This window comes from Arthrobacter sp. HMSC08H08 (assembly GCF_001807575.1).
Classification (GTDB): domain Bacteria; phylum Actinomycetota; class Actinomycetes; order Actinomycetales; family Micrococcaceae; genus Pseudoglutamicibacter; species Pseudoglutamicibacter albus.
The window spans coordinates 1-57,671 of sequence record NZ_KV789376.1 but is presented as its reverse complement, the minus strand read 5'-3'; the positions used below and the strand labels follow the sequence as shown (position 1 = coordinate 57,671).

Below are 57,671 nucleotides of genomic sequence, written 5' to 3'. Positions count from 1 at the left end.
GCGGCCGGAGTTTTGCGTGCGATCGATACGGATCGTTTCACCGTGATTCCAGTGGGTGTCACCCAGGACGGCGTATGGACGCTGGTTGCGCCGCAGCAGGTTCTGACGTATTCCTTCGACGGCGGTGTTGAACCGATGGTTGAGCCTCAAGGCCAGCCGGTGCGGCTCATGCGCTCGGACAGCCCCGATGCGGCGGCGCGTCTGGTCACGGATGCCCAACCAGGTGAGATGGTCAAGATGCTCACCGGTATCGACGTTGTGTTCCCGCTGTTACATGGTCCATATGGCGAGGATGGCACGGTTCAGGGCCTGCTGGAGCTGATCGGGGTCCCATATGTGGGCTCGGGTGTTGCGGCTTCTGCTGTGGGTATGGATAAGCATCTGATGAAGATGGCTTTCAACGCAGCTGGCTTGCGTGTGGGGCCTTATCAGGTGGTCACCAACCGTGAATGGGATGCGGACCCTCAAAGTTGCTTAGACCGGTGTGACTCCCTTGAGCTTCCGTTGTTTGTGAAGCCTGCGCGGGCAGGCTCTTCGCAAGGTGTTGTGCGTGTGGATGATCGTGAGGATTTGAGCCTTGCGATCGAGGAAGCCCGGATGCATGACCCGAAGGTATTGATCGAGCAGGGCATCACAGGGCGTGAGATTGAGTGCGCTGCCTTAGAAGGGCGCCGAGGCGAGCCGACACGTGCCTCGGTGGGCGGTGAGGTTGTGGTCGATGAGGCCGCAGCTGACCTGTATGACTATGAATCGAAATACCTGGCCGATGACAACGCACGCACCGAAGCCCCTGCACAGCTGAGCGAGGAGCAGGCTACATCCCTCAAGGAACACGCGATCATCGCTTATGACGCACTCGGTTGCGAAGGCCCCTCACGCGTGGACTTCTTCTTGGATGAAGCCGGCGAATGGATCATCAACGAGATCAACACGATGCCAGGCTTCACCCCGATTAGCATGTATCCGCAACTGTGGGCGGCAAGTGGTTTGCCGTACGAAGATCTGATCACCGAGCTGATCACCCTTGCCCTTGAGCGGCAGCCGGGGTTACTGCGTTAGCCGTTCTTCTTGCCTTCGCTGACCACGTCCTCGTCCGCGTCCTCAGGCGCTTCGAGGTTGAGGTCGCGGGCTGAGGTGCAGCGTTTGGTTGCTTTGTTGTTCTTCACGGCATCAGAGACCGCAACTGCGACATCGGAGGAAGAGATGCGTGCCGTGTCGATCGTGATGGTGATGTACGGTTCACGGCCGTAGGTTGCGATCGTCCATGTACCGTCATTGTTCTCACGCGCGGTCCAATCCACCTCATCCAAAGTGGAACACCTGTCTGAGGTGACGGCGGGCGCAATCTCACCGCATTTGAGGATCGCTGAAGCCGGTGAACCCCACGCGGCAGTGGACTGGCTCGTGGTTTTCCGTTTAGGTTGCCCTGAGATCTCTTGTGGCAAGGTGATCATGACCTGTGAGCATCGGGCATCTGCTGCGTTCTCTGCGGGAGCGACCTCGACCGGTTCGCTACAACCGCTCAAGGTGAGGGTTGCGCCAATACTCAGTACAGTGGCGATAGCGGCCTTGCGTCCACGACAACGGAGTGTGATGCGAGGCTGAACAGGCCTAGAAGGCTGAGAGAACACGGGAAAAGCACGCATATCTTCAGTTTATCTGCAGGGTGCGGCTCTAAGCTTTCCTGTAAGACAGTTGTACTGTGCACATCAGATGCGCATTGAACGAGGTAGGAGACCGCCGATGAGCGACCGGAGATTCAACGTCGACCCTGACCGGTATGACGACGACCGGTACGACAATGGTCAATGGGGCGATGAGTTCAGCGCGACCTCCTCGGGGCGCTCAAGCTACGGATCCGGTTCAGGGTACGGGTCAGGCTACGGATCCGGTTCAGGGTACGGAGGGGAACAAGGATATGGCTATTCCCAACCTGCCCAGCCGTATCAGCCTGCCCAGCCATACCAACAGGGGCAGCCGTACCCGGCCAACCAGCAGTATCAGCAGCCTGGTCAGCCGTATCAACAGCCGGGGCAGCAGCCGTATCCGCCGCAGCGCAAGCCGCGAAAGAAGAAGAGCGGGGGCAAGAAGTTCCTGATTTCGCTGCTCACGATCGTCCTTGTTGTTCTGGGCTTGCTGGGTGTCTATGCGGCGGTGCTTGCCGCGAAGTTCAACGAGTCCCACGCGATTCCGGTGGCGGAGGCGTTCCCGCAAGGGCAGCGGCCGCAACACGGGCCAGGGGATAGGTCCGTCAACATTCTTCTGCTCGGTAACGATTCCCGCGGCGGTCAGAACGATTCCGGCCGTACGGACACGATGATGCTGATGCACATCCCATCCGATAGGCACGGGGTCTATGTCACCTCGATCATGCGTGATACGTGGGTGAACATCCCGAATCACGGTGAGGCGAAGATCAACGCCGCCTACGCGATGGGCAAGATGCCCTTGACCGTGGCAACCCTAGAGAACCTGTTCAACGTTCCTATCGATCACGTCATGACCATCGACTTCTCCGGATTCGAAGGGATGGTCGATGCGCTGGGCGGGGTCACGATCGATGTTCCACAGCCCTTCGATAAAGCAGGCACCCACTATGAAGGCCGCATGGACGTCAACGGCAAGCAAGCATTGTGGTTTGTCCGCGAGCGTTACGCCTTCAAGGACGGCGACTATCAGCGTGTGAAGAACCAGCAGCAGCTTGTGAAAGTCATCTTCACTAAAATGCTGAGCCCGCAAACCTTGATCAACCCGGTCAAGACAACCAACACGGTAGGCGCAATGGCGCCCTATATGACCCGCGACGAGACCCTCACCGGATGGAAACTCATGCAGCTTGGGATCACCATGCCGGGTGTGAGAGCCAACGACTTCCACTTCATGACCCTGCCGAATAAAGGCGTGGGCACCAGCGCTGACGGCCAATCCATCGTGGTCCCGGACATGGACGTGATCAACGAATTCTCTAAAGCGATGCGAGAAGGCGGCATGGAGGATTTCATGACTCGCCACGGATTAGCTAAATAAGTATTCTGAACCAATGGTGGATGAGTGAGAGGGAGGGCACGGTGACGCAGGCAATCCGCGCGGACTTTTCAGGGCTCCAAGACTGGCTGAGCCTCAGCGTCACCGAGCTAACCAAGCAACAGGAATCCCTCAACGCGATCAACGTCTTCCCAGTCCCAGACGGTGACACCGGAACGAACCTTGTAGCGACGATGCGCACCGTGCACCAGGCCATCACCGAGGCTGAACCTACCGGGGACCTCGGGCACCACCTCGCAACTGCTGCCCGGCAAGCGCTCGGCTCAGCCCAAGGAAACTCAGGATCCCTCGTCTCAGTGTTTCTACTCGGGATGGGTGAATCCCTCGCAGGAATCACGACCCTCACCGCGCCGGCGCTCGCCGAGAGTCTCGAAGCTGGACGGTTACGGGCGTGGGCCGCGTTGTCTGAGCCTGTGGGCGGAACCATCTTGTCAGTCATGGAAGCCGCAAGTGATGCCGCCAGAGCACGAGCCAGCCAACAGAAACAACGCGGCCACCAGAAACAGTCCGTCCCACAGGGCACCGTGCCACAGCGCACCGTCCCACAGCGCAAGCGCCGGCTCACCGGGCCCGAGACCGAACCTGCCGCACTGATAGGAACCCTTGAAGACGCGTGGCGGGCCGCGTTGAGGGAAGCCGAGCACACACAGGCCCGGTTGAAAGACCTCACTGATGTTGCGGTCGTGGATGCCGGCGCGGTCGGTTTCGCGATCATCCTGAACTGTTTGCTCGCCGCAGTCACACACACCGCCGTTGACCCGGAGCCTTATCGTGACCTGCCCGGCTATCATGACCAAGGCGAGATCCGCATCGAACAGGTTGAAGCGGCCGATGGTGTGGAAGTTGTATGCACCGTGACCGCATCGGCACTCGATGCCGCCCTGATGCGTGCCGCGCTCGATGCGGTAGGGGACTCCGTTGTCATGTCCGCCATGGAACCGGTCTCAGAGCACGATCCGGAGTACCGCGGCTACAACCACGCCAACCCTAGCCAACAGGCAGCAACCAGCGAGCACACACTTTCCTGGCGGGTGCACGTGCACGTCCCCACCGAAACAACCGCGCTAGAGATCATCAGCAAAGCCGGGGAACCCACCGACATCGCAGTCACGCCGCTACAACACCTATCCGAACACAACCCAACACGCCCGCACACGGCAGGGCAGAGCTCTCAAGGCTGCAACCACGCTGGGATAAACCACCGATGACCGCCGAAACAAACCCTCAGCCAGGTGCCACAGCCTCAGCCGAGCCCTCAGCCACTACAGCAACCGCAGCAAGCGCAGCCACCACAGCAACCGCAGCAACCTTGACCCCAGACACACCACTGATCGAGGCGCTGGGCAAGCGCGACGCCCAAGCGATCCAGAAAGCCTTCGGTTTCAACACCGTCGCAGACATGCTCGCCCACATCCCCCGCCGCTACCTCGACGTAGGAGAGCTCACGGCCGTCCGCGACCTCCCGCTCGGCGAAGACGTGACCGTAGCCGCCAGAGTCATCCACGCACACCAACGCCGCATGCACCGCCGCAAAGGATTCCTCCTCGAGATCGAAGTCGAATCCGAACAAGACGGCGGACTCATGCCCATGACCTTCTTCAACGGCTACCTCGCCGCCCAACAACTCACACCAGGCACACGCGCCGTCTTCAGCGGCAAAGTCACCGCATATAAAGGCGCACTGCAACTTTCACACCCCGAATACACACTGCTCGGAGAAGACCAAGAAGCCGAAGCTAAACCCTTCCCGATCTACCCGCTCAAAGGCAAAATCGGGCAGATCCGCGTGCGCACACTCCAAGCGAAACTACTCGAGCGCATCGACCCCGAAACCTTCACCGACCCTATCCCCACACCACTACGCACCCACCACCGGCTACCAGACCGTGTGTCCGCGCTACGAGCCATCCACCAACCCGAAAACCTACAAGCCGCCTACCGGGCACGGCAACGCTTCGTATTCCAAGAAGCCCTCGTCCTACAAACATTCCTCGCCGACCGCAAAGCGGCACTCGCCGGGCAGACCGCCGTCCCACGGCCCAAGCGTACAGGCGGCCTGTTGGAGGCTTTCGACGCAGCGCTACCCTTCATGCTGACCCCGGGACAGGTCGAGGTAGGGGAGCAGATCGCATCAGACCTCGCACGCTCGCATCCGATGAACCGGCTGGTCCAAGGCGACGTCGGCTCGGGTAAAACACTGGTTGCTCTGCGTGCGATGCTCCAAGTGGTCGATGCGGGCGGGCAGGCCGCGTTCATGGCGCCCACTGAAGTTCTGGCCCAACAACATGCCGCAGCACTGCGTTCGATGCTAGGGGAGCTGGCACGGGCCGGTGAGCTGGGTGCCCCAGAGACCGCAACCCGGGTTGAATTGCTGACAGGCTCGCTCAAGACCGCCCAGAAACGTGAAACCCTGCTAGCTGCCGCTTCAGGGCAAGCAGGCATCGTAGTGGGCACACACGCCTTGATCTCTGATCACGTGCAGTTCGCTGAGCTCGGGCTCGTGGTGGTCGATGAACAGCACCGCTTCGGTGTTGAACAGCGCGATAAACTACGCGACGGTGCAGGGGCGAGGCCGCACATGCTGGTCATGACCGCAACCCCGATCCCGCGAACGGTCGCGATGACAGTGTTCGGGGACGTCGATGTTTCGACACTGAAGGGATTGCCAGCCGGACGCGCCGAAGTCAAAACATTCGTGGTGCCGCTGGCCTTGCCGGTCTGGAAGGAACGCATCTTCACCCTGATCCGTGACGAAGTAGCTCAAGGCCACCAAGCATACGTAGTGGTTCCACGCATCACAGCCAGCGAAGACCAACACCACAACGAACCAGCCGGCTCTCCTGGGCAACCTGGCTCCGCTGGACAACCTAGCTCCGCTGCAGCAACAGTTGCTCCCGAAGAAGGGATGCTTCCGCTAGAGGTCCAAGCCCAAGAGAACCACACGCAACGGACCCCGCTAGAAACCATGTACGAAGTACTCGCGGGACACCCAGCCCTCAAGGACGTGCGCATCGGAGTCCTCCACGGCGGAATGGACCCAGCCGACAAAGCACAAGCCATGGACGACTTTGAAAACCACCGCAGCGATGTCCTGCTCGCGACCACAGTGATCGAGGTAGGAGTGGACGTCCCCAACGCCACCGTCATGGCGATCATCGACGCCGACGCCTTCGGCATCTCCCAACTCCACCAGCTACGAGGACGCATCGGGCGCGGAAACCTGCCCGGAACCTGCCTCTTGGTAACCAACCTCGAACACCAACACCCCTCAGTCGAACGGCTCGAGACAGTCGCATCCACCACAGACGGCTTTGCGCTCGCCGAGGAGGATGTCAAACTGCGCCGTGAAGGCGACATTCTGGGGCAAAGCCAGTCGGGCGGGAAATCGACGCTCAACCTCCTACGCGTCATGAGGGACGCCGATGTGATCCAAGCGGCCCGCGAAGACGCCCACGGCATCGTCGCGCCGGGTTGGCGCGCGGCTCACCCCGAACTCGCGCGGCTCGTGGCTGAACTCGAAGACTCCGAAAGCGCGGCCTATCTGCAACGCTCCTAAGCCTTCTGGAGCGGTTATGGGGTTTCGGCTACTGGTGTTTCGGCGAAATACAGGGTGGTTTCCCCATAGCGGCGTGGCTTGAGCGCTGAAAGGCCGTCCGGCCACTGTGGGGCAGGCGAGCTGGAGGCTCTCTCGAGGCACACGACCGCATCGGGAGCCAGGTGGGGCACAAGTGCGGCTAGAAGCTCATCCACCTCCTCAGTGCTCATGGGGTAGGGAGGGTCGAGGAAGACGAGCGTAAACGAGACGCCCGAGTAGTTGGCGAGGAACGTTGCCGCCTTCGCCTGCTCAACCCTGGCTCCGAACGCGCAGCCCTTCCCAGGCGCTGTGCTATTGACAGGCGCTGGGCTGTTTATGGGCGCTGTGTTGCTGATGGGCGCTGTGTTGCTGACGGGAGCTGTGTTGCTGAGTTCCTTGTTGATGAGTGTGGCGTTGGCGCGTAGGGCTTGGATGGCGGGGCGGGCGTGATCCACGAGGATCGCGTTGTGGGCTCCGCGCGATAAGCTCTCGAGTCCGAGCGCTCCGGATCCGGCGAACAGGTCAAGCACGCGGGCGCCAGCGATGACGTCCCAAGAGTCCAGGCGGGAGAACAGGGCCTCTTTGACGCGGTCGGTGGTCGGGCGGGTGTCGTGGCCGGGCACGCTTGTGAGTCTTCGGCCGCCGGCGACCCCTGCGATGATGCGGCTCACTTATCCTCCTGAGGTTGCTGCCCGGTTGTTTTCATCTGTTCGGTTTCATGTGTCCGTGTGGCGGGGATCATTGGGTGCGGCCTGCGAACACCGCGGCGAGTTCTCCGGGGCTCAGCACGGTACCTGGCCGCGGGCCTGCCGCGTGGAGGGCGGCTAACTCCTCGGCGGTGAACGGGGCGGGTGAACGCCGCGCACCAAGCACGACGTTGCCGGGCATCGTGAGAGAGAACATCGAGGAATCAGCGGCAACGAAATAGCTAGCTCCGGCGGCCTTGAGTGAGTCAGCCATCCGGCGGGTCGCCTCAAGACCCGGCTCGTCGCCGATGTTGATGAGAACAAGCCCGCCGGGGACTACCGCATCGAACATTTCGGTCATAAACCCCGGATCGAACAGGCGAGCTGGCGAATCAGGCTCGATCGAGATATCAAGCACGAGAGCATCGGCAACTCCGGCGACCTCTACCGCGCGAGGCAGGGCATCCCGCACATCGCCGGCGATCACGTGCGGAGCGTTGGTGCCCGGGAACGGAACCTTCGCTAGCACCGTATCGATCAAGTCAGGATCTAAATCCACCACGATGTGGGTGCTGGCTGGTTCCGCTACGGCAAGGGCCCGCGGCAAAGACAAACCTCCGCCGCCTAAGTGAATATAGGTTCCAGCGCGGAAAGCAGTGCCTTGCGATGTTCCAGCGCGGTCCGATTCTCCGGTGCCGCGTGCTGTTCCGGCGCCGCGTGGGGTCCACAGCTGGAGGGCGGCCTGCATCCACTGAAGGTAGTCGTAGAGAAGCCGCGACTGATCATCCGGGAAAACCGTGGACTGTTCGGCCCCATCGATGTCTAAGGTCAACCCGCCCGGGATCCACGGGGAACGCCACCAAGCAGCTACCGCCCCTGAACTGAGAACCTCGCTACCAAGGAACTGAGACCCACTCGGACGTGAAGTATCGGGGTGTTCATTCACGTTTGACGCCTCATCGGCATTGTGTACTCCGCTCATGATCACCGGCCAGCGCTTTCACCCGCTACCGCCCGCGCAGCATCAGCAAGCGAGGTACGCAACCGTTTCGCGCCCTCCTCAACGCTCGCTTGGTCCTTGCAAGCGGCAAAACGCAAGTATGAAGCGAAACGGCCCTCAAACTCAGGCGTCGTGAAGGCGCTGACCGGAACCGCAGCTACACCGGCCTTCTCAGGCAACACCTGAGCGAGCTCGGTCGCATCCTCAATACCCAACGGCGCCATATCGGCCAGCACGAAATATCCACCACGTGGCCGCACAACCTTCGCGCCAGCGTCTTCGAGCGCATCGACCAATACATTGACTTTCTCACCCAGCTGCACAGCACGGCGGGTGAAGAACTCGCGCGGCAAACGCAAACCATGAGCGATCGCCGGCTGGAACATCGGGCCGGTAGAGAACGTCAGATACTGCTTGACGGTACGCAACGCATCAATCAACTGAGCCGGGCCAGTAGCCCACCCAACCTTCCACCCCGTCAAAGAGAACGTCTTCCCGGCAGAAGAAACCGAGATGGTTCGCTCCCACGCCCCAGGCGTGTGAGCAAATGGCACAAAACCATTGGCAAGCCCCAGACGCTCATCGCCTTTTTGGTTATAGACCAGGTGCTCATAGACCTCGTCAGAGAGGATCAAAGCAGAAGCCTCAATAGCAGCCCTAACTATCGCCTGGCGGGAGTCCGGACTAAACACCGAGCCGGTCGGGTTATGCGGATCATTCACGATGATCATGCGTGTGTTCTGATCCACCGCCTGAGCCAAAGCCTCACAATCCGGCTGAAAAGAACCCGTCTGAGCGTCATAAACCATCGGGACAGTCCGCAACTCAACCCGGGCAAAACCAGTCAACGCCGCATAGGCGTCATAAAACGGCTCGAAAGTCACGACGTTATCGCCCGGACGAGCAAACGCGAGCACAGCCGCAGCGATAGCTTCCGTAGCACCTGAGGTCACAACAACCTGCGCATCCGGATCCACCGTCACCCGATACCAGGACTGCTGATGCTCAGCGATCGCAACCCTCAAATCCTGGACACCGGCCGCCGGAGCGTACTGATGATGACCACGCGCAAGCATCTGCTGAGCGATATCCACGATCTCATCAGGCGCATCGTTATCCGGAACACCCTGACCTAAATTCACCGACTCATGCAACCGTGCAAGATCCGAAACCTCCTCGAAGATAGTTTTCTTCAGCCCATGAGCCCCCGCCAGACGCGCTCGCCGCGCCCCCTGGAACCACGGCGCAATCGAGGGTGAGGCAGGAATCGAAGAGAAGCGGGGCTGCTGGCCCGGGTTTGAAGTATTCGTGCTGGTCTCATTGATGCTGGCCATGCTTATACAGTACCGAGCCCATACACGGACGCCGCTGCGCATAGCTGCGCGCCACAACCTGTGAATGCATCCCAAACCGTACGAATTCGACGACGTTCCCAGAAAAATATGAAACAGTGTTCACATGACTCGTGTTGTATGCCCAGGGTCCTTCGACCCTGTCCATAAGGGCCACCTAGAGGTCTTCATGCGTGCGGCCTCACTCTTCGATGAGGTCATCGTTGCCGTCTCCACGAATCCGGCAAAGAAATACCGTTTCAGCGAAGAAGAACGCGTCCAAATGATCCGCGACCAGGTCTCAGCGATCAGCGGCATCACAGTGGAACCCATGGGGGACGGGCTACTAGCCGAATACTGCGCTCGCAAAGGGGCGCGCGCCATCCTCAAAGGGCTACGCAACAGCCAGGACTTCGAATTCGAAACCCCGATGGCCTCCATGAACCGCCACCTCACCGGGGTTGAGACCGTATTCATTCTCGGAGACCCGGAGTATCAGTACGTTTCTTCATCGCTGATCAAGGAAGTTGCATCACTCGGGGGAGACATATCCGAATTCGTCCCCAAGAGTGTCGCTGCGAAATTTGCCTAGTAAACCCAAAACGACTCTATTCTTAGAACTTGGGACTATCACTTCTGTGAGCGGTCGCTTCGTTGGATCATCAGGGCGCCCATAGCCGTGATCGACTACGTGAGGAGCATTGATGTACGGAACCACGCAGGGTACCTATGTGCCCCGCCGCGTGAAGCACCGTCGGGTGCACGTCGGCCGTATCGTACTGGGATGCCTGCTCATCATCATGGTCACCGTCGCAGGAGCCGGCCTCGGCCTGGCCTCAAAATTCGGGCGTGCCTTCGAGAAAACCACCACAATCGCAAGCGCTTTCCCGGACGAGGACGACCGCCCGGTCAAAGACCCAGGCGACACCTCCATGAACATCCTGCTACTGGGCGCAGACGGTGGACCCGGCAAAGGTAAGCGGGCGGCTATCGACCCGAACGCGACCGCAACTGACCGGCGTTCCGACTCCATGATGCTCGTCCACATCCCAGAAAGCCGCGATAAGGTCTACGTCATCTCGCTCATGCGAGACACCTGGATTTCCATCCCAGGCCACGGCGAGGCAAAACTCAACGCCGCAATGGCTAACGGCGGCGTCCCGCTACTCATCCAGACCCTCGAAGAACGGCTCGGCACCCGCATCGACCACGTAGCGATCATCGACTTCCAAGGATTCCGCGACCTCACCACAGCAATCGGTGGCGTCACAGTCGACAACGAATACGACTTCATCGCCCACGACACCGACTACCACTACCCGAAGGGCAAGATTCACATCGACGGCGACAAGGCCCTACGCTTTGTGCGCGAACGTAAGAGCTTCCCCGACGGCGACTATCAGCGCGTACGAAACCAACAGAAGTTCCTCAAAGCTGTCTTTGGGAAAGTCCTGAGCGCGGAGACCCTGTCTAACCCGGCCAAGCTCTTCAAGGTCGTGGATTCTATAGCCCCATACATCTCCATGGACGAAGAATTCTCTGACCCATCCCTGCTCACCGGGCTGGGACTGCAGATGAAGAACGTACGTGCCTCCGACATCGTGAGCTTCACGCTGCCAACCGCAGGTACAGGTACAAGCCTGGACGGACAGTCGATCGTTTTGCCTGACCAAGCCGCGATCGATGCGCTCGCGGAAGCTCTGCGCAACGACACGGTCGCGGATTACTATGCGGCGCTACCGGAAGAAAAGAAAAAGTAAGCGGCAGCACACCGATTGCATCCGAGCCGTCGATGCGCGCTAAGGTGAGCAACACACGAACAGATAGAATCTTTCACACCAAGCCGGCCGTTTTGCATGTACGGCCAGCATCATTAGAGGAAGCAGTAGCTCGTCTATGGACATCCCAGCGTTGGCACAGTCCCACGGCCTGAGCCGTGTGGGCGCGCGCCCTGGCCTCTTCGCTTATTATCGAGAGACCTGGCGGCGCAGGCGATTCGCCATTGTCTTTGCACAGTCCAAGATCCGTGCACGCAATTCCCAAAACCGTTTAGGCGTGTTCTGGGAGATTCTGAAGCCTACCTTCAACGCGTTGATGTACGGGTTCATTTTCGGTGTCCTGCAAGGAGACCGGCGCCCGCCTGGATTCGCGGCGTTCGTGGTGATCGGCGTGTTCCTCATCGAGTTTTTCTCCAAATCGATGAGCGACGGCGCCCGCTCTATCACGGGTAACCGTGCGCTCGTGCAGTCGCTAGCCTTCCCGCGCGCGACCCTTCCGTTCTCGATCGTGATCCAGCAGATCCTCACTCAGATTCCGATGCTGGGCGTCATGTTCATCTACGTCATGGCACTGGGCTACTGGCCACGGTGGCAGTGGCTTTTGATCATCCCGCTATTCGCGCTCTATGCGATCTTCAACACAGGGGTTGCATTCCTGTTTGCACGCTTGACCGTGCACACACACGACCTGACGCAGCTGCTGCCGGTCGTGAACCGTTTCTTCTTCTTCACATCCGGTGTCTTGTTCTCGGTCGAGAACATCCTGGCTCAGTGGCCAGCCGTGATCACCGTGTATGACTTCCACCCGATCTATCAGGTCCTCACCATTGCACGCGGACTTGTTTTGGGTGGTAGCCACACGTTTGATCCAATGGCGTGGGCAGTCGTAGCGGGTTGGGCTGTGGGCCTGTTCGTGATTGGCACCGTATTCTTCTGGCGAGCGGAGGAACTCTATGGCCGAGTCTCCTAAAAAGGAACAACCTAAGAAAGAGCAAGAAGGCGTGGCCGAGCCCGTTCCGCCGAGCCGTGACGAGCAGCTGCGCATCGACCCTGATCGTCAACCGGTTGTGATCGTGGATGATCTCCACGTGAAATACAAGGCGTTCTCTTCAGGCCGCTCGGCCGGGGCGAACAGTCGCGGAGGCATCTTCAAGAAGCGGATGCGCGGCGTTCGTGAAGTGCACGCGCTCAAAGGTGTCAGTTTCGTTGCGTACAAGAACGAATCCATCGGCATTATCGGTTCGAACGGTTCCGGAAAATCGACGCTACTGAGAGCCATCACGGGCCTCACCCCACCAGCTGAGGGCGCAACCTACGCCTCAAGCCGCCCGAACCTCCTTGGCGTCGGTGCGGCTTTGATCCCGAGCGTCTCAGGCGATGAGAACATCACATTGGGTTGTTTGGCGTTGGGTTTTTCGATGCATGAGATCGAAGAGCTGCGCCCCAAGATTGTTGAATTCGCGGGCCTTGAAGATTTCATCGACCTTCCGATGCGCACCTACTCTTCAGGTATGCAGGCGCGTTTGAAGTTCTCGATCGCGGCTTCGAAGTTCCACGACATCCTGATTGTCGATGAAGCCTTGTCCGTGGGAGACGCGGCTTTCCGTAAGCGTTCGGAGAAGCGGATCCGTGAGATCCGTGACGGCGCCGGCACCGTCTTCTTGGTGTCCCACTCGATGAAATCGATTCAGGATACCTGTAGCCGAACTATTTGGATTGAAAAGGGTGTCTTGATGATGGACGGGGACACCCCAGAGGTCGTCAAGGCGTATCAGAGGTCACGAGGCTAATGACGAAGAATGCGTTGCCGCAGCTGAAGGCGAATCCAACGGTTGCGTATGTGATCCCTGTGCTGAACGGGGCCGCCTATATTGCGGAGGCTATCGCCTCAGTTTTGGATCAGGAATATGAAGGATCCCAGAAGGTCGCTGTAGCGGTGGGCCCCAGCAATGACGGTACTGAACGGATTGTGCAGCGGATCGCGGCAGAAGATTCGCGTGTGCTGTTTGTGGAGAATCCGGCCGGTAACACGCCGTCAGGTTTGAACAGGGCGATTGAAGCGGTCGACGCGGATGTCATCATCCGCGTGGATGGCCACTCTGTTTTGAGCCCGGGCTATACGCGGATCGCGATTGAGGCGTTGAGAGAGACCGGGGCCGCCGATGTTGGCGGGATCATGGACGCCCAAGGCACCAACCCGATCCAGCGTGCAGTCGCTGCGGCCTATAAGTCGCCGTTCGGTTTGGGGAACGCCCCCTACCACACCGGCGCGCAGGCCGGCCCCGCTGATTCCGCTTATCTTGGTGTTTTCCGCCGCGAGATCTTCGAGATCGTGGGCCTCTATGACGAGACCATGATCCGCGCCCAGGACTGGGAGCTGTGCAAACGCATCCGCGAGGCCGGCCATACGGTGTGGTTCGACCCTCGCTTGCGAGTTCGCTACTACCCCCGCGATAACTTCGGGGCTCTTGCCCGCCAGACCTTCGCATCAGGCGTGTGGCGTGGGGAACTAGGGCGACGAGGCCCAGGGGGCGCGCGCCTGAAACACTATGCGCCTCCCGCTGCACTGATCGGCTTCGGCGCGGGCATCATCGGGCTTATGATCCGTCCATTCACCTCGAAGGGCTCGGCCCTGCGCAAAGCGAGTACCGCGGCCGCGATAGCCCCGATCGGCTACGGCCTCGGCATCCTAGGGGCCGCTTGGCATGCCGGCCGTGAGCTACCGTTGAAGGAGAAAGGATTGCTCGCGCGGGTATTGCCGACAATGCACGGAACCTGGGCGGCCGGCTTCATCCGTGGCCGCATCATGGGCGCCGGCGACGTCAAAGACACTTCGAGAGTCAAATGACCCACAATTTCCCATCGAATCTGCAGGTTTCTGCTGACGGCACCGTCCCGGTTGGTCCGGACGGGTTGATCCGGCCGGCGAACCCCACGCTCGCCCAACTGCGTGCCGTGTGCCAGCCTCCGCATGTGCGGGCGCGCAAGAACGCAGAACACTGGACCGCTGAGCTGTATCTCCGCCACATCTCGATCTATTTCACGCGTGTGCTCGTCAAGACCAGGATCACCGCGAACCAGGTCACCACGCTCATGATGATCACGGGCTGGTTCATGGGGGCGGCAATGCTGATCCCGGGTATCTGGGGCCCGTTGATCGCAGTGGTGTTCTCGCAGGTTCAGCTCTACCTCGATTGCTGTGACGGGGAAGTAGCGCGCTGGCGCGGCGTCCGCGGACCTAAAGGCATCTTCATCGATATGGTCGCGCACCACTCAACTGAGGCGGCCGTTGCCGTCGGGGTGGGCGTACGGGTTGCGATGGGGGTCTCCCCAAGCGCGTTCACCGCGGCCGGATGGGCTGCGGCCTGGGCCGGGGCAACGTTGGGTGTCTTGCTGTTGATGAACCGCTCGCAATCGATCATGATGCATGCCTCGCGCGCATTCGCCGGTGTTGAGAAGCTCCCGGACACCTCAGAGGCCCGAGCGATGCCGCCAGCTTCGCTGATTGGACGCTTGCGCAGCATGGCGCGGTTTGTTCCGTTTCACCGCATGCTTCACGCGGTTGAGTTGAGCCTCATCTTCTTTGCGGCCTCGATTGTCTCTGCGGTGATTGGCCAGCCGGTTGTTGCCGAATCGTGGGTCATATGGGTCTTGCTCGTTGCCACAGTGGGTGTGAATGTGGGACATTTCTGTGCCCAGGTGTTCTCTGCGCGCCTAGCGCCGCTATCGACCGGCTGGGAGTATAAGCGCCCCGAGGACGTTCAAGCGCAACCTGTAGAACTCACGGGTGCTACGGACGCGTCTGTGCGTACAAGCGGTGAGAACTGATGTTCTCATCCTTCAAGCGTCGGATCGGGAAGCTACGCTCAGCTGGCCGCCGTCAACCGCACCTCATGGTTGAAGGCACACCCACAGTCGGTGTTGTAGTGCTCACGATGGGGCAGCGGCCTGCCGAGCTGGCTCGTGCGTTGCGTTCGTTGCGGCGTCAGAAGGACGTCAACGTCAACATCGCGGTGGTCGGCAACGGCTGGCAGCCAGTGGGGCTGCCTGATGGGGTCAAGGGCGTCAAGCTCGAAGAGAACCTTGGTATCCCGGCTGGCCGGAATGCTGGGGTTGAGCACGTGCATGGGGAGTACCTCATGTTCTTGGATGATGACTCCTGGCTTTTGGATAACGACTTCATAGCGGAGGCGGTTGAGCGTTTCCGCCAACACCCGTCCATGGGCCTGTTACAACCGCAGATCGTGGACCCTGCTAGACCGGGCCAGTCGCCCCGCCGCTGGACGCCGCGTATCTGGAAACGCACTCCAGACGTTTCCAGCAACGTGTTCCACGTAGGGGAGACCTGCCTGGTTATGCCTCGGCACCTCTTCGACGAAACCGGCGGGTGGGCCGGTGGCTTCTGGTACGCGCACGAAGGCATCGAACTTGCGTGGCGTATCTGGGACACCGGTCACCGGGTCTGGTATGCGGGTGACATGCGTGTGGGCCACCCAGTGGTTGATGCCCGCCGGCATAAAGAGTTCTATCGCCTGAATGCACGTAACCGCGTGTGGCTGGCCCGCAGAAACTTGCGTCCGCCGTTCAAATGGATCTACCCAATGGTGTGGGCGTTGGGGCAAACCGTGAGAATGCGGAAGGACCCCCGGGGCCTGCGGCAATACTGGGAAGGTTTCCAGTCCGGTTGGGAAGGCTCGCCGTGGTATCACCATCCGCGGCCTCCTTTGAAGTGGTCAACGCATCTACGGATGGCTCGCTACGGGCGCCCACCGCTGATATGAGCCAGCCAGCAGGTTCGATGTGAGATGATGAGTCGAGTTAACCCTGCGTCCACCTTCTGTTTGGACGTTTCTCATATTCTTCTATGTCTTCACCAGGAGGACCTGTGGCACGCACCATCATCACGTATGGGACGTTTGACCTTTTCCACATCGGGCATCTGAACATTCTGCGCCGCCTGAAAGAGCAGTGCGACCGCCTCATCGTGGGTGTTTCAACGGATGAGTTCAATCAGATCAAGGGTAAGAAGCCGATTGTTCCTTTCGAACAGCGGATCGAGATCGTCCGTTCGATCCGTTACGTGGATGAAGCGATCCCGGAAGAGAACTGGGACCAGAAGCGTAGCGACATCGAGAAGCACAACGTTGACGCGTTCGCGATCGGTGAGGACTGGAAAGGTAAGTTCGATGACCTCGAGGACATCGTTGAGGTGATCTATCTTCCTCGTACGGACGGCATCTCAACGACCGAACTCAAGCGCATCCTTTCGAGTTTCGATGCCCGCAAGGTCAACGAACTCAAGGAATCCCTCGACACGCTCTCGCGCATTGTTGAGGAGCTTGGCTAATGCCACGAGGCGTTTCGCCGCTCGATGCGGTGCTGAAAGTGCGGCGTATTGCAGGTAAGAGCTTTTCGCTGGGCAGTGCTGGGCTGAAAGCCCTCAACGACCAGCTTGCTAAGCGGGCAGCGGCGCGGCGATTCGCTTCCTCAACTGACGCCGAATATTCAGTTGCGTTGGTTCATGCGGGTGGGCCGCTCACTACGTATCAGATGCGGCAGTGGGTGCGGCCCCTCAATGCTCTCGATGAGCATCTGCGTGAGCAGGGCGTGCCTGGCGCTGCGATCATCGTTCGTGATCCACGCGTGATGCAACAGTGCGCCGATATCGCGAAAGTGCCCGTTGTTTTGGCGTGGGGGATGGCCGAGGTCATCGAAGCCCTCAACAAGCCGAGTGTGCGTGTTGCGCTGTATGCCAACAACAACACGTTGAATTTTCAGGCGATGGCCGCTCAAATCCCCGCGCACGTGCATGTAGGGCATGGCGAATCAGATAAAGCGTCGATGGTCTCGAACCAGTTGAGGGCCTACGATGCTGCCCTCATCGCGGGTCAAGGAGCACGTGACCGGCTTGCCGCCCGGCTTGTGGGGCTGGATCGCGTTGCCCTATATGAGGTGGGGCGTCCGCAGATGGACTTCCCGGACCCGTCTCCAGCGAGTGTGCCGGAAACTGCGAAGAAGACGGTTTTCTATGCTCCCACATGGGAGGGCGACCGGGCTGAGATGTCGTATTCCTCCCTGGTTTCATGCGGTTCCGCCGTGGTCGAGGATCTTGTGGATGCCGGGTATCGACTCATTTACCGGCCGCACCCGCAGACGGGGAAGAACTCATCGTTGCATGCTGCGGCGGACCGCGCGATCCGGCAGACCTTGCATCGGGCTGGTGCTGAGCATGTGGTCGATGACCAGCCGGGCCTTGGCTGGCAATGGGATGTAGCTGACTATGCGGTGCTCGATGTTTCCGCGATGGCCTTCGATGCGCTGGCGGCTGACAAGCCGACCGTGGTGATCGCGCCTGAACACGAGCAAGCTGAACGAGTCAGTGGCGGCATCCTAGAGTCGTTAGTTGTATTGGATCCGCGTCAGGCCAAAGCTTCTGGGCAAGCGGGTGGGCGCGATAGCGGGATCTGTGAGCTTCTGAAAGTTGCCGAGCGCGAGGAGTCGGTCTCCCAACGGCGCCGATGCGCGGCCTATTATTTTGGTGATGTAACTCCCGGGGCTCAGCGAAGGCGCTTCGTTGATGCTTGCTGGGATATCCTCCTCACTCGGGACCGAGCGCTCGTGGATACGCTCGGACTCGCATCAGTACTCTCCTCTTAAGGGAGACGTTAGAGATCGTGAGTAGGTTGCCGGTCAAAGACGCCTTTTTCTTCATCCGTTTCGCCTATGCGTTGCGTCGGTTGCAGCAGCGCCACACATCGATGGGACTCACGCCCGGCAGGGTGTGGGCCTCCTATGCCGAGGGTATCTCCGATGAGGTAGCTACCCGATTACCGGTTACTGAGCGCTCCACTTTCCGAGGCAGAGCGGTTCTGTGGATAGAGAAGCCAGACGTTGGCGGCAACGAACTCTCAGTTGCGAATCCGTCGGCAGGACTCAAGCTTCTCCGGGCGCCGCGCCGGTTTGTCCCGCCGGAAGCTCAAGCCGCTTGGCGGGTGATCGCCAGCAACGGGCGCGCGATTCATCCGGCGGCGCAACCGTTGATATGCGCGGGCGAGCCTGGTCAGGGCGTCACAGGCACGATGTTCTTCAACGAGCCTGTGGATGCGGTCATCACGTGGGTCGATGGTTCTGATCCTGAATGGGTGCAACGTAAGAGCGCATTTCAGCCGGGGCAATCGGCACGTGAAAGTTCGAACGTCGAAGCCCGCTTCAGTGATAACAACGAGCTGCGGGCATGCCTGCGTGGCATTGCGGCTTATGCCCCGTGGATCAGGCACATCTATATCGTGACCGATCAACAGGTTCCGGCGTGGCTCGATCAGTCTGCCGGGCAAGCCGGCGGAACCGGCGTGAGCATCGTAGACCACCGTGAGATTCTGCCCCACAACGTGCTACCGACGTTCAACTCGCACGTCATCGAGTCAGCCCTGCACCGCATCCCAGGACTATCGGAGCATTACTTGTACTTCAACGACGATGTGATCTTGGGTGCGCCGAGCACCCCGGAGGACTTCTTCACCCCTGCTGGCCAGATGCGTGTTTCACTGAGCGGACAGGGCATTCACGGTGACCTACCGGTCATGGATTCAGCACGTAAGAACCGCGAATTGTTGATGCAACTGACAGGTACGATCATGGATCGCCGCTATAAACACGTACCCCACGCTCAGCTCAGAAGCGTCGCCTATGAGCTAGAAGAGGCCATCGAGGAACATATTTCACAAACGCGTTCGCATCGGTTTAGAAACCCTGCGGATGTCTCTTTCGCTTCCTCGCTGTTGCTCAGCTATGCGGTCGCTACGGGGCGCGCGGTTCCATCAGCGTTGTCGTATTCCTACATCGATGTGGGGCAGAACGATGCGGTGCGCCGCTTAGGCGGGCTACTGCGAGAAAGAACTGCTGCACAGAATGGTTCGGCGGAGCAGGGCTACGGACGTTTGGTCAACTGCTTCAACCAGGTTAAAACCATGAGCGCTGGCAACAGCAAGGCGTTACGGAAAACGCTTGAGGCCATGTGGCCGTGGGCCTGCCCGTGGGAAACCACCTGAATGTGAACCGGCTTGCGTTTGGGTACTAGAAACCCTGGCACGTAACCGCAGCGCAACCCCTCAAAACACAAGCGACGTGTCGAGCCGAGCGCTCCTATGTGAAAACCGTCGCTAATATAGCGGTGGAGCTTGTGCATAGCAATGGTAAAGGAACTCTCAGCAAGTGGACCCCAAGGGCATTCTGAATAAAGCTAAAAGCAACGTGGTTCGCTCCGCGATGCGCTCAGTGAACCTCACCCGCGGTGCTCTGCGGCGCCGTCGTGCCGTCAAACCGCGTGCAGGTAGTGAATACCTAGCTGTGAGTCCGGATGCCCTCGGCTTGATTCTGACCGCTTATGGGTTCAAGCAAAAGCCGGTTGCCCTGGTTGCTGTGGCAGCGGAGCACGTCGTGGCGCGATTCGACGTTGAGCAGGCAACGGTTGAGTCTCGGACTGATGCCTATACAGCCACGGCAGACTACCGCGTGATCACCAACGCTCTAGCCAACCTCACGATCGCGACTGAGGACATCGACGGTGATGAGAGCACACCTGAGGATGGCGAGGACGAGGGATGGAAGCTGCAGCTTGGCTGGTTGCTGGAGCCCAGCGAAGAACGCCCGGTCGGCGCCAGCAGCAGCGTTGTCTTAGGCGACCATGTTGTTCACGAGACTGAACTAGAGCACACCGCCGGTATGCAGTGGATTCAATGGGCTGGCCGCGCGAGCAAAACGGAGGCTTCAGCGTTTCCGCGCCGCCACGTCAACGGTCACACCGTGACGCCGCTGATTACAACGCGTGGCAACGTGCGCATCGACGTCAACACGCCACCGGCTCTGCACGCATTGATCTACGCTGACGATGTTTGCGTCCAAAGCAACGGCATTCATGTCAAAGGCCGTGTTGCTTCAGCACAAGGCAACGTGACGCAGCCGCGATTCGTTGTGGTGGGACGTGAGACTGGTACGCGTTTTGAATCCCGTATGCGCTTGGAACTTGACCGTGGCTGGACTCAAACCGATTTCGGACGTCGACGCTACCGGTATGACGTGCGTGTTCCGATCAACCCCCTCATGTGGGACAGCTTCAGCAACTCGGAACCGTTCGATGCGGTAGTCGAGTTCTATGACACCGAAGGCGTTGTGCATACTCGCCGTGTCTCGCGTGTGCCGATCGAGTCTCGCGTGGCAGCACGCGGCGGGATCCTAGAAAGTAGGGGTCGCATCGCTTGCGTGAGCCCATACTTCACGTTCAAAGCTAAGGCTTTGTCTTTCCATATCGAATGCTTCGAGCTTTCAGTCAAACCGTTGCTGACTGGCACCCGGAAGGTCGATCCGCAAGCCGATGTGTGGCTCATCGGTGAACAGCCGTGGCGAGCAGGAGACAACGGCTACCGTTTCTTCACGTGGCTCAGGCGCAAGCATCCGCAGATCAACGCCTACTACGTGATCGACAAGGATTCGCCGGATATCGAGAAATTCGCCGGCGAGCCCAACGTGGTGTTGAGCGGGACCTATTCCCATTTTGAGAAAGCGCTCCAAGCGAGCAAATTCATTGGAACGCACCACCCCGATTTCCTGATGCCAACCTACGCGCCTTCGTTCAAAGCGCGGCTGCGTGGAACCCGGGTATTCCTGCAGCACGGCGTGCTCGGAGTGAAGCGCATGACGTCCACGTACGGCAAGAACGCCCCCCAGTTCAACGTGGACCAGTTCTTTGTCTCCTCAGAGAAAGAACGCGAGATCGTGATGAATGACCTGGGATACAAGGCCGACCAGGTTGTTGTCACTGGCCTTCCACGTTTCGATTCCCTGTTGGGGGAGAGTGTTGAGCCGCGGCGCGGCCAGGTTGTGGTGATGCCGACGTGGCGGGACTGGATCCGTGACGAGGAAGGCTTCCTCGCCTCCGAATATTTCCAACAGTGGCACCAGGTGCTCTCCAGCGATGGCTTCGCCCGCGTCGTTCGTGAAAACGGGCTCGACGTCAAGCTATATCTGCACACGAATATGCAGCGTTTCGCCCACCACTTCGAAGACCTGCCTGTCACGGTGATGTTCCCCGGTGAAGAAGACGTTCAGTGCCTCATGCAAGAATCTCAGCTCTTGATCACCGACTATTCCTCGGTTGCATTCGACTTCAGCTTCCTCGGCAGGCCTGTGATCTATTTCCAATTCGACCGGGGGCGTTTCCTTGGTCGAAACGGCTCCCACCTTGATTTGGACGCGGAACTCCCAGGCTACATCGAGTTCACCGCCAACGATGTTGTAGAGCGGCTTCGCAGCTGTGCTGCGTCCGGGTTCGAACAGACCGAAGAGTTGCGTGCGCGTAGCCGCAGCTTCATGACGCACCGTGATACACGTAACTGTGAACGGGTTTTCAAGGCGGTCATCACCGGGCCGGAGCACACCATCGTAGGCTCAGGCTCGCCATGGAAAGACGCGATGCCGTTGGTGGTACGCCGTTTCCGCCGTAGCCGCTGGTACTGGAAATCCATGCGGGCTTTCTATAAAGCGGCCTCCGTTATGCCTGGCAAACGCGAAAGCCTCGTCTTCGAATCTGGGCTGGGTAAACAGTATGCGGACTCGCCGCGATACATCTATGAAGAGCTCCTCCGGCGCGGAGACACCCGCCCTAAAGTCTGGATCTATAGCGGCCCGCACGTTTTCACCGACCCGAACACGGAAGTGGTTCAACGGTTGAGCCCTGAATACTACGCCGCCTTGGCCCGTGCCCAGATATGGACCATGAACCAGTCAGCGCCTTCGTATCTGAAGCGTCCGGCGAAGGTGCGTTTCGTACAGACTTGGCACGGGACACCGCTCAAACACATGCAGCTCGATGCCGCTGGAAAGCAGGAGCAGAGCGAGGGATACCTTGAGCGCGCCCAGGCGGGTGTGCGGCAGTGGACTCACTTAATTTCACCGAGCCCGTATGCGAGTTCCGCGTTCCGGTCCGCGTTTGGTTTCAACGGACCCATCGTTGAGCTTGGCTATCCCCGTAACGACATCCTTGTCTCAGACGAGGCGCCTGCCATCCGCGAACATACCCGGGCCCAATTGGGGCTGGGGAAGCAACGCGCAATCCTGTATGCACCGACCTTCCGCGACAACCAGAAGAACGCACGCGGCAAGCTCGCCTTCCAGCTTCCGTTCGATCTGGAGACCTTCGCGCAGCAGATGCCGGATGACACGGTTCTTCTGCTGCGCATGCACAGCCTCATCGCTAGTCGCATCCAGATACCTGAGCATTTGCGTGACCGGGTCAAGGACGTCTCCTCATATTCGGATATCCAGGAGCTTTTCCTCGCATCCGATGCCCTGATTACTGACTATTCTTCAGTGTTCTTCGACGCCGCAGTGTTGCGGTATCCGATCGTCTTCTTCGCTTACGACCTCGAGGATTACCAGCAGAACCTGCGTGGCTTCTACCTCGACTACATGAAAGACCTTCCAGGCCCGATCGTCCAGGATGAAGCGGAGCTGTGGGCCACGGTGAATGAGCGCCTCGAGAAGGGGATCGACCAAGGCCAACGCAGCCGCTTCATCGAACGCTTCGCACCGCAAGACGACGGGCATGCTGCCGAGCGCGTCGTCGATGAACTCTACTGAGCACAACAGGCCTGTGCTCACGGATGTTCGCATGTGGGTTGCGCCACGCCAACTGGAGTTGATTGGAGACGCGACGGTGAATCAGCTAAGATGGAATGTCGCATGTGTTCTGCTCACAGAAGGAGTTAGGTAGATGAGCACTGAGGCGTTGAACACGCCTTCAGCATCAGCCTGGGTCTTCGACGTGCATGAGATCGCCCGGAAGGTCGGTTCGATGCATGAGGAGCAGAAGACGCTTCCGGCGCCTGAAGACCTGAAAGTTCCGCTGATTGGCGTAGAGCCCGGCTCGCGCGTTCCAGTGGAACTACGGTTCGAAGGCGTACACGAAGGTGTATTGGTGACCGGGCAAGCAACCTTGCCGATTAAGGGCGAGTGTGGCCGTTGTCTGGACCCCATTTCCTACACATATGATGCGCACTTCCAGGAACTGTTTTTCCACCCGGAACAGCAGCTTGATTCGGATGACGAGACGGAAACACACGTGATCGTCGAGGACAAAGTAGACCTGGAGCCACTGCTTCGCACCGCCGTGGTTGGTGAACTACCGTTCCAACCACTGTGCGATGAAGACTGCATGGGTTTGTGCGATCAGTGTGGGGTTCGACTCGAAGACGAGCCGGAACATCACCACGAGATAGTGGATCCCCGTTGGGAGGCACTGCGTGGGTTGAGCACCTTGGGTGAGGAAGCGCCCCGGGAGCACACATAAGGCTGAGATCCTAGTCCCGGATATCCGGGCAGGTGAAGCCGACATAGATTTTGACTCTGGACGCTCACCGTCCAAAACTGACCAGCAACAAGGAAGAGAGACAAGCCGTGGCTGTTCCAAAGCGGAAGATGTCCCGTGCGAATACACGCAACCGCCGCGCTCAGTGGAAGGCCACTGCGCCAACTCTGGTGAAGACCGTTGAAAACGGTCGCGTGACGTACAGCCTGCCTCACCAGGCGAAGATGGTCACCGACTCGGCAGGCACCGAGCTGTTCCTTGAGTACAAGGGACGTAAGGTAGCTGACGCCTAAGTTGTCTGTGGCTAAAGCAACTGAGCTTTCGAAGCGTCTCGGGGTCTCTTTAGACCCCGAGACGCTTCGTTTAGCGTTGACGCACCGCTCGTGGGCCTATGAGCACGATGGTGAACATAACGAGCGCCTCGAGTTCTTAGGGGATTCGGTGCTCGGGTTTTGTGTCACCACGTTCATTTTTGAGCAGTACCCGACGGTTTCTGAGAGTCAACTGACGGCGTTGCGTGCCCGTTTGGTCTCTACCCAGACGCTCGCCCAGGTGGCTCGTGCGCTCGGCGTGGGGCCGCACATCCGGCTCGGTAAAGGCGAGCAACAGTCTAACGGTCAAGATAAAGATTCGATCTTGGCTGACACGATGGAAGCGCTCCTGGGAGCCGTGTTTTTGAAACACGGCTTGGACGCCGTGAAACGGATCATCGCCGAGAACGTGCTTCCGCTGATTGACGATGAGGAAACGATTCGCCGCAGCACAGACTGGAAGACGCTGATTCGGCAGATCGCGGGCCAACACGATCTAGGTGAGGTCGTCTATGACATCACCAGTGAAGGGCCGGACCACGCCCACACCTATACTGCGCGGCTCTTGATTGGCGATAAACGCTATGCGAACGGCACCGCGACCTCCAAGAAGGACGCCGAGAAGATCGCTGCTGGCGCATCCTGGAAGATGCTCGTGGGGGACTTGATCGCGATGGGCGTGATCGATACAGATCCGCTCTCACCTGGGCACAAAACCTCCGCCTGATGCCTGAACTGCCTGAAGTTGAGGTTGTCCGCCGCGGTTTGACGGATTGGGTTGTTGGGCGGCGGATCGAACACATAGAGGTCCACGACCCGCGTTCAGTTCGGCGTCAGGTCGGTGGTCCTGACGCCTTTATTTCCGCGGCAACATCAATGACTATCACGGCGGCGGTGCGTCGCGGCAAGTTCCTGTGGCTCACGCTCGCCCCTGATTCTGCCTCGGAAGGTTCTGTGCAGCCCGCGATGGCGGTCATGGCTCACCTCGGTATGTCTGGGCAGATGCTCGTCGAGGACGCCGAACAGCCGTGGGAGAAACACCTCAAAGTGCGTTTGGTTCTATCCGAGCGCGACGGCGCACCTGCCGAGCTGCGCTTCATAGATCAACGGATCTTCGGCGGGATGTGGATCTCCGAGCTTATACCGACACCGGATGCCGGGCCCGGCGGTGTCGGTTCACACGCTCACGTGATACCGGAAGCCGCGCACCATATCGGGCGCGATGTCCTAGACCCTTTGACCAATGCGCGTGCCTTGCGGAAGCAGTGGCGCAACAAACGCACCGGGATCAAGAACGCACTCATGGATCAGTCGGTGATCTCCGGGGTGGGCAACATTTATGCGGATGAGGCGTTGTGGCGTGTCAAGAGGCACTATGAGACTCCGGTATCGCGTCTGCCTCTAGCGGAGATCGAGGCTTTGCTGGAGGCGTTGCGCGCCGTGATGCTCAGTGCGTTGGAAGCCGGTGGGACGAGCTTCGATTCTCTCTATGTCAACGTCAACGGCGCTAGCGGCTATTTCGACCGTTCCCTCAACGCCTACGGGCGAGCCGGCCAACCCTGCCCGCGGTGTGCCAACAACGGCAAGCCAGGCATGATTGTGCGTGAGCCGTGGGGCGGGCGCTCATCGTTCCGGTGTAGCTGGTGCCAACGCCGCCCACGCGGACTCTGACCACGTGAACGCGGGAAAGGGGAAAATCCCCGGTTTCTTAGCGTGTGCGTTACATAATAGAAATCACCATGTATTTGAAATCCCTGACGGTTCGCGGATTTAAGTCATTTGCTTCCGCGACCAGCTTCGACTTCGAACCCGGCATCACGGCCGTGGTGGGCCCCAACGGGTCAGGTAAGTCGAATGTTGTCGATGCGCTCGCGTGGGTCATGGGTGAGCAGGGCGCTAAGACATTGCGTGGCGGGAGCATGGATGACGTGATCTTCGCCGGCACGAGTTCCCGCCAAGCGTTGGGCCGGGCACACGTGACGTTGACGATCGATAACTCGGATGGCGCGCTACCGATCGAATACACGGAAGTCACGATCTCTAGAACCTTGTTCCGCTCAGGTGGTTCCGAGTATGCGATCAACGGTTCCCCGGTGCGTTTGCTCGATATTCAGGAGTTGCTCTCCGATTCCGGTTTGGGTCGTGAGATGCACGTGATCGTGGGGCAGGGTCAGCTCGATAAGATCCTGCAGGCCAGCGCTGAGGAGCGCCGCGGTTTCATCGAGGAAGCCGCGGGGATTCTGAAGCATCGGCGTCGCAAAGAAAAAACGCTGCGCAAGCTGGATTCAACACAGGCGAATCTGAGCCGATTAGATGATCTTGTCAAGGAGATCGGGCGGCAGTTGAAGCCGCTGGGCAAGCAGGCGGATACGGCGCGGCGGGCTCGTGGTGTTCAGGCGCGGCTACGTGATGCTAAGTCGCGCCTGCTGGCCCACGATGTGGTGCAGCTGCTGGATGAAGCCGAGTCAGCTTCCGTGAAGAGGGCAGATCTGGAAGAAGCTCAGAGGCAGGCCAGTGACGCTGTGGATGCTGCAACTCGCACGGTTTCCGCGGCTGAAGTTGAGGCTGCGAAGGCATCCCCGGCTGCGGCTTCGGCACGTGAGACGTGGTACGAGTTGTCTCAGTTGAGCGAGCGCTACACGGGTTTGCTGCGGGTCGCGGAGGAGCGGCAACGGCTTTTGGGGCAGCCGCTTGAGCGTTCGTCGGTAGGTGAAGATCCGGATGTTTTGGAGCGCCGCGCTGAGGCGAGCGACGCCGAGGCTGATGAAGCGGACGAGGCTGTTGAGAAGGCCCAAGATGCCCTTGAGGCCGCCGGTGGTGAGCGCGCTGAGGCTGAGTCGAAGCAGCGTGCAGAAGATGAGCGGTTGACTGCTCTATTGCGGGCGGTTGCGGATCGACGTGAGGGTTTGGCGCGGCTTGCTGGGCAAGTAGGCACTGCCCGACAGAGGCTTGAATCTGCGGTGGGTGAGCGCGAGCGTACCGTTGAGGCCCGCGATGCGGCACGCGCTCGAAGTGCCGAGGCTAAGAGCCATATGGATGAGGCGCAGGCGGAAGCTGATGAAGCGCGGGAGGCCACGGTGGCGCCTTTGGCGCGTGTGCCTGAAACGCAAGGAGCGCTGGATGAGGCGAAAGCTGCGTTGCAGTTGGCGCGTGATGCGTTGAATACGGCGCGTCAACGCCGGGCGGGGCTTGAAGCGCGGGTAGCTGTTTTGGCTGAGACTACCCAGCCGGATGCTGGGGCGGGCACGTTGCTTGAGGGGCACGAGGATGCCCTGTTGGATGTGTTGAGTGACCGCTTGACAGTCGAGCCGGGCTTTGAGGCCGCCGTCAAAGCGGCTTTGGGTGGTGCTGAGGACGGCTGGGTCGCTGCAGCGCAGGTGACACTCGAGCAGGTGGCGGAAGCCGCGGCTGCCGGTGCCGAGGGGTCGGTGACGTTGCTGCATACCGTGGGGCCGCATCGTGGTGATGTGTTGCCTTCCGGTGTGCGTAGTGTCGCCGATGTGGTGAGCGCTAAGCCAGGGGATGAGCAGCTTGTTGAGGCTTTGCTGGGTAGGACTGCGTTGGTGGATTCGGATGCTGAAGCCCGCGCTGTGGTGGCTGAGTCCGGGTGCACGGCGGTCACTGTTGAAGGGCATCGGTGGACGCGTGCTGGCGTGGTGATCGGTGCTGGCGATGGCGCGGGAGCTTTGGCGCGGGTGCGTTCGCTGGAGACGGCTCGGGAAGAGCTCACGGAAGCCGTTGCGGCGTGTGAGGCGGCTGAGGCGGAGGTTGAGCGTGCGCAACCCGCCGTGAACAACGCGCAAGCCGAGCTGAAAGCAGCCGAGGAAGCGGCGCGGCAGGTCAGTGATGCGTCCCGGAACGCCGCGTCGCGTGTTGAGCGGCTGTCTTCGCTTGCGGCTCAAGCCGATGCGGATGTTCAGCGGCATGCGGACGCGTATGTCGCCGCCGATGCCGCTGTTGAGAAGGCGCGTGTGGGGCTTGAAGAGCTCAATGAGCGTTTGGCTGTGGCCCAGGATGTTCCGGAAGAAGCTGAACCCTCGACAGCTGAGCGTGACCGTCTAGCTCAGGCTGCATCGCAGGCTCGTGAAGCTGAGATTCAGGCGCGGTTGGCTTTGCGGGAGGCCCAGGAACAGGCCCGTAAGCTTCGAGACCGGGCGCATTCTCAGCGTCGCGCGGCCCGTGCTGAGCGTGCCGCACGTGAGGAGGCGCAGCGGCGTGCAACCCGGCGTGCCGCACAAGCGAAGAAGGCGGAGACAGTCGCGGAGCGTGTTCGTACGGCGCAACGGCTTCTGGCTCGCTCGGTTGAGGCGGCTCACGTGCGTGTCGAAGAGTCCGAGGAAGCGGTGCGGCGCTGCAACGCTCAACTCGAGACCGCGCGCGCAGCTCTAGCGAAGACGCAAGCCCGCCTCTCCGAGCTGCGGGACGAGGCGCACAAGACAGAGATCGATCAGGCGGAGCGGCAGGCCCGCTTCGAAGCACTCGAAGAGAAGGCGTTGTCGGAGGTTTCGATGACCCCGGACCACCTGGTTGAACACTTCGGGCCGCATCTTCCGGTGCCATCCGATTTCAGCGACGCCACCGATCCGTGGGCGGAATTGCGTCAAGAGGTCGATGAAGACGGTAACCCGGTTGACGGCGAGCCGTTTGACCGCGAAGCTCAGCTCAAACGCCTCAAGCAGGCCGAACGCGACCTTCAGGCTTTAGGCAAAGTCAACCCGTTGGCGTTGGAAGAGTTCGCGGCTCTTGAAGAACGGCATTCCTATCTGGTCGGTCAGGTCCAAGACCTCACCAACACCCGTGCTGAGCTTCTGAACCTCATTGAAGAAGTAGACCAACACGTCAAGACGGTGTTCGCTGACGCGTTCGCTGACACAGCGAGAGAGTTCACAGCGATCTTCAGTCGGCTGTTCCCGGGGGGTGAAGGTAAGCTGACACTGACGGACCCGAGCGACATGCTGAGCACCGGCATCGAGGTTGAAGCGCGCCCTGCCGGTAAGAAAGTCAAGCGGTTGTCGCTGCTTTCGGGTGGGGAGCGTTCACTCACGGCACTCGCGATGCTGATCGCTATCTTCAAAGCACGGCCCTCGCCGTTCTATGTCATGGACGAGGTCGAAGCCGCCCTCGACGAGCGGAACCTGCTGCGCCTGCTCGAGGTCTTCAAAGACCTACAACAGGCCTCCCAGCTGATCATCATCACTCACCAGAAACACACGATGGACATCGCCGATGCCCTCTACGGGGTCTCGATGAGAGGCGACGGCGTGAGCCACGTTGTGTCCCAGCGCATCGCACAAGACACAGAAACCGGGGATCACGAACCCGCCTAGCGGGGTTTGCTCGGGCTCACTTCGGTGTGTTCGATGTTCTGCCGAGGCGAGACCAAAGCCCACGCGATCACACCGGCACCCATGATCAGACCTGAGAGCACGAAAGCCCAACTGAACCCGAACTGGTCTGCGATCCAACCAGCGATCAACGGCGCCATCACAGCCGGAAGATCAGCCGCCATCTGGAATATAGACATCACGCGCCCCGCATGATGCTTCGGCCCCACGATATCGGCGATGCTCGCCTGCTGGGCCGGATTGAACATACCAGTCCCGAAACCCGCCAACGCTGACAAAGTCACGAGCACCGCGACGTTGGGGGACAAGCCAGTAGCCACCGTGCACAGCCCAGCCAGGCTCAACCCGATTATGATGGGACGCCGCCGCCCGACCCTGTCAGACCAGCGGCCGCTGAACGTCAACGCTGTAGCGTTACCGGCCGCGAAGCCGGTCATAACAAGACCCACAGATAACGCCCCAAGACCCAACGCTTGAGCCGCGAACAGAGGCACAATAGCTACCCGCACACCGAAAGAGCACCACCCGTTACCGAAATTAGAGACTAACGCGGCACGATACTTCGGGTTAGCTAAAGCATCAGCGAGGCTATACGGCGGCAGATGATGCCGAGCCCTCGGCTGGCCTCGCCGCCCGCGAGAGCTCACCAGGAAATAAAACACAACCAGTGAAGCCGCGATCAACGAGCCACCGTAGATGAAGAACGGAACACGATAGCCCAACGGAGCTAACAAGCCACCCACCAAAGGGCCCGCCACGTTACCGATCAAAAACGCTCCACCATACAGGCTTGCGACCCGGCCACGGATATCTGGGGGAGAGGTCCGGGCAATGAAACTCGAAGCCGCAACCGTAAACGTGACAGAGCCGATACCACCGAGGCCTCTAACAAGAATCAGAACCCAATAATTCGGGGCCAATCCACACGCAATCGTTGAGATCGCAACGATGAACACGCCGAGCACATACGCCCCCGGCTCACCCAACTTTTCAGAGACCCCACCGGCAAAAGGCGCAAACCCCAAACGTGTGAAGGCAAACACGGAAACGATCGCCGCCGCCATCATGTGGCTCACCCCAAAACTTGAGGCGTACTGCGGCAGAATCGGGGCGATCAGCCCAAACCCAATAGCGATCAGCAGAGCCCCAGCGATGAGGACTTTAATCTCACGAGGAACCGGGGTCGGACGCGCCGAAGGCGATGAGGAAACGGGGTGAGGCATGATGCATCTGATCGTAGATCATGACTACGCCAAGAGAAACATAACAATTAGCTGAGAGTTGCGTATCAATGCGGTATCAGTCCCGAATTTTGGACATTCCACCTAGATTTCGTTTGTATCGTAGATTCGCTTGTGTTAGGCGAAGAAAGAGGTAAATGAGGTGAGCCAGGTCAGCCGCGTTGAACCCCGCAGACCATCCCCAGGCTTCGGGGCCCCAGGCCGAACGTCCAGCGGCCGACAGCGCAACTTTGTGCTCGATGCGATGCGCGCGCTCGCTGTGCTCCTGGTTATCGGTTATCACGTGGCACCTGATGCGGTTCCGGCCGGCTATCTGGGCGTGGATCTCTTCTTCGTTCTATCGGGTTATCTGATTACCTCAAGCTTGTTGCGACGCACCGCGCACCTCTATGTGGAGTCGGGCACTAAGAGGGCCCGGCTGAAGGCGTTTTTCGGGAAGTTCTATCTGGGTCGTTTGCGGCGCTTGGTGCCCGCAGCGATCCTGATGCTGATCGTGATCCTGCCGTTAACGTTGCTGGCAAACCCCGATGTGCGGGTTCACTTGGGCAGACAGGTTGCTGGTGCGCTCACGGCAACGGCGAACTGGGTTCAGCTGGCTGCCGGAGTCTCGTATTTCGATCAGGACCAGGCGCATCTTCTGAACCACATGTGGTCGCTGGCGATTGAGGAGCAGTTCTATCTGTTCTGGCCGATCATCATCATCGGCTTGTCGTATGTGGGCGTACATTCTTCCTCGAAAAAGATGTCTTCGCTTCATCGCACGGTAGGTACGGTTGCGTTGATCGTCGCGGTGCTTTCTGGCATTTTGATGGCTGTCACGTATTCGTTGACTCGTGACTTTGATCAGGCGTACCTGAACACGTTGACCCACTGCTTCGGTTTGCTTTTGGGTGCTGCGGTTGCCTGCATGCCGCGGGAGTTGGACTTAGGCTCTGGGGTGCGTGCGCTTGTGACCGTTGTGGCGTGGGCTGTCCTGGCTGTTGGCGTTGTGGTTTTGAAGGAGCAGACCGCGATCACGCAGCTGGGCGGCATGTTCGTGTTCTCTGTTGCCGCGGCCGCCGCAGTGCTCATGGCGACGACGGGCCGGCAAGCTCACTGGCAACCGCGCGGGTTGCTCGCGGCCGGGCTGCGGTGGGTCGCTGAACGCTCGTATGCGATGTATTTGTGGCATTGGCCGATGGTGGTGTTGGCTGCCGCGTGGATGCCTGACCCCAACGGCGGTGAGGTTGAGCTTGAGCTTCTGCTGGCGCGAGCATCGTTGGTTGTTGTTGTGACGTTTGCGCTTTCGGCGGCATCTTTCCGTTGGATTGAGCAACCGATCCTGACGAAGGGCTACCGCGTTTATGCGGCCGAGATCTGGGCGCGTCTGTCCGATAGGGCGGCGATGCTGTGGAGCGCGGCCGTCACCGTCGTGGTAGCACTTGCTTTGATTGCGGTGGGGACGGCGCCAGCTAAGACCCAACAGCAAGAGCGTTTGGAGGCTTTGGCCGCGCAGGCTCAAGCTATTGATATGGACGGTGACGGCTCGGGTGTTGACGAGGCGGCCGGAGACGGCGAAGAAACTGAGGCTAAACCGGGCAAGGATAACTCGGGTAAGGACAAGCCTGCTGAGGGTAAGGGCTCCCAGGATGAGGGAGCTAAAGACAAGAAACCTAAGCCGGAGAAATCTAAAGACAAGGCAAAAGATAAGTCCGGGAAGGGCTCGGATAAGACCACTCCAACGATCCCGTCGAAGAACATCACGTTCATTGGCGATTCAGTCACGGTAGCCTCGGTGCCGGCGATTCGGCAGGTATATCCGGCCTCTCCGGTGCAGGCGAGCGTGGGTATGCAGATTTGGGATGCCCCGGATGTGGTCAAGCAGCTCAAAGCACGCGGGAAGTTGCGTGAATACGTCGTTCTAGGTTTGGGAACCAACGCGACCTTCACCAAGGAACAGCTCGGCTCACTTCTGGCAGATGCCGGGCCGGGCACCAAGTTCGTGCTCGTGATGCCGTATGGGGACCGCGAATGGATTCCGGATGCGCGTAAGAACATCGCTGCGTTCGCTCAAGAGAACCCAGATAGGGTTCGTGTGGCTCACTGGGATCAGGTTGCGGTCAATGCAAGCGATATCGCCTCCGATGGTATTCACCCTGGCCCTGAGGCGGCGAGGATGTGGGTTGAAGAGGTCACAAAGGCGCTGAATTCGTTCTAGCTTGGACTGTAGCGCTCGCGGTCTGTGAGAAGCTAATGATGTGAACGAACAGACTATGTGGATCCTCATTGGCCTCGCCGCCGTGGTGCTCATCGCAGCGATCGTGATTGTTGTGGTCGTGCGTGCGCGCCGGCCGCGGGTGCCTCATGCACCTCGAACCTCGCAGACCACCGCGCATGCCCCGAGAACAGGGCCAGCGGGCTCAGCTGATGTGGATGAACCGAGAGCTCATTCACCACCTGCCAACGGCGCGCCAGCTGGTGGGGTAGCGGTCGATGAGGCTGGCACTGGTGAAGCAACTGCCGCACCGGCTTTCGACACTCCGGCTCCTGCGCAGGGCCGTCTGGCGCGCTTGCGTGCCCGTCTGGTCCGTTCGAACAACGTTTTCGGCAAGGGCCTTTTGGCTCTGTTGTCCTCCGACAAGATCGATGAGGACGTGTGGGACGAAGTTGAGATGACGTTGCTCGCCGCTGACCTCGGTACTGAGGCCACCGACGAGTTGATCTCTAATCTGCGTGAACGCGTCAAGATCGAGGGATCCCGGACCCCGGAGCGGGTGCGTGAGATCTTGCATGAAGAGTTGCTCAAGGTTGTTGATCCGAGCCTGGACCGCGCGCTGGATACCGAGCGGAAGGACGGCAAACCGTCCGTCATCCTGGTTGTTGGTGTCAACGGTGTTGGCAAGACCACCACGATCGGTAAGATCGCCCGCGTATTGGTCGCCGAAGATAAGGATGTTCTCTTAGGTGCTGCGGATACGTTCCGTGCCGCTGCAGCTGATCAGTTGCAGACCTGGGGCTCGCGCGTAGGTGTGCCTACGGTGCGTTCGGATAGGGAAGGCGCTGATCCGGCATCGGTTGCTTTCGATGCGGTCGATAAGGGTATTGAGGCTGAGGTCGATACGGTCTTGGTGGATACCGCGGGGCGCCTACAGAACCGCTCTAACCTCATGGATGAGCTCGGCAAGATCAAACGCGTGATCAACAAACGGGCCGAGGTGCGCGAGGTTCTGTTGGTTCTGGATGCAACGACGGGACAAAACGGTTTGAGCCAGGCCAAGGTGTTCTCTGAAGTCGTGGATGTCACCGGCATCGTTTTGACGAAGCTTGACGGTACGGCCAAGGGCGGCATCGTGGTTGCGATCCAACGCCAGCTGGGCGTTCCAGTGAAGTTGGTCGGCTTAGGCGAAGGCCCAGATGATTTGGCTCCTTTCGAACCGGAAGCGTTCGTGGACGCTATTCTCGACTGATTCGAGTGCGCGGTCCGTTACACCAGCAGGAAGCAATGTAGCGGACGGGCTAAAATGATTCGTCGATACGTAAACATGTAGGCCCTCACCTACATCAGTTCAATCAGATAAGTGAGCAGGACAACGTGTTCAATTCTTTAACAGAGCGCCTCACCTCGACGTTCCGGAATCTGCGCGGCAAGGGCCGTCTTTCGGAAGCCGATGTTGACGGTACCGTCCGTGAGATCCGGCGTGCGCTGCTGGATGCGGACGTTGCTGTTTCTGTTGCCCGCGAGTTCGCGGCCAACGTCAAGGAGCGCGCTCTTTCGGCGGAGGTCTCTGAAGCGCTGAACCCTGCTCAGCAGGTTGTGAAGATCGTCAACGAGCAGCTCGTTGAGGTTCTGGGTGGCCAGACTCGCCGCCTTGAGTTCGCGAAGTCTGGCCCGACCATCATCATGCTGGCTGGTCTGCAGGGTGCCGGTAAGACGACGTTGGCCGGTAAGTTGGCTAAGTGGCTCTCTTCTGAGGGGCACACTCCTTTGCTGGTTGCCGCTGACTTGCAGCGCCCGAACGCTGTGACTCAGTTGCAGGTTGTTGGGCAGCGGGCAGGTGTCCCTGTCTATGCGCCTCATCCTGGTGTGCAATCTGAGTTCGAGGAAGTTACGGGTGACCCGGTTGTGGTTGCGCGTAACGGTGTTTCTGAGGCTCGCCAGAAGCAGCACGATGTGGTGATTGTTGACACCGCTGGTCGTCTTGGTGTTGACGCCGAGTTGATGCAGCAGGCTCGCAACATTCGTGACGCGATCTCCCCGAATGAGGTCTTGTTCGTGATCGACGCGATGATCGGTCAGGACGCGGTCGCCACGGCACAGGCGTTCAATGAGGGTGTTGATTTCACGGGTGTTGTCTTGTCGAAGCTTGATGGTGACGCGCGTGGTGGCGCCGCGTTGTCTGTCGCTTCGGTGACGGGTAAGCCGATCATGTTCGCCTCCACGGGCGAGAACGTCGGCGATTTTGAGGTTTTCCACCCTGACCGTATGGCTTCGCGCATCCTGGATATGGGCGATGTCATGACCCTGATCGAGCAGGCTGAGCGCACGTGGGATAAGGCTGAGGCCGAGCGCATGGCTAAGAAGTTCGCCGATCAGGAGGACTTCACCCTTGATGACTTCTTGGCTCAGATGCAGCAGATCAAGAAGATGGGCTCCATGAAGAAGATGCTTGCATTGATGCCGAACATGGGTATCGACAAGCGTCAGCTTGAGCAGTTTGATGATTCGCAGGCGGACCGTGTTGAGGCGATTGTGCGTTCAATGACTCCGCATGAGCGCGCCGCCCCTAAGATCATCAACGGTTCGCGCCGTGCCCGTATCGCTCGTGGTTCGGGTGTTTCGGTGTCTGAGGTGAACCAGTTGCTTGAGCGTTTCACCCAGGCTCAGAAGATGATGAAACGAATGGCCGCTCAGGGTGCGATGCCTGGTATTCCGGGTGGTCGTGCTGCTCGCCGTAAGGGCGGGGCGAATAAGAAGCGCGGTAAGAAGTACGGCAACCCGGCACGCGCTGCAGCGGCGGCTCGGGGCGAGAAGGTTCAAGGCCATAAGCAGGCGGGCTCGTCCTTCGCTAAGAAACAGGATCTCAAGCCTGAGGATTTGCAGCTTCCTAAGGGCTTTGAAAAGTTCTTGCGGTGAAGCGATGAGTGAGCGTCACTTCTCGGATTCTGCTGACGGTTCCGCAGATCGTTCCGCACACCAGGCGGCGGGTGCTGCACAGTATGGCGTGTCTTTATTAGGGCCTGCCGTGTTGACCGGTGTGGACACACCAGAGAACGGCGGGGCAGGTACTCGTTGGGTTGAAGATGCCGTATTGCTTGATGCTCCCTCCGTGCAGTCTCGTAGCCTGTTGGCGGGCTCTCGCGCAATGATGTTGCTTTCGGCTTATCCTGCCGGTGCCCGTTCTGTAACTGAACCAGCCACTGACGCAGGCCTGGGTGAGGCAACGGAGCCCGGAGCTGAAACGGGCATCGTGGTTTCTCTACGGATGTGGAGCGCTGATTCGCGCGCCGGATCGGCCCCAGATCTGGCATGGGACAGCGGCTCCAACGCCGGAGTGAAAGACCGCTTCGGGTCTGTCGGTGTGGTGAGTGAGCAAGCGCAGACGCAAGCCGCTCAGTACCTGGCTGAAGTGGCTGAACTCGCTGCTGCTTCGATCGATACGCCGAGTGCGCGCGCAGCGACCGTGGTGCGTGAACCGCTCGAAGAAGCCTTGACTTTATTGGGACAGGATCCTAAGTGGGCTTCGATTGCTCTGGGACTCACTCAGGTGGACGGTGTGCGCGTTGTTGAGGCGCTAGATGAAAGCGAGCACGAACGCGCAAGCAGGGAAGCGCTCAGCCAGGCGCGCGCAAGTGTTGCCACAACGGGGCGCAACCGGCCGGTTACGGCACCCGGTGCAGGGACGTGGCGCAGCCGCTACCCGGTTGCCGCCATCATGCTCTCGATCCTGTGGGTCGTGCTGGCTGTGGCCTGTTTGGTGCTGAGGCCTTTTTCAATTGGCGCAGCCAATTTCATTGTTGCTTTCGTTTTGGGTCTGGATGCCGTGGCAGGCTTGATTGCGGCCGTGTCTGGCATCAAAGTTAAGAGACAAAGGGCTCAACGGGGCTCGCAGGGTAATCAAGGGCAGGATGGAACTCTAAGGAAGGATCATCAGCAGTGATCGCCTCGAACACATCTTTGGAGTCGGAGCGCCAGACTGTATGGCGTGTGACTGTTGCGTGGCCGGTGACTGACCCGGTGGGCCAGCAAGAACGCGTTGACGGTCTCACGCAGATCTTGACGCAACGCAAGATTATTGGCCTCATGGGTCCTGGCCGCCCAACACGCCGCGGCTTGGCTGTTGAACTGGTTTTGCCGATGCGCGAAACACGGGTGTTGACCGCCCAAGCTGACGGAGCTATTGAGCCCAGCCTTGGAGGCGAAGAGTTCGCTGCGAAGCTTCACGAGAGCACCGGCGCCGTTATCGTCAACGGTGACCCCGCATCGGGGGATTTCGCTGTTTTGGCGTCTCCGAAAGAGTTCAGCGACCGCCAGATCGCAGGCGTGCTTGAAGAGCGGATCACCTCGATTCTGTTGGTGGATACCGTCAGCCCGGATGCAGTCGAAGAAGCACTCGACCGAAGTGACGTTTCAGGTTGGATGTCGGAAGGGGAACGCACGGTTGTCGCGTTGGACTCCGCGCCTTCCGACCCTACGATGTTGATCATGCCGGGGGCCTCCAAGCTTTCCTCCTCTATCAGGGAATACGCTGGCCGCGTTGATGTCGTGCTGTGGGGCCCGTCTGATGAAGGCAACGAACCCGTGACACGTCGTCGCCGTGCCGCCCGGAACACTCCGCTGATCAATACGTATGCGGGGGCTCGTTGCCGCCCGATCGTATTGCCAGAAATGTATCGCCCGGCAGGCTCTGAGGCGGCTTCGCTCTTGTTGAGGCTCGAGGAAGATTTTGCGCCGCTGAGCGAAGACGACATTAAGGCGTTGGCATCGATGCTTCCGCCAAAGCGTGTCGATGCGTTGGTGACCGCGATCAACGAGGCACCCGTTCGTGGTGTGGACCCTGAAGGTGGCGCGTTGGCACCTCTGGAAGACGGGCTCATGCCTGGCGAGGAAGACGAGCACGCCGTTGAAGACGGTGCGTACTCTGCGACACGCGCGATGCTTGAAGCATTAGGGGAAGACCCGGATTGGGTTGAGCTGTTCGACGGCGGCTCACCGGATGGCGGTTCTGTACGCAGTGTTGGTTCACCAGCGGGAGCAACTGTTTCCGGCCGAGATGCGGAATCTACCTGGGCGCACGTTGCCGAGGACGACGCGGTTGAAACAGAGCCTGATGCTGAAGAGACAGCCACTGAAGAGGCAGTCACAGAGGAGACGGCCGCCGGAGAGATCGAGGCGACTGAACAGCGTGAGTCCGATCAGCCGGACGAAGACCCTGCTCAGCTTGAACTAGCGGGGTATGAACTGGATGGGTCTGAACCGGCGGAGCCTGAAGTAACGGACTCTGAACTTGTGGAACCTGAACCAAGCGAGGCTCGCGCCACGGAACATGAACTAACGGAGCCTGAAGTAACGGACGCTGAGGCAACAGAGCCTGATCCAACCCAGCCAGAGTTGGCTGATTCTAAGGATGAGTCCAAGGACGAGTCGCTGGGCGGTTTCGAATCACAGTTGGCCGGATCGGACGTCAAGGACTCCGAACCGGAGGAAACTGAACAGGACTTCAACGCTATCTTGGAGGCCCCGGCCACAACTGAGTCCCCGGCTACAACTGACTCTCCGGCTGCAACTGAGACATCAGCCGCGGCGGAGGAGCCTCGCCGGGCAACGTCTCGTTCCGGTCTGCCCGAGCCGACCCCAGCGGGAACGACCCCGGTCGCAACCGAGACCCAGCTCAAAACTCAGCCTCGACGCATCGGCCACATCGTGTGGTTGGTCCTTGGGGTCGTGGTCTTGGTAGCGGGCGGGCTGATGGTTCTGAGGGGGATCGAAGTCGTGAGCTTTCCGTCGGTTCCGTACCAGTCGCTGTCAACCCTTGCGATCATCGGTGGAGTCACAGCCCTCGTGGGTGCGGCACTCGTACTGCTGTCCGTCTCTTTGTGGCCTAAGAGTCGCAAAGCGAAAAGCAAGTGAGCCGTAAAGCGAAGAGCCAGTCGGCAATCGAGAAATGTAAGTAGCCGAAAAGCGAATGCACGGCGGATAGATCCGTGCTTGAGCGTCAAACGGCGGCGTCAGAGTGTGCGGCGGCACACGCGCACAGGGTGTGCGTTGGAGGCCAACGCATGGCATAATAGACCGGGTACTCGGCGTGCGTGGCCCCCTCTCTCTGCGTTCGTCGGACATTTGGGACGTTTACTGCTGCTTTACCCCAGAGCTTGGCGGATTCGTCCCGTTCAACAGAAACAGGAGTGACCACTAACGTGGCCGTTAAGATTCGCCTGAAGCGGATGGGTAAAATCCGCCAGCCTCACTACCGTATCGTCGTCATCGATGGCCGCGCTAAGCGCGATGGCCGCCCGATCGAGGAAATCGGTACCTACAACCCGATGACCAACCCATCGACCATCAAGGTCGAGTCCGAGCGTGCACAGTACTGGCTCGGTGTTGGCGCTCAGCCTTCGGATCGTGTTCTCTCGATCCTCAAGCTGACCGGTGACTGGCAGAAGTTCAAGGGTATCGAGGGTCAGGAAGGCTCGGTTAAGCTCCCAGAGCCTAAGCCTGAGTTCGTTGCACCAGACAAGGGTTCGGTGATCCTGCCAGAGGCAACCACCCCTAAGAAGTCGAAGGCTGACGCAGAAGAAGCTCCAGCGGAAGGCGCCGCTGAGGAAGCTGCTGAGCCAGCAGAGACTGAAGAAGCCTGAGGCCCAGCCTGATGCTTGAAGACGCACTGGATCATCTGGTTTCCGGGATTGTAGATAACCCGGACGATGTTGATGTTCGCCGTCGTAACGGACGCCGGCATGACGTGTTGCAGGTTCGTGTCAACCCGGAGGACCTCGGCCGTGTGATCGGCCGGCAAGGCCGCACCGCTAAAGCGTTGCGTGCCGTTATCGGTGCTCTGCCTGGTGGCGATGACGTCCGTGTGGACGTCGTGGACACCGACCGTCAGCGCTAACCCAGTTAGATCGGCGTCTCTCACATCGTTGTGAAAGCGGCCCTAGCCAACCCCAAGCAGGCTAGGGTCGCTTTCGCATATCGGGGCGTCAACCTCAATCGTTGTTCAACTCTTCAAAATCTTCTCTCCACCTAGAGAGGCCTCACATGGATGTTAAAGTAGCCCGCATCGGTAAACCCCACGGGATCCGAGGCGAAGTCACGGTTCAGGTTCTAACGGATGATCCGGAAACGCGTTTTGCGCGCGGAACACGTTTGCTGACCGAACCCGCATCGCGCGGCCCGCTCACCGTGAAATCGGCGCGGTGGAATAAGCACATTCTTCTGCTCGGCTTTGATGAAGTCAACGACCGTAACCGGGCTGAAGAGCTGCGCGGAACCATGCTCTATGTTGAGGCCGAAGAATCCACAGATGATGCGTGGTTCGAACACGATCTTCTCGGGCTCGAAGTTCACGTAGACGGTGAGGTGATCGGCAAGGTTTCGGCTCTCCATACCGGTCCCGCCCAGGACCTTCTCGAGGTTGAATTGAGCGATGGCTCCGAAACGCTGTTGCCGCTAGTTGAGGAGATCGTCCCCGAAATCGACCTTGATGCCGGAGTGGTCACCGCGACACCACCGCCAGGGCTTCTCGACTTGGACCGCGAGTAAGCCGCCGAGGCATCGGCGATCATCAAACAAATAGGACGTATTCATACAGGACGTAGGCTTTCATGCGCATCGACATCATCACGATTTTCCCCGAGTTCTTTGATGCCCTTGACATCTCCCTGATCGGTAAAGCCAAACAACGCGGCCTGATCGACGTTCACGTCCACGATTTGCGGACCTACACTTACGATCGCCACAGGACAGTTGACGATACTCCCTACGGTGGGGGCGCGGGCATGGTCATGAAACCTGAGCCGTGGGGTGAAGCGCTCAGCGAAGTACTAAGAGACAGCGATGCGGTGCATGAACAGGACACGGCCCTCAGCCAGGTTGAAGCAGGCGCTGAACCCGACGCTACCTGCGCGCCGTTGCTGTTGGTGCCTTCGCCCGCGGGCACTGTATTCAGGCAGCCGGTTGCTCATGAGTGGGCCGAAGAGAAGCATATTGTGTTTGCGTGCGGACGTTACGAAGGTATCGATGAGCGCGTCATCGAATGGGCCCGTGAGCGTTTCCGTGTGGTTCCGTTCTCGCTCGGCGATTATGTCCTCAACGGCGGGGAAGTGGCGACGATGGCCGTGATCGAAGCCGTGGTCCGTTTGGTCCCAGGCATGGTGGGGAATCCGGAATCGCTCGTGGAAGAAAGCCATTCAGTCGCTGGCGATGCGTTACTTGAATATCCCGTCTACACCAAACCGGCCGTATGGGAAGGCCGCGAAGCTCCTGCGGTTCTGCTTTCGGGAGACCACGGCAAAGTGGCTCGCGCCCGCCGCGACTGGCAACTGGAACGCACCAGTCAACGCCGGCCAGATCTCATCGAGAACTTACGCACAGCACGGCTCAGCAAGCATGACGTAGCGACACTCACGTCGTTAGGGTGGAACCTCCAAGGTGAGCATCCTTCACGCTGAGGAAACCTGACATCGAGTAGCAACTACGTTAGAATAAGGAAGTTGTCACCCACCGCATGCATGACTGCCGCAGGGGTCATGTGTGAACACGGTCGGGTCCGGTTCGGTTGAGCGAACCGGGAATATCGGCGAACTCCACCAGAGAGTAACGCCCATATGCATCATGGCTCACGGACCTGCGGCCGGTTCCATGTGGAGAAAACAATGAATCTTCTTGATTCTGTCGACGCCAAGAGCCTTCGCGATGACATCCCGGATTTCGCTCCGGGCGACACCGTCAAGGTTCACGTGAACATTATTGAAGGTAAGAACTCCCGTATTCAGGTGTTCCAGGGCTACGTCTTGGCACGCCAGGGTGGCGGCGTTCGCGAAACCTTCAAGGTTCGTAAGGTTTCCTTCGGCGTAGGTGTCGAGCGTACCTTCCCTGTGCACTCCCCGGTCATCGACAAGATCGAGGTTGTGTCCCGTGGTGACGTCCGCCGCGCCAAGCTGTACTACATGCGCGACCGCCACGGTAAGGCTGCTCGCATCCGCGAGAAGCGCGAGGGCGCGAAGTAAGCGCGGCTTACTGACTTCCGTGCTCCTCTCGGAGCACCCGGCAGGCGCTATCCCCGCACGCTTTGTGGGGGTGGCGCCTGCTTCATGTCATACGCATCAGTATTGAGGAAAATTCCTGTGCAGAAACACAATGACGACGCCCACGGGCACAGCCACGCGAAGACCGAGAAGTCCGAGCATGCTGAGCATAAGAAACGTGGCGCCTGGGCTTCCATCAAGGAGATCCTGTTGACCGTTGTGATCGCGCTAGCGGTCTCTGTTGTGGTCAAAACCTTCCTGTTCAGGGCGTTCGTCATCCCCTCAACCTCGATGCAGAACACGCTGATGGTCAACGACCGTGTGTTCGTGAATCAACTGTTCCCAAATCTGTTCACACTCGAACGAGGCAACGTCATCGTGTTCAAGGATGACGAGCACTGGTTGCCGCCACTGGACCACAGCGCACAGCCCAACGGCTTCGAGAAAACCCTGACGTTTTTGGGTTTGCGTCCAGATGACAGCACCCAGCACCTGATTAAACGCATCATCGGCCTCCCGGGTGACACGGTCGAATGCTGCACAGCGAACGGGAAGATCTCAGTCAACGGGGTTGAGATCAGCGAGCCGTACCTGTATCCGGGTGACGCCCCTTCGGCAACGGAATTCAAAGTCACTGTTCCGAAAGACAAACTCTGGGTTATGGGGGACCACCGCTCCGATTCGGGGGACTCCCGCTACCACCAGGACAAGGACAACGGGATGGTGTCAATGGAGTCCGTGGTGGGGCGCGCTGACTTCATCGCGTGGCCCCTAGACCGTTGGAGTGGTGTAGCGAACCCTGAAGGCGCGTTCGATGCGGTCCCGGACCGCGAACCTCAAGGCGAGTGATAGGGCTGGTCGAATGAGCGGACACGTCCCTGACCTCACCGTTGAACAAGGTTTGGTGGGTGCCGGCCAGATCATCGCAGCCGTCGACGAGGTGGGCCGCGGGGCACTTGCAGGTCCCGTTACCGTTGGGGTGAGTTTCGTTGCCCCGCACGAATGTAGCGACCAGCCGGTAGGGCTCGGAGATTCCAAAGACGTCTCGCCCGCGTTGCGTCAAGCGCTTGTGCCGTTGATTCAGGACTGGGTCGTATCCTGGGGTGTGGGCAGCGCAAGCCCTAGCGAGATCGACCGGCTCGGGATCGTGGCAGCACTCAGGCTTGCCGGCCAGCGAGCCTATAGGGAAGCCAGCGAAAGACTCAGCGAACGAGCATCGGAGGCTAAGGCGCCCGTCGTGGTCTTATTGGATGGGGTGCATGACTGGCTGAGCACCCCGGAGCCAGACCTGTTCAGCGCTCTAGCGTCCAGGGCATTAGATTCTGACGGATCAGAGGTCAGGCTTGATGCGGAAGCAGCGGATGCCGCGCCAGCAGAAGCAAGTGTGGACTTACCGCGTGTGATAACCCGTCCCAAGGCCGACCGTGACTGCGCATCCGTCGCGGCCGCGAGCATCATGGCGAAGACGCACCGCGATAGTGTCATGGTAGAACTATCGCAAACTCACCCCGCCTACGGGTGGGAATCGAATAAAGGATACGGCTCGGCACAGCACAGGGCCGCAATCCGCGAACACGGAGCAACTGAGGCCCACCGGCGCACATGGAAGCTACTGTGACAAGGAAGGGGGACCAAGCCCATGAGTGATGAGGACATCGAACGCTTCGAGACCCAAGCGGAGCTGAACCTCTACCGTGAATACCGTGACGTTGTAGGGCTGTTCTCCTACGTAGTAGAGACGGAACGTAGGTTCTATCTAGCGAACCACGTCGAATTGGAAACCCTGACGTCCAACGGGGAAATCTATTTCTCGCTCACGCTGAGTGACGCGTGGGTGTGGGACGTGTACAGGCCGCAACGATTCGTGAAATCCGTGAAGGTCATCACGTTCAAAGACGTCAACATTGAAGAACTTTCCAAGCCTGACCTCTTCAAAGGCGATGACGTCCCGGGTCCATAACTGAGCCCTTAACGCCTTTCCACAAGCTTCTGATTCTCGGGTTCTATCCACATTTTTCTACGCAGAGGCTACCGGGAGTGCTTTCCACGCTGAGATGAGTACACAAGCTCATCCAGTGGAGGAAACATGGCATCGACGAACAGCGGGACAGACCGCGTAGCCGAGAAGGTGCGGCGGCGAATAGAGCTGGGGCAACGCGGCGAAGAATTCGCGGCGGGGTGGTGTCAGAACAACGGGATCTTCGTTCTTGAACGGAACTGGCGCGGGACCCGCGGTGAGCTGGACATCGTCGGGCTCGACCTCAACACACACGAGCTCGTGGCGCTTGAGGTCAAGACGCGTTCCGGTACCGGCTACGGTCTACCGGCAGAAGCTATTACCGGACCTAAGTTTGAGCGGTTGCAAAGACTCATCTGGGAGTATGCCCGGACCGGAGAGAATACAGCCGGCCTCGCTCTACGCGGTGTCGATACCCGGGTTGATGTTCTAGGGATCGTGTGGCCACCGGACGCTACTGAGCCAACAACGGTTGAGCACTACCGTGAGGTGGCAGGGGCATGAGCAACCCTGCGAACATCCAGATTGCAACTCACCCGCCCCGAGTCGCAACAACGCCGACCCATCAGCGTGGCCTGGGGTCTTCACTGAGCATCGCGCTGGTTGGCCTGAAAGGACACAAGGTCGAGGTTCAGGCCGATATAGGCAACGGGCTGCCTGGCATGACTCTGTTAGGTTTACCGGATGCAAGTCTCAACGAAGCCCGCGACAGGGTACGTTCTGCGGCCCGCAACGTTGGAATACCCTTGAGCGCTCGACGTACGGTGATCAACCTGATTCCAGCGGGGCTACCCAAGAAAGGCCCCGGCTTCGACGTTTCGATCCTGATCGCCGCCATGGCAGCAGATGGGCACATCACGTCCCCTGCTAGCACCGCCTATATAGGGGAGCTCGGGCTGGATGGTTCGTTGAGGCCATTCACCGGGACGTTGCCGGCGGTGCTTCAAGCGCGCGAACTGGGAATCGAACGCATTGTGGTTCCTGCTGCCAACGATGAAGAAGCCCGGCTCGTTCCGGGTATAGAGGTTCGCAGCTACAACCACGTCAGCGACCTTTTGATCGACCTGGGCGCGGATGCACGCATCATCGTCAACCCCGGGCAACAAGCGGGCCAGGCGGATAAGCGAGCGGACCATAACAGCGAACGTGTGCGGCTTGAACCTCTGAGCAGTGTGAGCTCGCTTGCGGTTCCAGATATGGCCGACGTCCGAGGACAGGCGACTGGGCGGTGGGCGTTGGAAGTCGCGGCGGCCGGTGGGCACCATCTCTTGCTGACAGGCCCACCCGGGGCAGGCAAAACCATGCTCGCCGAAAGACTGCCGGGGATCCTTCCTCCATTGACAGACGAAGAAGCGATGCTCACCACGAGCGTGCACTCGTTGTCAGGAGAACACGTCTCCGGTTTGATCAAGGTCCCACCGTTCCAAGCCCCACACCACACATCGAGTGCTGCCGCATTGGTGGGCGGTGGCTCCGGTATCCCACGGCCGGGCTCAGCATCCCGTGCGCACGGTGGCGTGCTGTTTCTAGACGAAGCACCAGAATTTCAGGCACGCACACTCGATGCGTTACGTGAACCACTCGAATCCGGGATCATCACGCTGCACCGCTCAGCGGGAATCGCGTCCTATCCGGCGCGTTTTCAACTGATCATGGCCGCGAACCCCTGCCCGTGCGGTAAAGAAGGCCCTGCATGCGAATGCGCAGCACTCACGAAGCGACGGTATTGGGCGCGCATGTCGGGGCCACTGCTTGACCGCGTCGATATTCGCGTGAACGTGCCAGCCGCACGTCTTTCAGCGCTACTAGCTCATGAAGCGGAAGAGAGCTCATCAAGCATCAGGAAACGGGTTGAACGCGCGCGTGCCGCCGCACGCGAACGCTGGTTGGGTGTGGCCCCCGATGGCAACAAGGCTGACGGCGTGAGAAGTGGAGGAACCAGCGTCGATTCGGCGCAGAAGGAGGTGTACAGCGGCGCAAGTGCAACCAACGCGTCCGTTCCTGCCTCAGTTTTGAGGTCGCAACGCTTCCGACTGACCGGTGCCGCCGCGCAAGAACTGATGAATATCAGCGCTCACAGCGGACTCACCGGACGTGGGCTCGACCGGGTTCTGAGGATCTCCTGGACCCTCGCTGATCTCGCCGAACGGCAAGCCCCGAGCCCCGAAGACGTAGCAGCAGCCGTACACCTGAGAGGAACACCGGAGGCATTCAACTAATGAACTCACACAACACGGCATCGATGAACGATGAGGGTTTAGCCGCCGAACGGCTTGCACGAGCTGGCCTTTCACGAGTGACCGAGGCAGATGACTATCCGGCCCGGCTGGGGTTGGAGATGTTCGGAGCGGTACGGCTATGGGAACTCATCATGGGCTCTACTCCTTTGCCCGAAGAACACACAAGCTACCGCGAAGCGGTTGAGCAGGCCTATGGGAGCAACGCCCGGGCACACCGCCACAGCAAACTTGAACACGCCTTGCAGCGATGGGCGAGCAGACGCGATCAGAGCAGCCCCGAACGTGACCTTGCATTCATCACGTCCCAGGGCGGCGGGTTCCTGATTCCGGGGGATCCAGGATGGCCGGAAGCGCTCAACGATCTGGGGGAGTCAACACCCTACGGTTTATGGTGGCGGGGTTCTCAACCCGTTCCAACCAACACAAAGAGCTGGGTTGCGGTGGTGGGTACACGAGATCCCACACCGTACGGAGAGCACGTAACCCGTGAATACACGGCAGAACTGGCCGAACGCGGGGCAACCATCATCTCTGGCGGGGCCCTGGGGGTCGATGCGTTGGCTCATCGTACAGCGCTTGAGCATTCCCTCGCTCCGTTAGCTACAGCGGTTGTCTTAGCCGGGGGAGTGGACCGGCTCTATCCGGCGGCAAACAGGGCACTGTTGGAACGCATCGGCACCGAGCATGTCATCGTTTCTGAAGCCGCACCAGGGGCTTCACCGATGCGGTGGCGCTTCCTAGCCCGCAACCGGATCATCGCGGCACTCAGCCGCGGAATCCTTGTGACCGAAGGCCGGCACCGATCAGGTGCGATCTCAACCGCGGTGCACGGGCTCGAGATCGGCCGATGGGTCGGCGCGATCCCGGGACCGGTAACATCGGCGGCTTCAGCCGGGCCCCATCGACTCATCAGAGACTATCCGGTAGAGCTAGTCGCATCGGCAACACAACTTTGTGAAACCCTCGGCTTCAGCACGAACACCCAGGCGATGCAAGCGCAAGCCGGGCAAACTCCAGCCCTTTTCGGTAGTGACCCGGCCCCTGCAGCGGCACGGCTAACCGATGGATTGACTGCCCTCGAACAACGCATCGTTGAAGCATTGTCGCCACGAACTTACCGCAACTTGGATGAGGTCTTCGCGATCGCTGGGCTATCCGTGCCAGAAGCGATGCCCGTACTGAGCCAGCTGCATAGGCGAGGGCTTGCTGTCCAGCGTGGCCAAATGTGGAAACGCGGGAAGATCGGCCCCTAGGAGTGCCCAGAATGCTGCGTGTGTAAGGTGGTGTATGAGTCCCAGCAGGTGACTCCTGGTAGGTAGGTACACGTATGTAAGGCAGGAAGGGCCGTGGAGAACTCGCTGAACGATGCCCTCGATGCGTTCGCGCGGCACTTACGTTACGAACGCGGCAGGTCAGAACACACGATCCGCGCCTACACCACAGACATCACTGCCCTGTGCAAGCACGCGGGACTAGACCTCGAAACTGACGAGGCGACAGCTCTGCGCAGCATCACCATTGCGCAGCTGAGGTCATGGCTCGCCCATGCGGCACATGAAGGTAGGGCATCGGCGACGTTGGCGCGGCAAGCCGCATCGGCTCGCACCTTCCTTGCATGGGCTCTGCGTGAAGGTTATATCGAGAGCGATCCATCGAACCGCCTTAAAGCACCCAAGCGTAGCCAGCATCTTCCTCAGGTTCTCAAAAACCAGCAGGCTGAACGGCTTTTGACCCATTCGGCCCAGCCAACGGATGACCCGCCCGAAACCAAACAGCAGCGCGCCGTCCGCCTACGCAATCAGGCCGCACTCGAACTCCTCTACGCCAGCGGCATTCGTGTCTCAGAACTCGAAGGGCTCGACGTCTCAGACGTCGATCTGGAGAAGCGAACCGCGAAAGTCCTGGGTAAAGGCAACAAAGAACGCGTAGTCCCGTTCGGGGTTCCAGCAGAAGAAGCCATCCGAGAGTGGTTACGTACCGGGCGGCCGCATTTAGTGAAAACCGAGTCCGAAGCAGACAAGGCGCTAATCACCGCGGCCTCGGCTCACCGAGGCAGTAGCGAACCCTTGTTTCTCGGCGTCAGGGGAGGCCGATGGGGTAGTAGGCAAATCCGTGAAGCCGTCAACGCCGAGCTTGAAAAACTAGGGGATACCTCAGCACGGGGCCCACACGCCTTGCGTCACACTGCTGCAACACACTTACTCGACGGAGGAGCTGATCTGCGCAGCGTGCAAGAGCTCTTGGGGCACACATCCTTGGCCACAACCCAGCTATACACCCACGTTTCAGTAGAAAGACTGAGGAAGGCGTATCAGCAAGGACACCCGCGAGCGTGAGGCGCAGCGAATCAAGGATGTTGAGCAACCCGTGAAGCTGTAGTGAACAATGTGACTCAAGTGATAGTGCGCTTGTGAACCAGCTGAGTAATTGGCACAATGGATGCACCGTTCTGTTATCTTCGCATCGGTCGTAGGGGAAGACGTACCGAAGCAGTGAAGAAGGAGCGGCATGTCACAACCAATGACGAGGGGCGCCTTGTATATACACTCGGCCCCTGCAGCGCTGTGCCCTCATATTGAGTGGGCTATCGGGTCCGTAGTGGAACGCCACACGACCCTCGAATGGGTCGCGCAACCTGCGGCACCCGGGATGCTCAGAGCCGAGATGGCTTGGGCTGGCCCACAGGGCACAGGCGCTGTCTTGACGTCCACCTTGCGCGGGTGGGCGCACTTGCGCTACGAAATTACAGAAGAAGCCTCTCGTGGGGTGGATGCTGGTCGCTGGTCGCATACCCCGGAACTTGGTATCTTCCACGCCACAACAGACGTTGCCGGGAACATCCTGATCTCCGAGGACCGTATCCGCTACGCCTACGAACAAGGACAAGGCAACCCTGCGGCTGTCTATCACGAGCTTTCTATCGCGCTCGGGGAAGCCTGGGACGAAGAGCTCGAACCGTTCCGAGCTGCCTCTGACGGCGCGCCGATCCGCTGGCTTCACCACGTAGGCTAAGGCGAGCCGAAACGCTTCCTAGCCGCCGCTCCCAATTCACTGCTTTAAATGGTCTGGCCCCACACGATGTGTGGGGCCAGACCATTTGCTCGTTCAGGTGAGGTTAGTAGCTACGGAACGCAGCCACTGCGTTGTGTCCACCGAAACCGAAAGAGTTGGATACCGCTACACCTGGCTTCAGCTCGCGCGCAGTTCCAGTGACGACATCGAGAGGGATCTGCGGATCCTGCTTCTCGAGGTTGATCGTCACCGGCGCCTTAGCGTGATGAAGAGCCAGGACAGCCAATACAGCTTCAACCGCGCCGGCACCACCCAACAAGTGGCCAGTCATCGACTTGGTTGCAGATACCGCGACGTTATCGAGTGCATCGCCGAAGGCAGCACGCATCGCGGTGTATTCAGGGATGTCACCCACCGGGGTGGAGGTGGCATGCGCATTGACGTGAACAACATCGGAAGGACTGAAATCGCCGTCAACCATAGCTGCCTGAAGCGCACGCATCGCACCGTTGCCAGACTCATCCGGCGCGGTGATGTGGAACGCGTCAGCGGTGATACCTGTGCCCGCCACCTCCGCGTAGATCTTCGCCCCGCGCGCCTTGGCGTGCTCCTCGGTTTCAAGGATCAAGGTTCCAGCGCCCTCACCCATGACGAAACCGTCACGATCAACGTCATACGGGCGGGATGCGGCCTGCGGGTCATCGTTGCGGCGCGATAGAGCCTGCATCGACGAGAACGCTGCAATCGTGATCGGGTGAATAGCTGCCTCGCAGCCTCCGGTGATCACGATGTCAGCCTGACCGTCACGAAGCATCTGCACAGCAAGAGCGAACGCTTCAGTACCGGATGCACAAGCAGACACTGGCGTGCGTGCCGCAGCCTTAGCGCCGAAAGCCAGCGACAACGCACCCGAAGGGGCGTTCGGCATCAGCATCGGTACCGTCATCGGTAGCACGCGGCGCGGGCCCTTCTCACGTAGGGTGTCCCACGCATCAAGCAAGGTATTGACTCCGCCGATACCGGTCGCGTAGCAGACACCTAGACGTTCGTGATCGATCTCGGCATCTTCAAGCTGAGCATCAGCCCAGGCCTCGCGAGCCGAGACGAGTGCGAACTGGGTCGAAGGGTCGTTGCGTTTGATTTCGGCGCGGGAGAGCACATCGGAGGCGGGGACGGCGGCACGTGCGGCGATGTTCACTGGCAGGCTGTACTGCTCGACCCAGCCCTCGTTCAGGTTGTCGACACCCGAGGTGCCAGAGAGAGCCGCCTCCCACGTCGTGGGGACGTCACCACCGATCGGAGTCGTGGCGCCAAGGCCAGTCACGACAACTTTCTGTGCCATAGAACATCCTTTGTTTACGTGCCGCTGAACCGGCTTCCGCGCGGTCAAGATCTAATAAGTGTGCCCAGTAGCCCGGACAGTTGGGGCGGGCCTAGGGGCGATGTGCGGCGGGCTCTCAAGCTCGAGGGCCTATAGGGGAGCCAGCCGCACATCGATACAACATCTGACTAGGCCTGGGCCTTCTCGATGTAGTCGACGGCGTCGCCAACAGTCTTGAGGTTCTTAACTTCCTCGTCTGGGATCTTGACGTCGAACTTGGACTCAGCTTCAACAACGATGGTCATCATCGAGATCGAGTCGATGTCGAGGTCCTCGGTGAAGGACTTCTCAAGCTGGATCTCTTCAACGTCGATATCGGTTTCTTCGTTGACGATCTCAGCCAGACCGGCGAGAATCTCTTCCTTGCTTGCTGCCATGAGCGGCTCCTTTATCGTTTAGCACCTGTCCATCGTTGGGCAGGCTGTGGTGTTCTCCGCCAACACTGCGTCGACGGCCTGAACTAAGCCTATGTGGTTGCGGGGCAGAGTTCATCATTACGGGGCCGCCGAGCTAAAGATCAACGGATCAAGATCAGCGGTACCCGCGAAAGCAAATATTTAGTTGCCGGAATGTTCGCTGATGAACGCTCGCGCGTCATCCAGCTGGTCCGGGGTTTTGAGCGCGAAAGTCTTCACACCCTTGAGCCCTCGGCGTGCAAGACCAGTCAGTGTTCCTGCGGGGGTTAGTTCGATGAGCCCAGTGACGCCGAGGTCCTTCATGGTTTCCTGGCAGGACTCCCAATCCACAGGCCGCGTTACTTGGTCCACCAGTAACCGCAGCATATGCGTGCCCGTATCCACCTGGGAGCCCCCAGCGTTGGTGAGCAACGTTCCGCGCGGATCCTTAGCGGTGATGGTCTCGGCAAGTTCACGCAACGGGTCTACCGCTGATGCCATGTAGTCCGTGTGGAAAGCGCCAGCAACCTTCAATGGGATAACGCGCGCTTTAGCGGGAGGGTTCTCATTGAGTTTCTCTAGGCTTTCGAGGCTACCTGCGGCAACGATCTGGCCGCCGCCGTTCATGTTGGCTGGTGCGGCACCCGCGGCTTCGATAGCCGCGATAACCTCGGTGTGCTCGCCACCGAGAACTGCCGCCATACCGGTCGGTTGCGCGTTGGAAGCCTTAGCCATCTCATCTGCTCGCAAAGCAACGAAACGCAAAGCATCCTCGTAGCTCATGATGCCGGTCATGGCAGACGCAGTGATCTCGCCAACCGAGTGCCCTGCATACACGGCCTCAGCCGGCGCGCCATCTTCCCCGAACAGCGCATCGGCGGCTAGAAGGCCGGCAGCGACGATGAGCCGCTGAGCATGAGCGGTGTCCTTGATCGTTTCCTCGTCGGCTTCAGTTCCGAGCCACGCGAGGTCCTTACCGGCAGCATCGGAGAGTTCAGCCAAACGGGAGGCAAGAGCAGGCTCTTCAAGCCAGCTGTTCAAGAAACCGGGGGTCTGTGAACCCTGTCCAGGGCAAACAATTGCTAACACGTGTTCCACTCTTCCAAAATTTTCTAAACTCTGGCTGGCATACGGGAGACCAAGGTCGCCAACGACTTTTGTAGACATTCTACAAAGCTGTGCGTGCGCTGAGGCGAGATTCCGGCTCCAAGGGGCGGCATCTATTGGCCAGATAACACAATGAGCTACACGAATAGCGGCAATAACAGCGGCCGATAACCCCTAAGGAGTAGCCTCGGAATCGTGGATGCGCCCCACGATTAACGCGACATGCAAAACCAATGCGTCGCGAGGCAACAGAGGGTCCCACCCAGTCAGCTCCGTGACCCGGCGTAAGCGATACCTGACAGTGTTGGCGTGAACGTAGAGCTCCCGAGCCGTGCCTTCGAGTGAACGGCCACCTGCAACGTAGGTCGACAATGTTTGCGCCAGCACCGCATCGGACTCAGCGATCGGCTCATACACCCGTTCGATGAGCTCAGCGATCGCGAGCTGGTCACCGGCCAAAGCCCGTTCCGGCCATAAATCCTCAGCACGAATTACCCGCGGAGCATCTGGCCACGCCGGCGCGGCCGCCAAACCAGCCAAGGCTTGGCGCGCAGAATTATGGAAATCCTCAACTGTATCCACCACGGGGCCGATCACCACATACTCGCCACCGAACTGATCCGCCAACGGTTCGAAAGCACCATCAGTTTCGTTGACCCCACCCAGCAAGACCAGCAAACGCTCGCCCTGAATCCCGATGACTGCGTCCTTGCCGGCGCGCATCGCCGCCCGCCGGATGTCAGCCACATTATTCGCGGTTGATTCCCCAGCAGTGCGGCCCACAACAACGCAAAACGAATCCACGGAACGCCAACCCACCGCAGATAATCGGGAACGCAACGCGTCAGCGCCCTCACCACGCAACACAGCATCAACAACAAGCGCTTCTAACCGGGAGTCCCATGCGCCGCGACGTTCAGCGGCGCGTGCATACACATCGGCTGCAGCGAAGGCGATCTCACGCGAATACAACAGCACAGCTTCCCGCAGGGCAGGCTGTTCGGAAGCCTCAGCCAGTTCGGGAACCTCGTCCTCGACAACCCCAACCACGGTACGGATCAGCTGCAGCGCACGCTGCAGTGAGATAGCGCGGGAGAGCTCACTCGGAGCGGAACCGAACACGTCCGCCAGAACCCACGCCGGGGTGTCAGGGTCTTGACACCACTGCACAAAATGCGTGATACCGCGCTGAGCAACCAGCCCCAAGGCGGAACGCTGATCAGGTAGAAGCGAGCGATACCACGGCAACTGCTGATCCAATGCGTTCAACGCAAGGGTTGAGAGCTGGCCAACCTGTGCTTTGAGCCGCTCCACCGCAACCGGTGCCTGAGACACTGTTGCGGCAAGACGTAAGGAACGTTGCGAAGGGATCGATGTGCCAGCCGGGTGCGTTTCCCTCCCACCGGATTCGGTGACCAGCTCGGACGCATGTAGCCCGGTCTCTTGCAAAGCGCCATTGCCATCAGGAACACCGCTGTTGGTAACGCCGTCTTCACCGGGCATGTTAAGCATGCTTGTCCCTCCTGACGGCTTTTAGATTCCTTGGTGTTGCTAATGCTAACGATGTGAGGCGGCTTACGCACGTGGTGCGCAAGCCGCCTCACCCTAGAGCTAGGTCAGCTGATGTGGCTTAGGCGTCGCCGCCGCCACCGCCGGTCGAACCAGCGTTGACATCGAGCAGATCGTACTTCTTGATCGCCTGAGCTGGAACATCCTTATCGATCTCGCCGCGGTCCGACAACTGCTGGAGCGCACGGACAACAATTGACTCGGCATCGATGTGGAAGTAGCGGCGAGCCGCAGGACGAGTATCGGCGAAACCGAAATTATCGCCACCCAACGTCGTGTAGTCGCCTGGCACAAAACGGCGGATCATATCCGGCACATGGTGCTGATAGTCGCTGACCGCGAGGAACGGACCGTCCGCGCCCTGGAGCTTCTCGGTCACGTAAGGAACCGGAGCATCGGACTCAGGGTGCAGGAAGCGTTGCTTCTCAGCACGCAGGCCGTCGCGACGCAACTCCGACCACGAGGTCACGGACCACAGATCAGCGTTGACACCCCAGTCCTCAGCGAGCAACTCCTGTGCCTTGAAGATCCATGGAACGGCAACACCGGAAGCGAGCAGCTGAACCGTTGGGCCGTCAGCCTCACCCTTAGACACCTGATGGATACCCTTCAAGATGCCTTCAACATCGACGTCATCAGGTTCTGCCGGCTGCTTGATCGGCTCGTTGTAGACCGTGAGGTAGTAGATCACGTTCGGATCTGGGTGCTCGCCGCCGTACATGCGTTCAAGCCCGTCACGGACGATGTGACCGATCTCGTAGCCATAGGCAGGGTCATAGGAGACAACACCCGGGTTGGTCGCAGCCAAGATGAGCGAATGACCATCCATGTGCTGGGTGCCCTCACCGGTGAGGGTCGTCAGACCAGCGGTCGCTCCGATCATGAAGCCACGTGCCAGTTGGTCAGCGGCAGCCCAAATGCTGTCACCAGTGCGCTGGAAACCGAACATCGAGTAGAAAATGTAGACCGGGATCATCGGTTCTTGATGCGTCGAATACGACGAACCTGCCGCAGTTAGTGCCGCAACGGAACCGGCTTCGTTGATGCCGGTGTGCAGAATGACACCCTGCGGGGATTCCTTGTACGCAAGCATCAGATCGCGGTCCACCGAAACGTAGTTCTGACCCTGCGGGTTGTAGATCTTCGCGGTAGGGAAGAAGGAGTCCATACCGAAGGTGCGTGCCTCGTCCGGAATGATCGGCACGATGCGGTGGCCGAATTCCTTGTCACGCATCAGATCGCGCAACAGACGCACGAACGCCATCGTGGTTGCGGCTTCCTGACGGCCAGAACCACGCTTTGCGCCGCGGTATGCGGTCTTATCCGGTAGAGCGATCGCGGAAGTGCGTTCGCGGCGTTCCGGCACGAAACCACCGAGCGCCTGGCGGCGGGTGATCATGTAACGGATCGCTTCATCGTCCATGCCCGGGTGGTAGTACGGCGGGCGCGCCGGATCCTTCTCAAGTTCTTCATCCGAGATCGGGATACGCAGGTGATCGCGGAAATCCTTGAGGTCTTGCAGGGTGAGCTTCTTCATCTGGTGGGTCGCGTTGCGGCCCTCGAAGTGGGTGCCGAGGCCGTAACCCTTGACTGTCTGGGCGAGGATCACGGTTGGCTGGCCCTTATGCTCAGTAGCGGCCTTATAAGCCGCATAGACCTTGTTGTAGTCGTGGCCGCCGCGCTTGAGCTGCCAGATTTCCTGGTCGCTCATGTCTTCGACCATCGCCTTGGTCTGTGGGGACTTACCAAAGAAGTGCTCACGCACGAAAGCACCGGACTCAGCCTTGTAGGTCTGGTAGTCGCCGTCTGGTGTTTCGTTCATGATGTTCACGAGCGAACCATCGTGGTCCTTCTCCAGCAGGGCATCCCATTCACGGCCCCACACAACCTTGATGACGTTCCAGCCGGCGCCACGGAAGTAGGCTTCAAGTTCCTGCATGATCTTGCCGTTACCGCGGACCGGGCCGTCGAGGCGCTGCAGGTTGCAGTTGATGACGAAGGTCAGGTTGTCGAGGCCTTCGTTGGCGGCGTGCTGCAGGAATCCGCGCGATTCTGGCTCGTCCATTTCGCCATCGCCAAGGAATGCCCAAACGTGTTGCTGGGAGGTGTCCTTGATGCCGCGGTTGTGCAGGTAGCGGTTGAACTGTGCCTGGTAGATAGCGTTCGCTGGGCCAAGACCCATCGAAACGGTCGGGAACTGCCAGAAGTCAGGCATCATGCGCGGGTGCGGGTAGGACGGCAAACCGTTTGGTGCCTTCGACTTCTCCTGACGGAAGGAATCCAGCTGCTCGTCAGTGAGGCGTCCTTCGAGGAAGGCGCGCGCATACATACCGGGGGAAGCGTGGCCTTGGAAGAAGATCTGGTCGCCGCCACCATCGTGGCCCGGGCCGCGGAAGAAGTGGTTGAAACCGACCTCATAGAGGGTCGCGGCACCTGCATAGGTGGAGATGTGGCCACCTACGGACAAGCCTGGCGCTTGTGCACGGTGGACCATGACTGCTGCGTTCCAGCGGATCCAACGGCGGTAGGCACGCTCAAGTTCTTCAGTACCCGGGAATTCTGGTTCTTGGTCCACCGGGATCGTGTTGACGTAGTCGGTGGTGGTGACCATCGGCACGGCAACGGACTTGGCGCCGGCGCGCTGCAGGAGGGAACGCACAATGTATTCGGCGCGTTCGGTCCCGTGTGCTTCAACGAGCCCGTCGAATGACTCGAGCCATTCTTTGGTTTCTTCTGGGTCGGTGTCAGACAGATGTTTCACCAATCCGCTACGGATGTCGGTGATGTGATGGTCCTGTTGAGCCAAGGCCGTTCCCTTTCTAGTGCTGACAGTTCTGGTTCTTGTTCCTTCACCGTTTTCAACGGTTGAGTGAACTCTCTTCTTCCCATCGTAGTCCGGTGGGCAAGCCGTTTTGGCGCGTTCAGTTGTTTTGCGCGCTGAAAACGTGTTTTCTAGGACGTGTACCCCGAACGGGGGAGTGTTTTCGTTGTTCTATTGAAAAGGATTTGAAACGTGAGCGTTCGGACGGCGCCGTATGAGGGTGCTGCTCAGCGGATGGGGATCTCTGGGGATCACCTTGTTCAAGAGCTCGGTTATGACGAGGATGTCGATTTTGAGCTGCGTGAGGTGATCGAGGAGGTCACTGGCGAGCCGATTCTGGACGAGGACGAGCATGAGGTTGTCGACGCCGTGTTGTTGTGGTGGCGCGACGGCGACGGTGACCTTGTCGATGCGATGGTTGATGCCCTCACGGACCTTGATGACGGCGGTGTTGTGTGGCTTTTGACCCCGAAGCTGGGGGAGGAGGGCCATGTTTCCGCTGTTGAGATTCAGGAGGCAGCCCCGACGGCAGGGCTTCATAGGACGAGTGCCGTTGATGTGTCTGAGTTGTGGTCTGCTGTGTGTTTGCAGCAGCGGAAGCGCAACTGAATGCCTGTGAATCCTACCGGGGCGGCGCCAGGGTTGGCAGCTGTCTCGGTTCCCGTGGTGAACCAACACGGCGAGGAGGTTGTGCTTTCTGAGCGTGTTGGGCAGATCACGGTTTTGAGTTTTTTCCCGTTGAGTTTCACCCCGGTGTGCCATTCGGAGCTGAGTATGCTCGCGCAGGTCTCGCCTGAATGGACTGCCGCTGGAGTGTATGTGGCGGCGTGTTCGGTGGATTCACGCTATACGTTACGAACCGTGTCAGATCAGCTGGGTTTGGGCTTTGATGCGTTGAGCGACTTTTGGCCGCACGGCGCGCTCGCTCAGTCTTTGGATGCGTTCGATGCTGACCGCGGCCACGCTACGCGCACGGCTTTCGTTTGGGATGCTGCCGGCCGGATGACCGCCCGAATTGAAGCTGACCGCACAGCCAGCAGGCCTCTTGATGCGTATGTCGATGCGCTGCGCAAAGCGGGTGCATTCGTCTAGTCCAGCGCAGGCTCTTCGGTTCAGCCGGACATAGGGCTCAGAGACAACGCGCGAGCCCCACCACTGTGGCTGGTGGGGCTCGCGCTTTGGTGAGGGTGTGCCGTTGTGTGGTGGGGTTAGCGTGTTTGGCGGGGTTTGAAGA

50 protein-coding genes (1 of these 50 running past the window's edge) are annotated in these 57,671 nt (G+C 59.6%); 40 read left to right on the top strand and 10 right to left on the bottom strand.

Annotation, left to right across the window (positions count from 1 at the left end):
- Positions 1-1,059 carry the 3' portion of a D-alanine--D-alanine ligase family protein gene (locus HMPREF3175_RS01605; RefSeq protein ID WP_035757189.1) on the top strand. Its footprint begins 75 nt before the window's first position, so only the last 1,059 of its 1,134 coding nucleotides appear in the window; its start codon lies beyond the left edge, outside the window; the stop codon is at positions 1,057-1,059.
- Here the strand turns inward: HMPREF3175_RS01605 and HMPREF3175_RS01600 are convergent.
- Positions 1,056-1,646, bottom strand: coding sequence for a DUF3515 family protein (locus HMPREF3175_RS01600; protein ID WP_083289342.1), 591 nt, complete (start codon positions 1,644-1,646; stop codon positions 1,056-1,058). The genes HMPREF3175_RS01605 and HMPREF3175_RS01600 overlap by 4 nt on opposite strands.
- A gap of 97 nt (positions 1,647-1,743) precedes the next feature.
- Between HMPREF3175_RS01600 and HMPREF3175_RS01595 the strand changes: the two genes are divergently transcribed.
- From HMPREF3175_RS01595 to HMPREF3175_RS01585, 3 genes are read left to right on the top strand one after another with little or no spacing between them, the layout of a single operon-like run.
- A complete protein-coding gene (locus tag HMPREF3175_RS01595) occupies positions 1,744-3,027 on the top strand; it encodes an LCP family protein (protein ID WP_083289341.1) in 1,284 nt (427 codons plus the stop codon).
- A 41-nt stretch (positions 3,028-3,068) separates the two neighbouring features.
- Positions 3,069-4,253, top strand: a complete 1,185-nt coding sequence (locus HMPREF3175_RS01590) for a DAK2 domain-containing protein (protein WP_070490369.1) — start codon at positions 3,069-3,071, stop codon at positions 4,251-4,253.
- The gene (locus HMPREF3175_RS01585) at positions 4,250-6,601 is read left to right on the top strand and encodes an ATP-dependent DNA helicase RecG (protein ID WP_083289340.1); all 2,352 of its coding nucleotides are present in this window, start codon (positions 4,250-4,252) and stop codon (positions 6,599-6,601) included. Before HMPREF3175_RS01590 ends, HMPREF3175_RS01585 begins: the two co-directional genes overlap by 4 nt.
- 14 nt (positions 6,602-6,615) lie before the next feature.
- Here HMPREF3175_RS01585 and HMPREF3175_RS01580 read toward each other — a convergent pair whose 3' ends face one another.
- The 3 genes from HMPREF3175_RS01580 to HMPREF3175_RS01570 all read right to left on the bottom strand — a co-directional run bounded on the left by HMPREF3175_RS01580 (position 6,616) and on the right by HMPREF3175_RS01570 (position 9,639).
- On the bottom strand, positions 6,616-7,290 hold the full coding sequence (locus HMPREF3175_RS01580; RefSeq protein WP_035757188.1) for an RsmD family RNA methyltransferase: 675 nt from the start codon (positions 7,288-7,290) through the stop codon (positions 6,616-6,618).
- A 67-nt stretch (positions 7,291-7,357) separates the two neighbouring features.
- Positions 7,358-8,251, bottom strand: a complete 894-nt coding sequence (locus tag HMPREF3175_RS01575; RefSeq protein WP_141739801.1) for a spermidine synthase — start codon at positions 8,249-8,251, stop codon at positions 7,358-7,360.
- 38 nt (positions 8,252-8,289) lie between these two features.
- Complete coding sequence (locus HMPREF3175_RS01570) at positions 8,290-9,639, bottom strand: aminotransferase class I/II-fold pyridoxal phosphate-dependent enzyme (RefSeq protein WP_070490366.1); 1,350 nt, start codon at positions 9,637-9,639, stop codon at positions 8,290-8,292.
- Between the two features lie 124 nt (positions 9,640-9,763).
- Here HMPREF3175_RS01570 and coaD point away from each other — a divergent pair, with 124 nt between their 5' ends.
- From coaD to smc, 16 genes are all read left to right on the top strand, one after another.
- On the top strand, positions 9,764-10,228 hold the full coding sequence (gene coaD / locus HMPREF3175_RS01565; protein ID WP_035757186.1) for a pantetheine-phosphate adenylyltransferase: 465 nt from the start codon (positions 9,764-9,766) through the stop codon (positions 10,226-10,228).
- Between the two features lie 112 nt (positions 10,229-10,340).
- Entirely contained in the window at positions 10,341-11,396 is a 1,056-nt protein-coding gene (locus tag HMPREF3175_RS01560) for an LCP family protein (protein WP_035757184.1), read from the top strand.
- 136 nt (positions 11,397-11,532) lie between these two features.
- Positions 11,533-12,384 (top strand): ABC transporter permease, encoded by an 852-nt coding sequence (locus tag HMPREF3175_RS01555; protein ID WP_035757182.1) that lies wholly within the window; start codon positions 11,533-11,535, stop codon positions 12,382-12,384.
- The gene (locus tag HMPREF3175_RS01550; protein WP_083285344.1) at positions 12,368-13,204 is read left to right on the top strand and encodes an ABC transporter ATP-binding protein; all 837 of its coding nucleotides are present in this window, start codon (positions 12,368-12,370) and stop codon (positions 13,202-13,204) included. The genes HMPREF3175_RS01555 and HMPREF3175_RS01550 overlap by 17 nt, the downstream gene beginning before the upstream one ends.
- A complete protein-coding gene (locus HMPREF3175_RS01545) occupies positions 13,204-14,262 on the top strand; it encodes a glycosyltransferase family 2 protein (protein WP_070490364.1) in 1,059 nt (352 codons plus the stop codon). The genes HMPREF3175_RS01550 and HMPREF3175_RS01545 overlap by 1 nt, the downstream gene beginning before the upstream one ends.
- The gene (locus tag HMPREF3175_RS01540) at positions 14,259-15,242 is read left to right on the top strand and encodes a CDP-alcohol phosphatidyltransferase family protein (RefSeq protein WP_070490363.1); all 984 of its coding nucleotides are present in this window, start codon (positions 14,259-14,261) and stop codon (positions 15,240-15,242) included. Before HMPREF3175_RS01545 ends, HMPREF3175_RS01540 begins: the two co-directional genes overlap by 4 nt.
- Positions 15,242-16,195 (top strand): glycosyltransferase family 2 protein, encoded by a 954-nt coding sequence (locus tag HMPREF3175_RS01535; RefSeq protein ID WP_332253789.1) that lies wholly within the window; start codon positions 15,242-15,244, stop codon positions 16,193-16,195. Before HMPREF3175_RS01540 ends, HMPREF3175_RS01535 begins: the two co-directional genes overlap by 1 nt.
- A gap of 104 nt (positions 16,196-16,299) precedes the next feature.
- The gene (locus tag HMPREF3175_RS01530; RefSeq protein ID WP_070506989.1) at positions 16,300-16,761 is read left to right on the top strand and encodes an FAD synthase family protein; all 462 of its coding nucleotides are present in this window, start codon (positions 16,300-16,302) and stop codon (positions 16,759-16,761) included.
- Positions 16,761-18,071, top strand: a complete 1,311-nt coding sequence (locus HMPREF3175_RS01525; protein ID WP_052048590.1) for a CDP-glycerol glycerophosphotransferase family protein — start codon at positions 16,761-16,763, stop codon at positions 18,069-18,071. The genes HMPREF3175_RS01530 and HMPREF3175_RS01525 overlap by 1 nt, the downstream gene beginning before the upstream one ends.
- 17 nt (positions 18,072-18,088) lie before the next feature.
- Positions 18,089-19,462, top strand: a complete 1,374-nt coding sequence (locus HMPREF3175_RS01520; RefSeq protein WP_141742436.1) for a Stealth CR1 domain-containing protein — start codon at positions 18,089-18,091, stop codon at positions 19,460-19,462.
- A 163-nt stretch (positions 19,463-19,625) separates the two neighbouring features.
- Positions 19,626-23,048, top strand: coding sequence for a CDP-glycerol glycerophosphotransferase family protein (locus HMPREF3175_RS01515; RefSeq protein ID WP_070490360.1), 3,423 nt, complete (start codon positions 19,626-19,628; stop codon positions 23,046-23,048).
- Positions 23,049-23,181: 133 nt separating this feature from the next.
- On the top strand, positions 23,182-23,757 hold the full coding sequence (locus HMPREF3175_RS01510) for a YceD family protein (protein ID WP_052048587.1): 576 nt from the start codon (positions 23,182-23,184) through the stop codon (positions 23,755-23,757).
- Between the two features lie 107 nt (positions 23,758-23,864).
- A complete protein-coding gene (gene rpmF, locus HMPREF3175_RS01505) occupies positions 23,865-24,068 on the top strand; it encodes a 50S ribosomal protein L32 (protein ID WP_035757176.1) in 204 nt (67 codons plus the stop codon).
- A gap of 7 nt (positions 24,069-24,075) precedes the next feature.
- Positions 24,076-24,813: a ribonuclease III gene (gene rnc / locus HMPREF3175_RS01500; protein ID WP_052048599.1), complete on the top strand. Its 738-nt coding sequence runs from the start codon at positions 24,076-24,078 to the stop codon at positions 24,811-24,813.
- Entirely contained in the window at positions 24,813-25,757 is a 945-nt protein-coding gene (mutM, locus tag HMPREF3175_RS01495) for a bifunctional DNA-formamidopyrimidine glycosylase/DNA-(apurinic or apyrimidinic site) lyase (RefSeq protein ID WP_035757174.1), read from the top strand. The genes rnc and mutM overlap by 1 nt, the downstream gene beginning before the upstream one ends.
- 68 nt (positions 25,758-25,825) lie before the next feature.
- On the top strand, positions 25,826-29,413 hold the full coding sequence (gene smc / locus HMPREF3175_RS01490) for a chromosome segregation protein SMC (RefSeq protein ID WP_070490356.1): 3,588 nt from the start codon (positions 25,826-25,828) through the stop codon (positions 29,411-29,413).
- Here the strand turns inward: smc and HMPREF3175_RS01485 are convergent.
- On the bottom strand, positions 29,410-30,654 hold the full coding sequence (locus HMPREF3175_RS01485; protein ID WP_035757171.1) for an MFS transporter: 1,245 nt from the start codon (positions 30,652-30,654) through the stop codon (positions 29,410-29,412). The genes smc and HMPREF3175_RS01485 overlap by 4 nt on opposite strands.
- Before the next feature lie 160 nt (positions 30,655-30,814).
- Here HMPREF3175_RS01485 and HMPREF3175_RS01480 point away from each other — a divergent pair, with 160 nt between their 5' ends.
- The 18 genes from HMPREF3175_RS01480 to HMPREF3175_RS01395 all read left to right on the top strand — a co-directional run bounded on the left by HMPREF3175_RS01480 (position 30,815) and on the right by HMPREF3175_RS01395 (position 49,164).
- Entirely contained in the window at positions 30,815-32,869 is a 2,055-nt protein-coding gene (locus HMPREF3175_RS01480) for an acyltransferase family protein (RefSeq protein ID WP_035757168.1), read from the top strand.
- A gap of 40 nt (positions 32,870-32,909) precedes the next feature.
- A complete protein-coding gene (ftsY, locus tag HMPREF3175_RS01475) occupies positions 32,910-34,118 on the top strand; it encodes a signal recognition particle-docking protein FtsY (protein ID WP_070490354.1) in 1,209 nt (402 codons plus the stop codon).
- A gap of 125 nt (positions 34,119-34,243) precedes the next feature.
- The gene (ffh, locus tag HMPREF3175_RS01470) at positions 34,244-35,785 is read left to right on the top strand and encodes a signal recognition particle protein (protein ID WP_035757162.1); all 1,542 of its coding nucleotides are present in this window, start codon (positions 34,244-34,246) and stop codon (positions 35,783-35,785) included.
- 4 nt (positions 35,786-35,789) lie between these two features.
- Complete coding sequence (locus HMPREF3175_RS01465; protein WP_035757159.1) at positions 35,790-36,809, top strand: hypothetical protein; 1,020 nt, start codon at positions 35,790-35,792, stop codon at positions 36,807-36,809.
- Entirely contained in the window at positions 36,806-38,779 is a 1,974-nt protein-coding gene (locus HMPREF3175_RS01460; RefSeq protein ID WP_070490352.1) for a prolipoprotein diacylglyceryl transferase, read from the top strand. The genes HMPREF3175_RS01465 and HMPREF3175_RS01460 overlap by 4 nt, the downstream gene beginning before the upstream one ends.
- 287 nt (positions 38,780-39,066) lie before the next feature.
- Positions 39,067-39,507, top strand: coding sequence for a 30S ribosomal protein S16 (gene rpsP, locus HMPREF3175_RS01455; RefSeq protein ID WP_035757211.1), 441 nt, complete (start codon positions 39,067-39,069; stop codon positions 39,505-39,507).
- A gap of 11 nt (positions 39,508-39,518) precedes the next feature.
- Positions 39,519-39,761 (top strand): RNA-binding protein, encoded by a 243-nt coding sequence (locus HMPREF3175_RS01450; protein ID WP_035757153.1) that lies wholly within the window; start codon positions 39,519-39,521, stop codon positions 39,759-39,761.
- Positions 39,762-39,907: 146 nt separating this feature from the next.
- The gene (gene rimM, locus HMPREF3175_RS01445) at positions 39,908-40,411 is read left to right on the top strand and encodes a ribosome maturation factor RimM (protein WP_070490351.1); all 504 of its coding nucleotides are present in this window, start codon (positions 39,908-39,910) and stop codon (positions 40,409-40,411) included.
- A gap of 62 nt (positions 40,412-40,473) precedes the next feature.
- Positions 40,474-41,319 carry a tRNA (guanosine(37)-N1)-methyltransferase TrmD gene (gene trmD / locus HMPREF3175_RS01440; RefSeq protein ID WP_070490349.1) on the top strand — a complete coding sequence of 282 codons (846 nt, stop codon included), beginning with the start codon at positions 40,474-40,476 and terminating at the stop codon, positions 41,317-41,319.
- 204 nt (positions 41,320-41,523) lie between these two features.
- Positions 41,524-41,877: a 50S ribosomal protein L19 gene (gene rplS / locus HMPREF3175_RS01435; protein ID WP_035754209.1), complete on the top strand. Its 354-nt coding sequence runs from the start codon at positions 41,524-41,526 to the stop codon at positions 41,875-41,877.
- 117 nt (positions 41,878-41,994) lie between these two features.
- Positions 41,995-42,744 carry a signal peptidase I gene (gene lepB, locus HMPREF3175_RS01430; RefSeq protein WP_239446176.1) on the top strand — a complete coding sequence of 250 codons (750 nt, stop codon included), beginning with the start codon at positions 41,995-41,997 and terminating at the stop codon, positions 42,742-42,744.
- Between the two features lie 13 nt (positions 42,745-42,757).
- Entirely contained in the window at positions 42,758-43,513 is a 756-nt protein-coding gene (locus HMPREF3175_RS01425; RefSeq protein ID WP_070490567.1) for a ribonuclease HII, read from the top strand.
- Between the two features lie 21 nt (positions 43,514-43,534).
- On the top strand, positions 43,535-43,855 hold the full coding sequence (locus tag HMPREF3175_RS01420) for a DUF2469 domain-containing protein (protein WP_035754210.1): 321 nt from the start codon (positions 43,535-43,537) through the stop codon (positions 43,853-43,855).
- A gap of 126 nt (positions 43,856-43,981) precedes the next feature.
- Entirely contained in the window at positions 43,982-44,416 is a 435-nt protein-coding gene (locus HMPREF3175_RS01415; RefSeq protein ID WP_052048179.1) for a YraN family protein, read from the top strand.
- Positions 44,413-46,131, top strand: a complete 1,719-nt coding sequence (locus tag HMPREF3175_RS01410; RefSeq protein WP_083285341.1) for a YifB family Mg chelatase-like AAA ATPase — start codon at positions 44,413-44,415, stop codon at positions 46,129-46,131. Before HMPREF3175_RS01415 ends, HMPREF3175_RS01410 begins: the two co-directional genes overlap by 4 nt.
- Entirely contained in the window at positions 46,131-47,405 is a 1,275-nt protein-coding gene (dprA, locus tag HMPREF3175_RS01405) for a DNA-processing protein DprA (RefSeq protein ID WP_083285338.1), read from the top strand. Before HMPREF3175_RS01410 ends, dprA begins: the two co-directional genes overlap by 1 nt.
- 93 nt (positions 47,406-47,498) lie before the next feature.
- Positions 47,499-48,488 (top strand): tyrosine recombinase XerC, encoded by a 990-nt coding sequence (locus HMPREF3175_RS01400; protein WP_070490347.1) that lies wholly within the window; start codon positions 47,499-47,501, stop codon positions 48,486-48,488.
- 172 nt (positions 48,489-48,660) lie between these two features.
- On the top strand, positions 48,661-49,164 hold the full coding sequence (locus HMPREF3175_RS01395) for a DUF3145 domain-containing protein (protein ID WP_035754213.1): 504 nt from the start codon (positions 48,661-48,663) through the stop codon (positions 49,162-49,164).
- A gap of 103 nt (positions 49,165-49,267) precedes the next feature.
- Here HMPREF3175_RS01395 and fabF read toward each other — a convergent pair whose 3' ends face one another.
- The 5 genes from fabF to aceE all read right to left on the bottom strand — a co-directional run bounded on the left by fabF (position 49,268) and on the right by aceE (position 56,422).
- Positions 49,268-50,506, bottom strand: coding sequence for a beta-ketoacyl-ACP synthase II (fabF, locus tag HMPREF3175_RS01390; protein ID WP_070490346.1), 1,239 nt, complete (start codon positions 50,504-50,506; stop codon positions 49,268-49,270).
- A gap of 167 nt (positions 50,507-50,673) precedes the next feature.
- Entirely contained in the window at positions 50,674-50,922 is a 249-nt protein-coding gene (locus HMPREF3175_RS01385; RefSeq protein ID WP_035754216.1) for an acyl carrier protein, read from the bottom strand.
- A 180-nt stretch (positions 50,923-51,102) separates the two neighbouring features.
- Positions 51,103-52,029 carry an ACP S-malonyltransferase gene (locus HMPREF3175_RS01380; protein ID WP_035754288.1) on the bottom strand — a complete coding sequence of 309 codons (927 nt, stop codon included), beginning with the start codon at positions 52,027-52,029 and terminating at the stop codon, positions 51,103-51,105.
- Between the two features lie 192 nt (positions 52,030-52,221).
- On the bottom strand, positions 52,222-53,559 hold the full coding sequence (locus tag HMPREF3175_RS01375) for a PucR family transcriptional regulator (RefSeq protein ID WP_256173842.1): 1,338 nt from the start codon (positions 53,557-53,559) through the stop codon (positions 52,222-52,224).
- Between the two features lie 118 nt (positions 53,560-53,677).
- Positions 53,678-56,422, bottom strand: a complete 2,745-nt coding sequence (gene aceE / locus HMPREF3175_RS01370) for a pyruvate dehydrogenase (acetyl-transferring), homodimeric type (RefSeq protein ID WP_256173841.1) — start codon at positions 56,420-56,422, stop codon at positions 53,678-53,680.
- Positions 56,423-56,671: 249 nt separating this feature from the next.
- Between aceE and HMPREF3175_RS01365 the strand changes: the two genes are divergently transcribed.
- Positions 56,672-57,046 carry a DUF3052 domain-containing protein gene (locus HMPREF3175_RS01365; protein WP_070490564.1) on the top strand — a complete coding sequence of 125 codons (375 nt, stop codon included), beginning with the start codon at positions 56,672-56,674 and terminating at the stop codon, positions 57,044-57,046.
- Positions 57,047-57,529, top strand: coding sequence for a redoxin domain-containing protein (locus HMPREF3175_RS01360; protein ID WP_070490344.1), 483 nt, complete (start codon positions 57,047-57,049; stop codon positions 57,527-57,529).
- Positions 57,530-57,671 lie beyond the last annotated feature (142 nt).

Coding starts and splice junctions, on each gene's coding strand:
- HMPREF3175_RS01375 (WP_256173842.1), bottom strand. CDS start 53,559: ATGCTTAACATGCCCGGTGAAGACGGCGTTACCAACAGCGGTGTTCCT.
- HMPREF3175_RS01555 (WP_035757182.1), top strand. CDS start 11,533: ATGGACATCCCAGCGTTGGCACAGTCCCACGGCCTGAGCCGTGTGGGC.
- HMPREF3175_RS01510 (WP_052048587.1), top strand. CDS start 23,182: ATGAGCACTGAGGCGTTGAACACGCCTTCAGCATCAGCCTGGGTCTTC.
- HMPREF3175_RS01585 (WP_083289340.1), top strand. CDS start 4,250: ATGACCGCCGAAACAAACCCTCAGCCAGGTGCCACAGCCTCAGCCGAG.
- HMPREF3175_RS01570 (WP_070490366.1), bottom strand. CDS start 9,639: ATGGCCAGCATCAATGAGACCAGCACGAATACTTCAAACCCGGGCCAG.
- coaD (WP_035757186.1), top strand. CDS start 9,764: ATGACTCGTGTTGTATGCCCAGGGTCCTTCGACCCTGTCCATAAGGGC.
- HMPREF3175_RS01420 (WP_035754210.1), top strand. CDS start 43,535: ATGAGTGATGAGGACATCGAACGCTTCGAGACCCAAGCGGAGCTGAAC.
- mutM (WP_035757174.1), top strand. CDS start 24,813: ATGCCTGAACTGCCTGAAGTTGAGGTTGTCCGCCGCGGTTTGACGGAT.
- smc (WP_070490356.1), top strand. CDS start 25,826: ATGTATTTGAAATCCCTGACGGTTCGCGGATTTAAGTCATTTGCTTCC.
- trmD (WP_070490349.1), top strand. CDS start 40,474: ATGCGCATCGACATCATCACGATTTTCCCCGAGTTCTTTGATGCCCTT.
- HMPREF3175_RS01535 (WP_332253789.1), top strand. CDS start 15,242: ATGTTCTCATCCTTCAAGCGTCGGATCGGGAAGCTACGCTCAGCTGGC.
- HMPREF3175_RS01365 (WP_070490564.1), top strand. CDS start 56,672: ATGGGGATCTCTGGGGATCACCTTGTTCAAGAGCTCGGTTATGACGAG.
- rplS (WP_035754209.1), top strand. CDS start 41,524: ATGAATCTTCTTGATTCTGTCGACGCCAAGAGCCTTCGCGATGACATC.
- HMPREF3175_RS01385 (WP_035754216.1), bottom strand. CDS start 50,922: ATGGCAGCAAGCAAGGAAGAGATTCTCGCCGGTCTGGCTGAGATCGTC.
- HMPREF3175_RS01550 (WP_083285344.1), top strand. CDS start 12,368: ATGGCCGAGTCTCCTAAAAAGGAACAACCTAAGAAAGAGCAAGAAGGC.
- HMPREF3175_RS01595 (WP_083289341.1), top strand. CDS start 1,744: ATGAGCGACCGGAGATTCAACGTCGACCCTGACCGGTATGACGACGAC.
- HMPREF3175_RS01425 (WP_070490567.1), top strand. CDS start 42,758: ATGAGCGGACACGTCCCTGACCTCACCGTTGAACAAGGTTTGGTGGGT.
- HMPREF3175_RS01540 (WP_070490363.1), top strand. CDS start 14,259: ATGACCCACAATTTCCCATCGAATCTGCAGGTTTCTGCTGACGGCACC.
- HMPREF3175_RS01410 (WP_083285341.1), top strand. CDS start 44,413: ATGAGCAACCCTGCGAACATCCAGATTGCAACTCACCCGCCCCGAGTC.
- HMPREF3175_RS01545 (WP_070490364.1), top strand. CDS start 13,204: ATGACGAAGAATGCGTTGCCGCAGCTGAAGGCGAATCCAACGGTTGCG.
- HMPREF3175_RS01360 (WP_070490344.1), top strand. CDS start 57,047: ATGCCTGTGAATCCTACCGGGGCGGCGCCAGGGTTGGCAGCTGTCTCG.
- HMPREF3175_RS01525 (WP_052048590.1), top strand. CDS start 16,761: ATGCCACGAGGCGTTTCGCCGCTCGATGCGGTGCTGAAAGTGCGGCGT.
- rimM (WP_070490351.1), top strand. CDS start 39,908: ATGGATGTTAAAGTAGCCCGCATCGGTAAACCCCACGGGATCCGAGGC.
- fabF (WP_070490346.1), bottom strand. CDS start 50,506: ATGGCACAGAAAGTTGTCGTGACTGGCCTTGGCGCCACGACTCCGATC.
- dprA (WP_083285338.1), top strand. CDS start 46,131: ATGAACTCACACAACACGGCATCGATGAACGATGAGGGTTTAGCCGCC.
- HMPREF3175_RS01450 (WP_035757153.1), top strand. CDS start 39,519: ATGCTTGAAGACGCACTGGATCATCTGGTTTCCGGGATTGTAGATAAC.
- HMPREF3175_RS01600 (WP_083289342.1), bottom strand. CDS start 1,646: ATGCGTGCTTTTCCCGTGTTCTCTCAGCCTTCTAGGCCTGTTCAGCCT.
- HMPREF3175_RS01395 (WP_035754213.1), top strand. CDS start 48,661: ATGTCACAACCAATGACGAGGGGCGCCTTGTATATACACTCGGCCCCT.
- HMPREF3175_RS01465 (WP_035757159.1), top strand. CDS start 35,790: ATGAGTGAGCGTCACTTCTCGGATTCTGCTGACGGTTCCGCAGATCGT.
- HMPREF3175_RS01485 (WP_035757171.1), bottom strand. CDS start 30,654: ATGCCTCACCCCGTTTCCTCATCGCCTTCGGCGCGTCCGACCCCGGTT.
- HMPREF3175_RS01560 (WP_035757184.1), top strand. CDS start 10,341: ATGTACGGAACCACGCAGGGTACCTATGTGCCCCGCCGCGTGAAGCAC.
- HMPREF3175_RS01415 (WP_052048179.1), top strand. CDS start 43,982: ATGGCATCGACGAACAGCGGGACAGACCGCGTAGCCGAGAAGGTGCGG.